Genomic DNA, 56,729 nt, shown 5'->3' with positions numbered 1-56,729 from the left:
CACCACCTTGACATGGTGGGGGTCGTTGGTTCGAGTCCAATTGAACGCACCATTCTGCGTCCGTAGCTCAGTTGGTTAGAGCACCACCTTGACATGGTGGGGGTCGGTGGTTCGAGTCCACTCGGACGCACCATTTCAGTCCTGAAATGGTGCAAAAATCCTCTTCTGAACGTCTTAATTTTTCCCTTCATTGAATGACTTAACCTTTCTCCTGCTACGCTTATTCTATGGTTCAGAAACGCAGGAACGCTTTCGATGAAAAAAATTGCCATTATCGGCTCAGGCCCAACAGGGATTTACACCTTCTACTCACTTCTTACCAACGCAGCGCCCCTTTCGATCACCGTGTTTGAGAAAGCAGATCAGCCCGGCGTCGGTATGCCTTACAGCGATGAAGATAACTCCCGACTGATGCTGGCGAATATCGCCAGTATCGAAATCCCGCCCATTTTTATCACCTATCTCGACTGGCTTAAACAGCAAAATGCAGCCCACCTTGCCCGCTATAGCGTCGACAAAGACAAACTGCACGACCGGCAGTTTTTGCCCCGTATTCTGCTGGGTGAATATTTCCACGACCGTTTTCTCGCCGTCGTTGCCGAGGCGAAAAAGGCAGGATTTCAGGTCGAGGTTCATCCCAACGCAGAAGTAACGGATATCAAAGCAGATGCAGACGGCGTGGCCCTGTCAGTGAACGATGCGCCTTTCTCCAGAAGATTTGACCTTGCCGTGGTCGCCACCGGTCACGTCTGGCCTGATGAAGATGAATCCACCCGCGACTATTTCCCAAGCCCATGGTCGGGACTGATGGACGCGGATATCCGAGCCTGTGAGGTGGGGATTATGGGTACCTCCCTCAGCGGACTGGACGCTGCTATGGCTGTAGTAATGCAGCATGGTCGGTTTAGCGGGGAGCAGTTCGTTGTCAATAAAGGTAGTGAGGGGCTAAACATCACGCTGATGTCCCGCTCGGGCGTTCTTCCGGAGGCCGACTTTTACTGCCCTATCCCTTATGAACCGCTGTCGGTGTTAACGGAGTCTGTGGCAGAAAGCGAAATTGCCAAAGGCCCTGACGGGCTGCTTGACCGCATCTTTGCGCTGATGGTGAAAGAGCTTGAGCTGGCCGATCCGCGCTGGTGCCAGGCGATAGCGATCGGCACGCTGAATGCTGACACGCTTCGTGATGTCTGGTTTGAGGATCGTAAAAAGCATGGTCCTTTCACCTGGGCCGAAGCGAATCTGAAAGAAGTGGAGCGCAATAAGTGCGAGAAACGCACCGTTGCCTGGCGCTATACCGTGCTTCGTCTGCATGAAGTAGTTCAGGCCATTGTCCCTTCACTCAATGAACGTGACAGAGAACGGTTTAAATCCGGGCTGGAGCGTGTGTTTATTGATAACTATGCCGCCATTCCACCGCAGTCTATCCGCCGGTTACTGGCACTGCGCGAGGCAGGGATCATTAGCGTAGTCGCACTCGGTGATGATTACGACCTGGATATCGGCAGCGATCAGACCGTCATCACCACGAAAGAAAAGCGTTATCGCTTCGACGTCTTTATCGATGCCCGCGGGCAGAAACCGCTCAGAAATAAGGATATTCCCTTCCCGACGCTGCGCAAACAGCTTGAGGAAACGGGGGATGAAATACCGGACGTGGGGGAAGACTACACGTTGCTGTCACCTGCGTCTCTGCGCGGACGTATCGCTTTTGGGGCGATCCCCTGGCTGATGCACGATCATCCGTTTGTTCAGGGTTTGTCTGAGTGCGCTGAAATTGGTAAAGCGATGGCGAAAGCGGCGGGGAATCCTGCGTCGGGCGTGCGACGAAAATTACCTTACACGGAGTTTTAACAGGGCTTCCCTGCCCTGCGGTGTCGGATTACTCGAAGAAAACTTCCGGGTTTTCCGACAACGACACGAACGATTTAGTGTTCTTGTCCAGGGCAAGGATTTTGCCGCTTTCGATGTCATACACCCAGCCGTGCAGGCGAATGGCGTTGTTGCGCAGGCCTACCGCCACCGACGGATGGGTCTTGATGTTGCTCAGCTGAGCAAAGACGTTCTCCTGCACCATCGCATTCACTTTATCGATTGGCTGATCCCAGGTTTTCTTTTCAACCACCGCTTTTGCCGCATCAGAATAGCGCAGCCAGTGGGAAACGGCTGGCATCGGCTCCAGATCGGCGTTGTCAGCAATCGCCTTCATCGCGCCGCAGTTGGAGTGGCCGCAAATAACAATATCGGTCACGCCAAGGGCCACTACCGCGTATTCGATGGTTGCAGAGACACCGCCAGGCTCCGGCCCGAACGGTGGCACAATGTTGCCCGCGTTTCGAATGACAAAGAGCTGTCCTGGCTCCTGCTGCGTGACCAGTTCCGGAACCAGACGGCTGTCGGAGCAGGAGATAAACAGCGCTTTGGGATTCTGACTGGACGCTAAACTACGAAAAAGCTCTTTACGTTGCGGGAAAATCTCTTTTTGAAAGCTGAGAAAACCTTCAATGATATGTTGCATAGCCATTTCTCTTTTATCTGTTTTAGTTTAGGTATGATCGCGATCACACTCGTAAAATTTAACCACCGTGCCTTAGCGGAGACAAGCAATATATTTCTGGCCCGACCGCTGCACAATCTCATCTGCGTTCGCCGGGATGTTTTGCCCTTCAAAGGCCCCGTACAGTCGCTGGTACGTTTTCCCGGTCAGTCGACCGATCACCGATTCAACGGTGCGGGCAGGCAGCGGCAGCATATTCGGATAACTCCACATAAACGACACGGCGTCCTTACCAGGCGTAACCTGCAAAATATCACCGGCCAGCAGCACGCCGTCGCCTGACTGCCAGTGCAGCACCGTGCCGCCTGCAAAATGCCCGCCCAGACGCAGCAGCGTCACCGACGGCAAAATCTCCAGGGCGTCCTCCTCCCAGAAGCGTATCGCCGGACTGTCACGCATCACCCACTGCCGATCGCTGGCGTGCAGGTAGATCGGCGCGTTAAACGCGGCGGCCCACTCCTGCATGGTGGTGTAGTAATGTGGGTGCGAAATCGCGATCGCGCTGATGCCCCCGAGCGCGTCAACTAACGCTCTGGTCGCCGGATCGAGGTTGGCGATGCAGTCCCACAGAACATTGCCCTGCGGCGTACTCAGCAGAAGCGCCCGCTGGTTGATGGCAAAAGCGGGAACGGTTTTGATGCTGAACAGCTGCGGCTCCAGCTGTTGCCATTTGTTGGTGTGCGTGGTCGTAAGGCTGTCGAAGTCCGTCCATGCCTGGCCCGTCACCGGGACATACTGGCGCTCATCGTCGCAAATCGGGCAGTTTTTGGGCTGTTCATCGTAAGCGGTACCGCAGGTTTTACAGAGTGTAATCATCGGCTTTCCTCAGCAATAAAGCACTGAGTATGGCAGGGATTATCCATATGTGCTGAGGGGTGCCTGGCCCGCTTTTTTTGACTTATACTGTGCCAGTATCAAAAACTGAATAACGCAGGTGGCACATGGAAATTGATCTCGATAACTTAGTCTTTAACGGGCTGGATGAAGCAGAAGAGCGCAACGCGGAACGTCTCGACGATGCGGATAAAAAAGCCCAGGCGATTGTCGCCGATGACGACTGCGGCGATGCCTGCAAGATCTGAATACAGAGCACCGGCCATGCCGGTGCTTTTTTTATGAATACATTTGCTACCCGCTATCAGATCTCCGGCGTTTTGCTAAACCCGGTCAGCATCAGGATCAGGCTTTGTTGAGATGACCCCGTCTCAAACTGATAGTGGTTTCCCTGACGATCGCCGCCGATATACCACGAAATTTCAGTTTTCCCTTCTGCCAGCGCCTTGCGTACCGCTTTATCGACATCCACCATCCGGTATTCGCGGGAGTGGTTCAGGTAAAGCACCGCATCCGAGCGATAGTTGCAGGACGGCCGTGAATGCCAGCTCACGGTGGCCGGATCCCAGTCGTTACTCGCCGGATAGAAGAAGATTTGATCCGCGCCGTTGGTTTCCACTTTCCCGCCATAAATTCTCACGCGGTATTTAAACTGGGCAGGATCCTGTCCGGCAGGCAGCGGAGGGATGTTGAACTTCACCAGCGACAATGTTTCGCTGTTTTTCGTGCGTCCACCGTTCTTCCAGTTATCCTGCACCAGTAAGACCTGGGGATCGGGCTGTGAAAGTGCGGGTTCCATGCTGCTGAGCCAGACGTTGGCCTTCGCTTTTGAATAACCATACGGCACGGTGGTGCCGCAATCCATTCCGCGGTTCATGCACAGGTCGGTCATAAAGCGCGCGGCATCTTCCGTCCAGCCGTTCATGAAGTCAGCATGCGCCGTATACAGGCTCCCCCATCGCTCTTCACGTTCACTGCCATGCATGGTGGGGTCGAGGGAAAGCTGGACTTTGCTGGTATCCAGAGAGCTAATTGTCGGAAGCACGTACGCAATATTCATGTTCACCGTCGGGATCTTCACCGGGAAGGCGGACGGACACTGTCCTTTCGTATCGTAGGTGGCGTTAGCCAGGCCGTGGGCGGGCTTCAGGTTGACCCCGTCCCAGCAGTTCGGGAACTGAATGCCGATATTAAACTGCACGGCATCCTTCGCCTTGCGTAAGCCGCAGACTTCACCCGTTCTGGTGGTGTAGCCCTTGCCGTTGGCGCATAAAAAGGTGATATGTCGATTCGGCGCGGTGCCGTGATGATCGCCTGCCAGCAGCGACAGCCCCGCCGGGAACGGGTGCAGCGGCCAGGCGTCAACGTTCGATGCCTGATAATAGGTTTTTTGATAGGCGGGTTTGACCACCGTTCCGTCCGGTAATTTTAGCGACGGAGCCCAGTAGGCCGAGCTGTCTGCTTTGTTATCGCAGGTGGTCTTTTCCTGGGTACGCAGCGATTCACGGCTGGAGTAAGCATCCGTTTGCACGTTACCAAAAAAATCGTGCAGCATGGCCTCGTTGGGCATGCCGTACATCATAATGGCATCATCGCCGAGGGTATGGGAATAACTGCATACAACATGCGCCTGTGGACCAGCGTGTGCCGCCTGCATGGCAAGCAATAGCACGGTGGCAGAAAGCGCGGGGGTTAATACTGTCCGTTTCATTATCATCTCCATCTGAGAAAGGAGATAGTGGTAACAAAACGGCTATCGTTTACCGAGGATTAGCCAGGGCATTTTTCCCTTCATTCTCACTTTACACGCATCACGCACAGCTCATTCCAGTACATTTCGCGCGTCCGGCGAAGTTCAGCGTGACGTTTTAACATAGAACCACTCCGGGTCGATGTTGGCTACGTCCACGCCATAGAGGCTGGCGACAGGCAGTATTGACTCAAGAACACGTTGCGCGCTGTTCTCCGCATTCGCTGGTCGGGGCGCAAAAAACCGCCGTAACGTGCTTATCCATTTTTTCATCGTCATTACCCTTCTCGCTTAACCTGGAGTCAGTTAAACACGCCTTCATCATGAAGAGGAAATAACAATAATGACTGTTGATATGCGGGAACTGAAAAACTCGCGAGACGCTTCGTCCTAACCGGCCAGCGCTTTAACCACCGTTTCCATCGCTTTGGTGGTCAACTCACTGCGCTTAACGCGCTGGTTCGCCAGCGCGGTACGCAGTACCCCGGCAATCACGATATGCTTGGGCTCCTGCCCTAAGTCACGCATCTCCAGAACGACCTTGCCAACCACCCGACACATCTCCTGGTACAGCGCTTCGTCTTTGGTCACATTGCCCATTGCCATCACTCCGTTGCCCTAAACCGTCAGCTTAAATCATTCGTCGGCTGGATACAAAAAAGAAGCCCGGCGTGTTGTTCGCCGGGCTTCGTCTGGAAAATCAGGCGATTAGTTGTTTACCGGGATGACCGCGCCTTTGTATTTGGTGCGGATCCAGTCCTGAATCTCTTTGGAGTGCAGCACGTTCACCAGCGCGACGATATCCTTCTTCTTCTCATCACCGCGATGAACGGTAATGATGTTGGCGTACGGGTTATTCTCACCGCTTTCAACCGCAATTGGATCGTGGACCGGATCCAGACCGGCATCAATTGCGTAGTTGGCGTTGATCACCACCGCAGCACCTTCGTCGTTGTTGTACATCTGCGGCAGCAGAGATGCCTCGACGTTAGGGGTGAATTGCAGCTTTTTCGGGTTCTCCACAATATCACTGATGCGCGCGGTCACTTTATCGATGCCTGGCTTCAGCTTGATCACGCCCTCTTTTTCGAAGATGGAGAGAATACGCCCTTCCTCGGAAACCGCATCACGCATGATGATTTTGCCGCCTTCCGGCAGATCCTTCAGCGATTTGTATTTTTTTGAATAGATACCGATCGGCTCAATGTGGATTGCGCCTGCACTGACAAAATCATAATCCTTATCGCCCGCATGATCTTTAAGCACGCTGTTCAGGTAAGGGATGTGCTGGAAATAGTTGGCATCAATGTCATGCCCTGCCAGCGCCGTGTTTGGCAGAATGTAGTCCTGGAACGGTTTAATCTCCAGATCGATCCCCTGCTTCGCCAGAATCGGCTTAGCCTGCTCCAGAATTTCCGCGTGCGGGGTGTTGGACGCCCCCACGGTGAGCGTGTCCGCCCAGGAGGCAAAGCTCAGGGCGCTCAGGGTGGCTGCGGCGATCAGTGTCAGTGTCTTTTTCATGATGTGGTTCCTGTGTGTATTTATTAGCGTTTATCTAACAGTGAAGTAATGGCATCGCCGCAGAACTGGATAATGAACACGATGATCAGAATGGTCACCGTTGCCACCAGCGTGACGTCACCATGGTTGCGCTGGAATCCTTCCAGATAAGCCAGATTTCCCAAACCGCCGGCACCTATCACCCCCGCCATTGCGCTGTAGCTCACCAGCGCAATCAGCGTCACCGTCATACCTGAAACCAGTGCGGGTGAAGATTCCGGCAGTAAAACCCGAAACACTAACGTGCTCAGCCGCGCGCCCATCGAACGCGTGGCTTCAATTACCCCTTTATCCACTTCCCGCAGGGCAATCTCGACCAGACGGGCGTAAAACGGCGCGGCGCCCACAATCAGAGCGGGCAGCGCAGCGTTAGCGCCGAGAATGGTCCCCACAACGGTCTTGGTGAACGGGATCAGCAGAACAATGAGAATGATGAACGGAATCGAGCGGAACACGTTCACCACAATCGACATCACGCTGTAGACCGTGCGGTTGTGGAATAACCCGCCGCGGGCGGTTAAAAACAGCGCCAGACCGAGCGCGATCCCCAGAACAAACGTCGCCACGCCGGAAAGCGCGGTCATGTAGAGCGTCTCCTGGGTTGCAGCCCAAAGTTGATCCCACTTCAGGTGCGGAAAGAGTTCTTCAGCCATGCTTGATTACCTCGCCTTCAATATCGCTTTGCTTCAGGTCGGCGAGGATATTGTTCAGTTGTTCATCCGATGCCACCACGTGCACCCAGAGCTGCCCGAAAACACCGTGGGCGGTTTGCGTCATTTTGCCGTGCAGGATGTTAAACGGCAGGCCGTAGCGCAGGGTCAGTTCACCGACGATCGGCCTGTGCGTGCTGTGCCCGGTGAAGGTGAGCTTGATGACCGCGCCCTCCAGCTCATTTGCCAGTTCGGTATTGAAGGTCTCTTCCTCCGCGTACTGGCTCACCTGGCGGACAAACTGCCGGGTGATCGGCTGCTGAGGATGCGTAAACACGCTCAGCACCTCCCCCTCTTCCACCACCTTGCCGTTCTCCATTACCGCCACGCGGTCGCAGATTTTGCGCACCACATGCATCTCATGCGTAATGAGTACGATGGTCAGGTTAAAACGACGGTTAATGTCCAGGAGCAGATCGAGGATCTGATCGGTGGTCTGCGGATCTAGCGCCGAGGTGGCTTCGTCACACAGCAGTACGTCCGGATGATTGGCCAGCGCGCGGGCAATGCCCACACGCTGTTTTTGCCCGCCGCTCAGCTGCGACGGGTAGGCATTCTCGCGTCCCTTCAGGCCGACCAGCTCCACCAGCTCGGCAACGCGAGCCTGAATTTGCGCTTTTGGCACACCGGCAATTTGCATTGAAAAGGCGATGTTTTCCTTCACCGTGCGCGACCAGAGCAGATTAAAGTGCTGGAACACCATGCTGATTTTCAGGCGTGCCTGACGCAGCGCTTCTCCCTTCGCGGCGGAGATATCCTGACCGTTAATAGTGACGCTGCCGGCGCTGGGCTTTTCCAGACCGTTCAGCAGACGGATAAGCGTACTTTTCCCGGCCCCGCTGTAACCAATGATCCCGTAAATCTGTCCCTGCTCTATCGTCAAATTGACGTTATCAACGGCTGTCAGCGCCAGCTTCCCGTTGTCAAAAACCTTCGAAATATTACTGAGTACGATCATTCTTATTCGTTATCCGTTACGCATATAGCGGTTTAGCAGTATGGATGTCCAAAAGATAGTAAACAGCCGTTATCAGCTTTTAAATGACCAAAAAAGAATTTCTTATAATGCGGCGGAATAAGCAGCGAACTGGAGGGTGAAAAGCATTTAGATGAATATCTGCAATAATTATCTGCCTTTTGCATATCAGGTCTCATTCATCCGACGAAATTGGTTAATTTTTCAGCACTACGTACTGATATAGCCATCCTCACATCCGGGCACCTTTACGTCTTGCTGTCTTTCAATCCAAAAACATAAGGATTATTCCTTTCTGTTCTAAAACCCAGTGAAACGTTCTTTATTGAGAAAATTTCATGGTCCTATCATCCGGTCATCACCTCTTCACAGGACATGACCATGACGCTTTACCACTCCGTCACCGAACTAATTGGCCATACGCCACTCATCCAGCTGCACAAGCTGGATACCGGCCCCTGCTCGCTGTTTCTGAAGCTGGAAAATCAGAATCCAGGCGGCTCGATTAAAGACCGCGTCGCGCTGTCGATGATTAACGAAGCCGAGCGTATGGGGCAGCTACGGCCCGGCGGCACCATTATTGAAGCCACGGCGGGGAACACCGGCCTGGGGCTGGCGTTGATTGCGGCGCAAAAGGGATACTCGCTGATCCTGGTGGTGCCGGACAAAATGAGCCGCGAGAAGATTTTCCACCTGCGCGCGTTAGGAGCGCAGGTCGTGCTGACCCGTTCAGATGTGAATAAAGGGCATCCGGCCTACTACCAGGATTATGCCCGGCGGCTGGCGAACGAACTGCCAGGCGCGTTTTATATCGACCAGTTCAATAACGCGGCCAATCCGCTGGCGCACCGCACCACTACCGCACCGGAACTGTTTGAACAGCTTGACGGTCAGATCGATGCCATCGTCGTCGGCGTGGGGTCCGGCGGTACGCTGGGTGGCTTACAGGCGTGGTTTGCAGAACATTCGCCGCAGACGGAATTTGTGCTTGCCGATCCGGCCGGGTCGGTGCTGGCGGACCAGGTTGAGACCGGACGCCATCACGATGCCGGATCGTGGCTGGTTGAAGGGATTGGCGAAGACTTTATCCCTCCGCTGGCGCACATCGAAGGGGTTAACCGCGCCTGGCGCATTACCGATCGTGAGGCGTTCACCACCGCCCGCGATCTGCTAAAAACGGAAGGGATCCTGGCAGGCTCCTCCACCGGCACGCTGCTGGCGGCGGCGCTGAAATATTGCCAGGCGCAGACTACGCCAAAACGTTTGGTCACCTTCGCCTGCGACAGCGGCAATAAATACCTCTCGAAGATGTTCAACGACGACTGGATGCGCCAGCAGGGGCTGATTTCACGTCCGCAGGCAGGCGATCTCTCGGACTATATTGCCCTGCGCCACGATGAAGGCGCGACGGTGACTGCCGCCCCGGACGACACGCTTTCCACCGTTCTGGCCCGCATGCGCCTGTACGACATCTCCCAGCTGCCGGTGCTCGATAACAACAAGGTCGTCGGCATCATCGACGAGTGGGACCTGCTGCGACACATTGAGGGAGATGCCGATCGCTTCTCTCTCCCCGTGACGGCGGCCATGACGCGTCAGGTCGAATATCTGGATAAGCAGGCCCCGGAGAGCGCCCTGTACACCATCTTTGACCGTGGCCTGGTGGCGATTATTTATGACGAAGACCGCTTTCTGGGTCTGATCACACGCAGTGACGTACTCACCACCTGGCGTAACCGCCTGACGAAATAAAAGGAGCAAAAGATGAAAAACCTGGCCACCCTCAGCGTTCACAGCGGTGAGTATCACGACACGCACGGCGCCGTGATGCCGCCAATTTACGCCACGTCGACGTTTGCGCAACCGGCACCGGGTGAACATAGCGGCTACGAATACTCCCGGAGCGGCAACCCAACCCGCCATGCGCTGGAGACCGCCATCGCCGAACTGGAAGGCGGCACGCGCGGGTACGCCTTCGCGTCAGGGCTGGCGGCCATTTCCACCGTGCTCGAACTGCTGGATAAAGACAGCCATATCGTTGCCATTGACGACGTGTATGGCGGTACGTATCGCCTGATCGAAAACGTGCGCAAGCGCAGCACCGGGTTACAGGTGAGCTGGGTTAAGCCGGACGATGTAGCCGGACTTGAGGCCGCCATTCGCCCGAACACCCGCATGATCTGGGTGGAAACGCCGACGAACCCGCTGCTGAAACTGGCCGACCTGGAGGCCATCGCGGACATTGCCCGGCGCCATAATGCGATCAGCGTGGCGGATAATACCTTCGCCTCCCCGGTCATTCACCGACCGCTGGAGGCGGGGTTCGACATTGTGGTTCACTCCGCCACCAAATATCTCAACGGTCATTCAGACGTGGTTGCCGGGCTGGCTGTTGTCGGGGCAAATAAGGATCTCACGGAGCGTCTGGGCTATCTGCAAAACGCGGTTGGCGGCGTTCTGGATCCGTTCAGCAGCTTCCTGACGCTACGGGGGATTCGCACCCTCTCCCTGCGCGTTGAGAAGCACAGTGCCAACGCGCTGGCGATTGCGCAATGGCTGGAGCAGCATCCGCAGATAGAGAGCGTGCTCTATCCCGGGCTGGAGTCACACCCCCAGTATGCGCTTGCCCGCAGACAAATGGCGCTGCCGGGCGGCATGATCTCCGTTGTGATTAAAGGCGATGCGCAACGCGCGACAGAGGTGATTCGTCATCTTACGCTCTTTACCCTGGCGGAAAGCCTGGGCGGGGTGGAGAGTCTGGTGAGCCAGCCCTACAGCATGACCCACGCCTCCATTCCACTGGCGCAGCGTCTTGCAAACGGCATTGTGCCGCAGCTGATACGCCTGTCGGTGGGGATTGAGGATGCGAAGGATCTGATCGCCGACCTTCAACAGGCGCTGGAAAAATGAGCAAAAAACGGCGGGCGTTGCGCCTGCCGTCATAAGATGACATTAGGCCTTAACGCCTTGATAACAAACTTATGTGAATCTGCACAGAATGTTTTTGAAACGCTGTTTCCATTTTCCTTTTTACTGTGAATCAGCGTATAATGCGCGCCAAATCCCTGGTGAATGGTTTCAGCGCTTGGAATACAAAAAACAACGTACAACTTCTCCTCTCATTCGTTGGGCTGGCACTCAGGCATACTTTCTTCTGCACGCTCATTTGATGTCACCTATTCTTAGTGCGTGTCATATACTCTTTCGCAACACAGGTTTGACTCCGCGGCGGTGCGCCCCCGGAGCGAGATTTCCATATCCTTCCCAACTTAAAGACTAAGACTGTCATGAAAAAGACGAAAATTGTTTGTACTATCGGCCCGAAAACCGAATCCGAAGAGATGCTGAGCAAAATGCTGGATGCCGGCATGAACGTGATGCGTCTGAACTTCTCCCACGGCGACTATGCTGAACACGGTCAGCGTATTCAGAACTTGCGCAACGTGATGAGCAAGACCGGGAAAAAAGCGGCAATCCTGCTCGACACCAAAGGTCCTGAAATCCGCACCATCAAACTGGAAGGCGGTAACGACGTTTCCCTGAAAGCGGGCCAGACCTTCACCTTCACCACCGACAAATCCGTTGTAGGTAATAACGAAATCGTTGCCGTGACCTACGAAGGCTTCACCAGCGATCTGTCCGTTGGCAACACCGTGCTGGTAGATGACGGCCTGATCGGCATGGAAGTGACCGCGATTGAAGGTAACAAGGTTATCTGTAAAGTGCTGAACAACGGCGATCTGGGCGAAAACAAAGGCGTTAACCTGCCGGGTGTGTCCATTGCTCTGCCAGCGCTGGCTGAAAAAGACAAACAAGACCTGATCTTCGGCTGCGAACAAGGTGTGGACTTCGTTGCGGCGTCCTTCATCCGTAAACGTTCTGATGTGGTTGAGATCCGTGAGCACCTGAAAGCGCACGGTGGTGAGAACATCCAGATCATCTCCAAGATCGAAAACCAGGAAGGCCTGAACAACTTCGACGAAATCCTTGAAGCGTCTGACGGTATCATGGTAGCGCGTGGCGACCTGGGCGTAGAAATCCCGGTTGAAGAAGTGATCTTCGCGCAGAAGATGATGATCGAGAAATGCGTTCGCGCGCGTAAAGTGGTTATCACCGCAACGCAGATGCTGGACTCCATGATCAAAAACCCACGCCCTACCCGTGCTGAAGCCGGCGACGTGGCGAACGCCATCCTCGACGGTACCGATGCCGTTATGCTGTCTGGCGAATCTGCAAAAGGGAAATACCCTCTGGAAGCGGTCGGCATCATGGCGACCATCTGTGAGCGTACCGACCGCGTGATGAAAAGCCGTCTGGATTACAACAACGACAGCCGTAAACTGCGCATCACCGAAGCCGTGTGCCGTGGTGCGGTAGAAACCGCCGAGAAACTGGAAGCCCCACTGATTGTCGTGGCGACCCAGGGCGGTAAATCTGCGCGTGCCGTACGTAAATACTTCCCGGATGCAACCATCCTGGCGCTGACCACGAACGAAACCACCGCGCGTCAGCTGGTGCTGAGCAAAGGCGTGATCCCACACCTGGTGAAAGAGATTGCATCTACCGATGATTTCTATCGTCTGGGTAAAGAAGTGGCGCTGGAACTGGTTGATTGTGGTTTGGCACAGAAAGGCGACGTGGTGGTTATGGTTTCTGGCGCGCTGGTACCAAGCGGCACAACCAACACTGCTTCTGTCCACGTACTGTAATATTTCACGAACAAATTATTGTTTTGTTAAAAAGCGTCCTTCGGGGCGCTTTTTTTATTCCCGCCATTAACCAGAACTATTCAAAAAGCAAATCGGGTTTTTCTATTTAATCGCGATTTATCTAAGATGAATCCGATGAAAAATGCCTTTTTTAACATAGCTTTTTCGTCAAAATTGCCGATTTCGTTGCTTCTTTGAGCGAACGATCAAAAATAGGCGTAATCCCATCAAAAAAATATTCTCAACCCAAAAAACTTTGTGTAATACTTGTAACGCTACATGGAGATTAACTCAATCTAGAGGGTATTAATAATGAATCGTACTAAACTGGTACTGGGCGCGGTAATCCTGGGTTCTACTCTGCTGGCAGGTTGCTCCAGCAACGCTAAAATCGATCAGCTGTCTTCTGACGTTCAGACTCTGAACGCTAAAGTTGACCAGCTGAGCAACGACGTGAACGCAATGCGTTCCGACGTTCAGGCTGCTAAAGACGACGCAGCTCGCGCTAACCAGCGTCTGGACAACCAGGCTACTAAATACCGTAAGTAATAGTACCTGTTAATAAAATGGCGCACATTGTGCGCCATTTTTTTTGCCTTCGTCAAACCTCTACTGAAGCGCTTTCTCTCCCTCGCCTTCCGTCACCGCCGCTGAGACACGACTGTTCTGAACCGACAGGACAGAATTGCTGGCTGACGAACCATTGCCTGCTGAAACGGCAACCGGGATCCCGGCTCTGCGCGCCAGAGCTTTGTCGATTAGCGTTTTATCGCTACCAGATTCCGCTGCGAAGGCGGTAAATGCCGCTGAGTGCGTGAACGGCACCGTCTGTGGGTTTTCGCCCTCAGCCTGCGCCAGCGGCCTGTGCACCTCGATATAACGTTTGCCGTCCGGCTCGACGGAGAACTTAACCGGCTCATTGATAATCTGCACCCGCGTGCCGACGCGCACTTGTTCAAACAACGCTTTGATATCCGGCGCGTTCATTCGCATACAGCCCGAGCTGACCCGCAGCCCTACGCTGTCCGGCGCGCTGGTGCCATGAATAAGATATTCCCCATTCCCGATGCCCAGACGCAGCGCAAAGCGCCCCAGCGGGTTATTTGGCCCTGCGGGTACCACAGGCGGCAGTTTAATGCCCTGCGCCAGTGAGCGCGCTCTGATGCCCGCTGTGGGGGTCCAGGTAGGGTTAGGGATTTTCTGACTCACACGGGTGGTGCTGACCGGTGTTTCCAGCCCAAGCTGACCAATACCCAGCGGATAGACCTGCACGATATTTTCGCCAGGCGGATAGAAGTAAAGACGCAGCTCCGCCAGATTCACCACAATGCCCTCACGCTCGGTGTCCGGGAGCAGCATCTGGGAAGGAATGGTAATAACCGTTCCTGGCGCAGGGTTAACCGGTGCAATGGTATTATTGGTTTCAAGGATAAGCTGTGCGGCGGTATTAAACCGACGAGCGATAGCCTGGAGCTTATTGTCGCCTTCCTGAATGGTGTATGTCTGATTTTGCCCAATCAGGCGGCTGCCTGCGGGCGGTAAAGGATAATCAACCGCCCTGGCTGAATTAACAGCACTGAGCGAACCAAGGAGTAATAGAGTTATTAGAGACGCGCGCTTCATGCTGAGATTCCTTATTCACTGACCAAACGTCAGAAAGCTGAAAAACCAGCGAGGTGGAAACCACCCCGCGAAACAGAATGAATGCTGTTCTGTCAGTTTAGCTAAGGATTGTGGCTTTGGCGCGTATGGCGCGGATCATCGCTTCCAGTCCCTGGGAGCGGGACGGGGTGAGGTGTTGGGTTAAGGCCATTTTTTCAAACCACGAGCGAACGTCAAAGGCGACAATATCCTGCGCCGACATCTGGTGATAAAGAATAAATACGACGGCAATAAGCCCCTTCACAATGGCGGCATCGCTGTCACCCTGTAAATCGATTACGCCATCATCCGTCTGCTGCATCTGGATCCAGACCTGGCTCTGGCAGCCCTGAATGATGTTGTCCCGGTTATGCGCCTCTTCGCTGAGCGGCGGCAGGCGCTGACCTAGCTCGATAATATAAAGGTATTTCTCTTCCCAGTTTGCGCAACGCCCAAAGTTACGCAGCAATTTATCTCTGTCCGGCAAATCTGCCATCTCTCGCCTCTCCGTTAGCCAAGCAGCTGGTGAATACGTTTTAGTCCCGCCACCAGTCTGTCGACCTCTTCCGTTGTGTTGTACATCACCAGCGATGCGCGGCACATGGCCGGTACCTGATAATACGCCATCAGTGGCATCGCGCAGTGATGCCCGGTACGTACGGCGACGCCGTAATTATCCAGGAAACTGCCCACATCATAAGCGTGATGCTTGCCGAGGTTGAAGGCTATCACACCCAGACGGTCAGCAGGGCCATATAAGGTCAGATCCGGGACGCTGGCAAGCTCCTGCAAGGCATATTGCATCAGCAGCTGTTCGTACTCCTGAATCGCCGCCAGCCCCGTTTCAGATACGTAGCTAATGGCCGCGCCCAGCCCGATGATCCCGCCTGTGTTTGGCGTGCCCGCCTCGAAGCGCCAGGGCGCTCGGGCGTAGGTTGTGCCTTCCGTCAGGCTGACGGTGGCAATCATTGACCCGCCCCCTTCCCACGGCGGCATGGCCTGGAGAATATCCTCCTTCACATACAACACGCCGATGCCCGTCGGACCATACAGCTTGTGCCCGGAGAAGACGTAGAAATCGCAGTCCAGAGTCTGTACGTCAACCGCATGGTGCATCACCGCCTGGGCGCCATCAATCAACACTTTCGCACCGGCCTGATGGGCTTTGTCGACGATCAGCGCCACCGGATTTTCCGTCCCCAGCACGTTTGAAACGTGGGTCACCGCTACCAGCCGCGTTCTGTCGTCAAGCAGGGCGTCCAGCTGTTCAAGCTGAAGCGTACCGTCTTCGTTTAGCGGGATCACCCGCAGTTGCGCCCCCATACGCTCACAGAGCATCTGCCAGGGCACGATGTTAGCGTGGTGCTCCATCTGGGTGATGATGATGTTATCCCCCGCGTGCACCTGCGCATTGCCCCAGCTGTTAGCCACCAGGTTGATCCCTTCGGTGGTGCCACGCACGAACACCAGCTCTTCCGGCGAACGCGCGTTGAGAAACGCCGCAACCTGCGTGCGCACGTTTTCCATGCGCTGGGTCGCCTCGGCGCTCAGAGTGTGGATCCCGCGATGGACCGCCGCATAACCGTGGCGGTAAAACTCGGCTTCCGCATCCACCACCTGATTCGGTTTTTGCGCGCTGGCCGCACTGTCGAGATAGGCCAGCGGCAGACCGTTCACTTCACGGGTCAGTACCGGAAAATCTGCCCGGACTTTCTCTACGGGAAATGTCATGCTTCGCCTCCAGGCAGCCGCTGACCGATACGGGCCAGCACCTGCTGTTTAAGTCCGCCATCGGGCAGCGCTTCCGTCAGCTCAGCCGCAAAGGCGTAAATAATCATCTTTTGCGCGGCCTGCTGGTCTATCCCGCGAGAGCGCAGGTAGAACATCTGCTCATCGTCAATACGCCCGACCGTTGCGCCGTGGCTGCATTTCACGTCGTCCGCATAAATTTCCAGCTGTGGTTTGGTGTCCACCTCTGCCAGACGTCCCAGCAAAAGGTTGTTGTTGGTCATCTGCCCGTCAGTTTTGATGGCGTGCTGCGCCACATTGATCAGGCCGTTAAACACCGCACGTCCTTTGTCGCTGACGATGGTTTTGTGCAGCTGACGGCTGTTGCAGTAGCCTTTGTTATGCTCAAGCCAGGTGCGCGTGTCGCATACTTCTGACTTCACCGGCATCGCCAGGCTGTTAATAAGCAGCGTAGTGTTCTCACCGTTCATCTGGGTGCTGGTATTGTGGCGCAGCACCGCGCCGCCAAGCAGGAAGCTGTGGCTGTACGCCGCGGCATCCTGGCCCAGCAGAATATCGTTGTGGGCGAAGTGGTGACTGAGCGGATTCTCAAACGCCAGCTTGATATGGTGCAGCTGGGCGTTGGCCGCCACGTTCATCGTCAGACGCGAGCCGGTAAAATGGCGAGTGTCGTTCAGACTAACGTAATGCTCAATTACCGTCGCTTCTGCCCCTTCTGCCAGCTCGAGATGGTGGCGATAGTGGGCTGTGTTGATCTCGCCGCCCTCAACACCCTGGGTGATATGCATCAGCAGCAGCGGTTTCGCCGGGCGCTGGTTACGCTTAACGTGAATATGGGTGACAGACTGAGACAGGCTCTCTGTGAGGTGCAGAAAGACGTCAGGCTGGACCGGAGCACTCAACGACTGGCGCTCGTCGTTAATGGCGATATCGAACCCGCTCTCCTGTACGCTGTCGCTGAGTTCCTCACGAAACTGCCCGTCTACAAACACCAGACGCACGGCATCCACGCTCAGCGCCAGCACATCGCGCTGACCGGGGCTAACCTGCGCCAGACGGGTGACAAACTCGCCGTTCAGCAGGCCGTCCAGCGGGGTATATTTCCAGTTCTCATGCTTACGCGTCGGTAAACCGAGACGCAGCATCTGCTGGAGATGGTGCTGAGCCTGTTCAGAGCGCGCTCCACCCTGCGCTTCAAACAGCCGGTGCCACTGCTGGAGTGCATTACTGCTGTTCGGTAAGCCAGCCATAACCCTGCTCCTCCAGTTGTTTAACCAGCGTAAAGTCACCGGATTTCACAATGCGCCCCTGATAAAGCACGTGGACATAGTCCGGTTTGATGTAGTCCAGAATACGCTGGTAGTGAGTCACGATAATAAATGAGCGGTTACCGTCACGCAGAGAGTTTACGCCGTCGGCAACGATCTTCAGGGCATCAATATCCAGCCCTGAATCGGTTTCATCGAGAATGCACAGCTCCGGCTCAAGAACCGCCATTTGCAGAATATCGTTACGTTTTTTCTCACCGCCGGAGAAACCCACGTTCACCGAGCGGGTGAGCAGATCTTCCGGCATTTTCAGCAGCTTGATTTTCTCTTCCATCAGATCCTGGAAGTCAAAGCGATCCAGCGCCTCAAGTCCGCGATACTTGCGCACCGCGTTCAGCGCGGTTTGCAGGAAGAACTGGTTGCTGACGCCCGGGATTTCCACCGGATACTGGAAGGCCATAAAGATGCCCTCACCGGCACGCTCTTCAGGCGACATCTCCAGCAGATCCTTGCCGTTAAACTCAACGGAGCCGCTGGTGACCTCATAATCTTCGCGTCCTGCCAGCGTCGCTGAAAGCGTACTTTTCCCGGAGCCGTTTGGCCCCATGATGGCGTGAACTTCACCCGGTTTGACGTCAAAATTGAGCCCACGCAGGATCTCTTTCTCTTCCACGCTAACCTGTAAATCTTTAATGCTTAACATGTGCTTTCCTTAACCGACGCTGTGTTCAAGACTAATGGCGAGGAGTTTCTGGGCTTCAACGGCAAATTCCAGCGGCAGTTCAGAGAACACGTCCTTACAGAAGCCGTTAACAATCATTGAAATCGCATCTTCTTCACTGATCCCGCGTTGCAGGCAGTAGAACAGCTGATCTTCACCGATACGTGACGTAGTCGCCTCATGCTCGAGCTGGGCGCTGTTATTGCGGCATTCGACATAGGGGAAGGTATGCGCCCCGCAGTCCGCACCAATCAGCATGGAGTCGCACTGGGTAAAGTTACGTGCGTTGGTGGCTGTCGGCATGATTTTCACCAGCCCGCGATAGCTGTTTTGGCTGTGACCGGCAGAGATCCCTTTGGAGATGATGGTCGATCTGGTGTTTTTGCCGATGTGGATCATCTTGGTACCGGTATCGGCCTGCTGATGACCGCTGGTCAGTGCCACGGAGTAAAACTCACCGATGGAGTTGTCGCCGCGCAGAATACAGCTCGGGTATTTCCAGGTAATGGCGGAGCCGGTTTCTGACTGCGTCCAGGACATCTTACTGTTTTCACCTTCGCACAGCGCACGCTTGGTGACGAAGTTCAGAATACCACCGGTGTTGCCATCGCCCGGGAACCAGTTCTGTACCGTAGAGTATTTCACTTCCGCGTCTTTATGGATGATCACCTCTACCACCGCCGCGTGCAGCTGGTAGCTGTCGCGCACCGGCGCCGAACAGCCTTCGATATAGCTGACGTAGCTGCCTTCATCGGCCACCAGGATGGTGCGTTCAAACTGGCCGGTTTTTTCCGCGTTGATGCGGAAATAGGTTGAGAGCTCCATCGGGCAGCGCACACCTTTAGGCACGTAGATAAAGGTGCCGTCTGACGCCACCGCCGCATTCAGTGCCGCGAAGAAGTTATCGTTACTGGGTACCACGGTGCCAATGTACTTTTTCACCAGCTCCGGGTGATCGTGAATGGCTTCCCCAAAGGAGCAGAAAATTATCCCCTGCTCCGCCAGCTTTTCACGGTAGGTGGTTGCCACCGAGACGGAGTCAAAAATGGCGTCCACCGCCACCTCTTTACCTTCGCGCACGGGCACGCCGAGCTGATTGAAGGCCTCTTCCACCTCTTTACTCAGGAAGCTGTTCTCGGCACCGGTTTGCTGTACCGCGCCGGGCTGCGAGGCACAGGTATCATCGCAGCTGCCGCATGAGGGCGCGGAGTAGTAGCTGTAATCCTGATAGTTCAGCTTATCGTAATGCGCTTTCAGCCAGTGGGGTTCTTCCATCTCCAGCCACGCGCGGAATGCGCTCAGGCGAAACTCCAGCATCCACTCCGGCTCGTTACGTTTCGCCGAAATGGCGCGCACGACCTCTTCGTTGATGCCTTTCGCCAGCTCGTCAGTTTGCAGTTGCGTGAAGAAACCCTCTTTATAGTTGAGGTGTCCGCCGCTCCAGGTGTTTACATCACTCGTTGCTTCAGTATTACGAGACATAGTACCGCCTATACCCCAAAGCTTTCGCCGCAGCCGCATTCGTTCTGGGCTTTCGGGTTATGAAATTTGAATAACTGGTTTAAACCTTCCCGAACGTAGTCGACTTCGGTTCCATCGATAAACGGCATAGCCTGTAGCGCGACGTATAACTTTGCACCGTCGGTTTCAAAGACCAGATCGTCCTTTTTGGGTTCGGTTACGGTATCCAGCACGTAGCCAAATCCTGCGCAGCCCGTCTGCTTAACGCCTAAGCGTACGCCGAGGATGTCGGGATTTTTTGCCACCAGCTCATGAATATGCGCCGCCGCCGCGGGCGTCAGCGTTAAGCCACGCCAGGCAAAATCGGCCGGATTGAAGGTTTCTGAATGCAGTTCCATAGGTCCACCTCATCTGATAAGCCACCAGGGCATAACACCATGTTAGTGATAACGATTATCACTTCAACCCCCTGCGAGCAGGGGCTTTGGGCTAAACCGCCCTTTTTGGCTACTTTCATTAAGCATAGACCCTGTGACGGGATGCGGATGGGTGGGTTAGTTTTGTTCAATGCATTGATAAATAATGCATTTCATAAGAAAGGCGGTAAGGTGGCGGGCAATAATAAAAATTGTATTGAAAATACCTATTTTTAAGATAGCTATCTTCCAATAAGAAAGCGGGCTCGAAAAGACAAAAAGGCCCTGACGGACCCCTTAACATCAGTGATGGAACGAGACGGCGAAACCCTGTTCACGCCAGTGGTCCAGCTGCTCCTGTTGACGAGGCGTAGGTGCTTTACCGGTCCAGACGAAAATTTTTTGTCCAGGGAAAAGTTCCGGACGTGGAGAATCAATCGGTTCAGCCAGCACGTCGATATGCCAGCCCTTGTAGGCAAGACGGGCCGCTTCCAGCCACAAATGCGTACGGTCATCGCACTCCCATCCAACCAGTAGCGCATCTTTACCTGCTTTTTTTCGTGATTCAACCAGGCTAGTAACGGCAAACTCAATCAGGACACCGTCGAGCAGGCTCGCCATATGACGCACCGTATTCTGATCCTGATTCATTCGCTGACGCACAGGGGTGATGATGTTATCTATCAGAACATCCATCGCATGGTCGCGGCGGAACTCACTGATTTTGGCGCGCAGTTTTGCCGGATTGGCATAGCGCAGAACGGTTAACATTTCTTCCTGAAACGATGCCCAGTTCCCATGCGTCATCACTTCTGTATTTTCAAGAAGCGCTTTTACTTTACCGACCGAAACACCCGTTTTCATCAGGCGTTTGATCTCTTCGATACGCAGGATATCTTCATCGTCAAACTGACGATGACCCCCTTCACTTCGCTGCGGCTTCAACAATCCATAACGGCGCTGCCAGGCACGCAGCGTAACGGGGTTGATACCGCATCGTTCGGCCACTTCGCCGATACTGTAATAGGCCATTAACTCCCTCACGCACAATACTTCCATACCTAACCAAACCAACCTTATCAGATTGTACAAATCATTTGTATAACTAACTCCTCGTTATGAGACAAGTGAATGGCTCAAAGAACCCCTCACTCGTTAATGTATTGTTGTATAAATTTAGCCGTACGTACAGGTCACTATTAAGAGTTACGTACAGGTTTTTATAAATCGTACTTTTTCTCGGGCCAGGCAATCGCCGGTATGCCCCCCAGGCGCGGGCTGGCGAAAAGGTGCCCCTGGAACTGAGAAATCCCGGCTGATTCCAGCCACATCCACTCTTCAGCCAGCTCTACACCTACCGCACAGAACAGGATTTCCAGGGACGCACAGCATTTAATGATCGACTGAATGATCGCCTGACGCGGGCCGCTCTTATGCACGTTAGCAATCAAATCACGGTTGATCTTGATTCTGTCCGGCTGGAACTGAGCCAGCAGTTGCAGACCGGCGAATCCCGCGCCAAAGTGATCGATGGCCACGCTGATCCCGGCGCTTTTAAGCTGTCTGACCGCGCTGGTGAACTCTTCGAAGCGCGAGATGGCCTCGCTCTCGGTGAACTCGACCACAATTTGCTCCGGCACAAAACCGTTCGCCTCAATTGCCGTCAGTAAAAAATCGACGGCGCCAGGAACATTGACCAGCGTCATCGGCAGCAGATTAATGGACAACGTTTGAGTCTGTAGGCCCAGCGCGCTGGCCATCGACAAAGCCACCTGTTTACTCTTCAGATCCGATTCGTACAGCGCCTCACGCGACAGGTTGGCAAAATAGCTTTCCGGAGACTCACCGGACGGCGTGCGGATCAGGGCTTCCCAGGAAACAACCTGCTGCATAAACGGATCGACGATAGGTTGAAACGCGAAACTACAGTCCGCTCCCTTTGCCACTACCGTCGGCTGGGAGGATAACGGCGTGTTTTCGATGACAAACTCCCAGGCGTCAGCAGGAGGCAGCTCAAAGTAGTTGGCTTTTTCAGTGGCCTCAACGAAGGTGCGGAAAAATTGCAGGGCGCGATCGTTATAGGTCAGCTGATAGCGCGTTGTGCCTTTATCGAGTACCTGTTGCAGCACTTCGTCGGTATCGTACTGACGAAGGTCAAAGAGCTCCATACCCACGTTGCCAAAACGTCTTGAAGGCCCGTGATCGCTTAACAATTCGACCACGTTGTGATGCCGTGGGTCACGGCAGATGAGCTCATAGATCTCCTTAACGTTATCAGCGGGCCCTTCAAGTAACTGAAAAAAGTGTGTGCCGTTAAACAGCAAAATCCCCGTCACATCGAACTGGCGATTTCTACAATTTGCAGCAGCGACCATGTCTTCCAGCGCTTTCACTGGAACGTCCTCGCAGATATGACTGCGGTAAATGATGGTTGTGAGCATGCTAATCCTGAAGATTGAGGGGGTGACCACGAAAACACGTGGGAAAACTCTGTTATAGCACATTAATTGCCCAACAAATAATTTACATCTCAACGATTTACACGGCTTTTTTGCGTCATTTACGGGCTTGTACAACTCTGCGACGCCGCTTCGGATTGTACAATATATCTTGTGAATACCGCAGTAAATCGTATAAGAATAAGCATCTGATAAATAATGATTTTATAAAATATATTATAAAATATTTAAAAAATTGTACATTTTAAATGTACAGATTTGAAAATTATGTATACCTTAAATGTAACGTTACTGATTACAGAATTTTACAGGAGCGAAACATGCAGCAGAACGGATACGTCGCAGACTCAGCAACAGCGATTGCGCAGTACTTCGAAAAAGCCGCGCTTCCAACCCAACAGGAAACCCTGGGTCAGGTTGTTGTTGAAATCCTTAGCGATGGGCGGAATCTGAATCGCAAATCGCTCTGCACAAAACTGTTGAGTCGCCTTGAAAGGGCCAATGGTCCGGAAGAGGAACATCATTATCACATGCTTCTTGGTCTGCTCTTCGAACGTTAATGTTATGAACAGCAGTGATGCGGACAGACTGATCGACCAGCTCATTGGAGAAGCCGCTCTTTCACTTTTGAAGGAGCGCGGTCCTGTGACGACCGAGGGATTGGTTCAGCGTCTGCGTAACATGCAAGCCTGTGAGACGGATCCCCAGCGGCGGGAGACATTAGCGAGGGTGATAGCTGAAATCAGCTCAGGCACGGTCGCTTTTAAAGGTCGCAGAACCGCACAAGGACGAATACAGAGAGAGGGATCTCTCAAAAATAATCGAGACAATGTAGTGCCGTTATTTGGAAATGGAAAACCGTCCGATCCCAAAAAGATGCATTGACTACAACTTTACAGCAACGGTGAGAACAAATGAGACAAAATATTCAGCTTCAACCCGAATACCACTCTGCCTTTTTAGATAGCGCGTTGTCGGAGTATTTCCGTCACGCAGGCGATCGCTTTGCTGAAGAGTCTGCCATTTTTTCGACTGCGGTTCGTTGTGTTCTCGCTTCTGAAGGTCATCTGACCAACAAAGCGATCATTCTCTGGCTGATCCAGACGCTGGAAACCACCGACGATGTCGTTAAGGCGGACGTGATCCGCAAGACGCTGGAAATTGTTGTCGGTTATACCATGGACGATCTTTAACGCCTCTCCCTTCCCATCCCTACGGATAGCGTGTCATCGTCAATACTGACGAACAGACTGACGATGACACATCCTCTCTTCCCTGACGCCCTGTTAATCAAGCACGCTGAATGTGGCATGGATCCTGCTTAGTCCGCTAAGGGACTGGGCTTTCCAGTAAACATTGCTTCATTTCTTAACAGGTCTGTTATTGATGAAAAAAATCGCCAGCGTCTGCCCTTACTGCGGTGCAGGTTGCAAACTAAACCTCGTCGTGAAAAATAACCGGATTATCCGTGCCGAAGCCGCTGATGGCGTAACCAATCAGGGCACGCTTTGCCTGAAAGGATTCTACGGCTGGGACTTTCTTAACGACACACGGCTGCTTACCCCCCGTCTGACGCAGCCCATGATCCGCTACAGCAAAGGTGAGTCCTTTACCCCTGTTACCTGGGAAGAGGCCATTCGCTATACTGCTCACAGGCTTAAAAGCATCAAAGATCAGTACGGCCCTCGATCCATTATGACCACGGGGTCCTCGCGGGGAACGGGCAATGAGACCAACTATGTGATGCAAAAATTTGCCCGTGCGGTGCTGAACACTAACAACGTCGACTGCTGCGCCCGCGTCTGTCACGGTCCGTCCGTTGCCGGTTTACAGGAGACCCTCGGCAACGGTGCCATGAGCAATTCCATTAACGATATTGAAAACTCAAAATGCCTGCTGGTGTTCGGCTATAACTGCGCCGACTCTCACCCCATCGTCGCCCGACGCGTGCTTAAAGCACGTGAAAATGGCGCAAAAATCATCGTCTGCGATCCGCGTCAGATTGAAACGGCACGCATTGCCGATCTTCATCTTCAGTTGAAAAACGGCAGTAACATGGCGCTGGTCAATGCCTTTGGCTATGTCCTGCTTGAAGAGGAACTGTACGACAAAAACTACGTTGCCCGCTTCACAGAAGGGCTTGAGGCTTACCGACTGACGGTAAAAGATTACGCACCCGAGCAGGTTGAACATCTGACGGGCATTCCCGCGCGGGATGTTCGTCAGGCAATGCGCATGTTCGCGGCGGCGCCTTCAGCAACGGTAATGTGGGGAATGGGCGTTACGCAGTTTGGTCAGGCGGTTGATGTGGTGAAAGGTCTCTCCAGCCTGGCGCTGCTCACCGGCAACCTGGGCCGCCCTGCCGTCGGCGTAGGTCCGGTTCGCGGGCAAAATAACGTTCAGGGTGCCTGCGATATGGGCGTTTTGCCCAATATGTTCCCCGGCTACCAGGATGTCACTGACCCGGCGGTCAGACTGAAATTTGCCGATGCGTGGAAAATCAATGTCAGCCGGATGGACGATCGCGTCGGGACGCGTATCACCGAAGTGCCGCATCTCGCGCTGGAAGGTAAGATCAAAGCCTATTACATCATGGGGGAAGATCCGCTTCAGACAGAAGCCGATCTGGGCCTGGTCCGCCGCAGCTTTGAGTCCCTCGATTTTGTGGTGGTTCAGGACATCTTTATGACCAAAACGGCAGAGGTGGCTGACGTACTGCTCCCTGCCACGTCATGGGGAGAACATGCTGGCGTGTTCACCTGTGCCGATCGCGGCTTCCAGCGTTTTGGCAAGGCCATTGAGGCCAGCGGCAACGTCAAGCGCGACTGGGAGATCATCAGCCTGCTGGCCACGGAGATGGGCTATCCCATGCATTACGAGAATAACCAGCAGATCTGGGACGAAATGCGCGAGCTGTGCCCCCTCTTCTACGGCGTGACCTACGAAAAAATGGGCGAGATGGGCCATGTCCAGTGGCCCTGCCCAACCCTTGATCATCCCGGCACACCCTATCTGTACAGGGATAATCAGTTCGACACCCCCACTGGCAAAGGCCAGCTGTTTGCTGCCCCCTGGCGCGCTCCGGCCGAGACACCGGATACGGAATACCCGCTGGTACTTTGCACGGTGCGCGAAGTCGGTCACTACTCCTGTCGCTCAATGACCGGGAACTGCGCGGCGCTGCAAAGCCTGGCCGACGAGCCGGGCCGGGTGCAAATGAACCCGGCCGACGCGGATGAGCGTGGGATCGCCGACGGCCAATTGGTCTGGGTACGTTCACGCCGGGGTAAAGTGATCACGCGCGCCAGCATCAGCGAGCGCATCAATGCGGGAGCAATCTATATGACCTACCAGTGGTGGATTGGCGCCTGTAATGAGCTGACGCAGGATAATCTAGACCCGATCTCCAGAACGCCTGAAACGAAATATTGCGCCGTGCAGATGGAGGCGATCGAGGACCAGCGCTGGGCGGAGGATTTTGCGGCTTCTGCGTACCAGACCATGAAGACGCGGTTGATCGCTGCGGTTAACGTTTAAATGCATTGCCGGGTGGTGGCTATCACTGCCCGGCCAGCTATCCGCTGGCGTTTTACGCTATCTGTTCTGCATAATTATTTTCAAGGTAATCGCGAAGCAGGTTCGGACGGCTCTTTTTCTCCATCAGCCTTCTCAATAGTACGATCAGCTCGTAATCGCTTCGCAGATTAAATTTTTGCATCAGCATATATTTATGGGTAAAGACCGTTTTCTGGCTCATCTCCAGCGTCTGAGCGGTCTGCACTACCGACAGCCCTCGGTAAAAATTGACCAGAATACGAATTTGTTGCCGGGATAACCCTTTATGCTGGCAGTCGAAGCAGTTATGTTTAGTCCATGTGTAACCCGGTAATTGCGTCCTGAACCACGCGATAAACAGTACGCCACTGATACGATCAAGCGATGCACGGCGAGGGAGAAAAATAATGTCCTGAAAGCAGGAGGGCAACGCCGAAAAGCGCAGTTCATCGTCGACAAACCCTAGCACAATCCCTTTTTGCCGGGCGAGTAACTCGGGAAAACAGGTCAGTGTTTCACCCTGGCATAATGACAGGACAATAATATCGGCCTGACTGACGTTTTCATGGGTCAGCGCCAGGTTAAATGTGATGGCACGATGAAAGTTATGTTTAAAAAAATCCTCGAAAAATTCATGTAGCCCAGCCTGAAAAAATAGATCGGTTTCCTGAATCAGAATATTTAACATAGCTCATACCAACGTCTTTAAAAAAGGCATATCACCGGCGCTCAGTTGTACTGCATCGTCATCACCACAACTGCACAGATGCTTCCCGGCGTGACGCCACCCGTCACGGATTTAACCGAGGCCTGCATAGCCATTGTCGCGGTTCTGTCGGCACCAATAGTTTGAGTCATGCCAGAGCCTGTTCCTTTAAGCGTACCCGTTTGGGCATCGCGCATGGCTATCGCCACGTGCGTGGCCGAACCGCTGTTCATAAAATAGTCCGCGCCCGCCGCGGGATCGGGGCTGCCGGTAAAAGAGACGGTCACACTTTGCGTTCCCGTTGGGCACTGGGTGAACAGCAGACTAAATGGCACCGGATCCGATGTTGAGCCCGGCGTCGCCATATTGGTTGCCTGAATATTGCCCAGATTGACATCGAGGCTGTTACTCCCGCCATTAAATATGCACGGCGACGCAACGATATTTCCCGTCACACCGATGTTGACGCTATCAGCGGTGAAAGCCTTCCCGCTGAGTAAAGCCAGTAACAGCAGTGTCCCGTATATTATTTTCATCTTCGTACCTGCTACTGATAGGTCAAATTAAGGGTGGCGGAGGCATTTGCTGAACCTGACTCCACGCGGTTCAACGTCTGGTAATATCGGGCCGTTAACGGCAATGTCTCTTGCCCACCGGCAGACTGCCGCAAGAATAGTCGGCTGTTCATCACCAGCGGCACACCGTTATAGATAAGCTGCACCCCAACCCCTTTTGCGGTGCCGGCATTTCCCTGCCCGGTTAAGGCCATCACGCTGGTATTGGCGCTGTCCGGATTCTGTATTCCACTGAGCGAGACCGTAATATTGGTTCCGGCGGCGCAGGTTAAGCCCAGGTTTTGCGTATTCTGTGCTCCCGCTGGCGTGGTGCCCACCACGTTGCCGAACGCCGAGGCGGGGATATCCCCGATCGGAAACGTCAGCTGTGACGTATTCACCGTGCACGCCATGGCATTAATGGTTCCGGCGGTGAGCTGCGTGGTCAGGCCGTCACGATAGATGCCGTCGCTCCCCTGAAGCGTCACGACGCCGATCGCCCCGGGGTTAACGCCCCCGATGAGACCGGGCCAGTCACCACCAGCTCAATCCTCCCGCCATACCAGTCGACATAGGAGGTCTGCGCATTGTACGAGAACGTATTGCTCGGGTTTTCAAAATAGGCGTTAGAGGAAAAGCGTATGCCTATCCCGCTGACGTTAGTGTTGTAAACATGATTGCCGTAGCTGCTCAACGTGGCGCTGTTGTAGCGCATGCTGAATCCCAGCATCAGCGGATTAGCACATCCAGTAAGATAGGAACCGGTGGCTGTCGCCGCGCCGGAAAAGACCACCGTGCCGACAGGCGCATCACGCTGCACGTTAATCGTCCCCACGGACAGGGTTGACAGCTGCGGCGTGATGGTGGTGCACGTACCGGCACGGGCGAGGTTTCCCGCCGCGAGCAAACAGAGAAGCAAAATCACGATAAGCCATTTCATGTTAACGTTCCTGACGGCAGGAGGCGCGCATGTCAGCGATCCCACCGAATGTTGAGTGTGTCGGCAGGCTGAAATCAGCGCGGCATTGCTGGCTGGGCTGACTCCCCCATGTTGCGACTAACGTCCCCTCCTCGCGCATACCGGTTAAATAAACCTGGCCGCGATCGCCCACAATAAAACTGCTGCTCTCATCACCGACAAGGGTGACCACCGCCCCAAACGGAACGGCGCGTTCGTTGTCGGTCAAGGTCATCAGCACCCGGCGACCCGACTTCGGCAAATAATCGGCTCTCACCACCGCTCCCCGCGTCGGCGTCACCGTGCGGGTGTTGATCTCCAGTTCGACATCCTCCGGCATATTTTCCGGATCGAGAGTGAGATCGTTTTTTCGGTAGACCGAAAGGTTGCTCACGACCGTATAACCGCGAACATCTGTCCGTACACCGGGCTGATTGCGGATATCCACGCCGTGGGCGCCAGGCGCTTTAATTAAGGCGTTGGTCTCCCCCAGCGGCTGAGAAAGCGTGATGCCATCAGCATGGGCGAGGATGCCGCCTTGTAGCCCGTAATTCAGGCGTTCACTGTTTTTGTCATAACCATACCCCGCCGTGGCTTCGCCATAGGTGCCTCTGTAGTCCGCGTTAACGTTGCCGGTATAGCCCACGCCCTCTGTGCCGTATCCCTGCTGCACGTTCCAGTTCAGGGCTCGGTTTTCGAGAGCCACCCCGTTCAGACCGATGCTGTGTGTCATCCCGTTATTCCTGCTGGCGTTCATGCCATAGTTCGCCCATGTCTGCGGCAAAAATTTATCCAGCGGAATACTGATGTTGAACGCCAGAAGCTGGTCGTGATCAGCGTTTTTTTGGTTGTCGCGGGTTTCTGACGCTGAGCGGACATTTTTGCTGTAGGTCCATGTCAGGCCATAGCTGATGTTGTGCCAGTAGTTGCTATAGCCGACGCTCCACGAAGCCATCGACTTACCGTCATTCCAGTAGTCTTCCTGCGCCACACTGAGGGTAAGCGCGCCCAGGTTGTCCCCCAGCGTCTGGCTCATCGTCAGCTCGGCACGGTTACGTCGCCTGTCCTGAAGCGCGCTGCTGTCGCCGTACGAATCGAGGACCTCCTGCATCCCGTAATAGCCGCGGGTCGAGTAGCGATACCCGGCAATCGAAAAGTTCGTCCCGGAATTAATAAAATTCTTGCTGTATCGGGCCCGCCACGACTGACCGCTTGTTTTCGCGGTATGCTCCGGCGTTGACCAGCCCTGGGTGAGGTCTGCGGATATCGCCCCGAGAACGCCCATGTTCTTGCCCACCCCCAGAGCCGCCGACTGGTACTTATCTGCCCGCTGGACGCCGCCATAGAGCGTGAGGCCGTGAGAGAGGCCGTAAATTCCGGTCAGTTGCCCGAAGGGGGTTTTCTCCACGCTACGGTTATACGATCGATACTGCCCGGCGGTAAGGGCATATTTCAGGCGCCCCTCCCGTTGCAGGACCGGCAGCGAAGCGTACGGCAGGGTGAAATGTTGCTCACTGCCATCGGCTTCGACGATCGTGACTTCAAGATCGCCCGCGCCGCCGGTGGGATACATATCCGCGATCTCAAACGCGCCCGGCGCCACATAGCTTTGGTAGATTTGATAGCCATTCTGACGCACCACGACCTGCGCGTTAGTTCGCGCAATACCGCGCACCACCGGCGCATAGCCTTTCAGGGAATCCGGTAGCATGTCGTCGTCGGACGCCAGCTGGACGCCGCGAAAAGGCATGCTGTCAAAGACATCGGCAGGGGCGGAACTGTCTCCGAGCGTAAGCTGGGCTTGCAGGGGAATAATCGCGCGCTGCATCAAGGTATAGACATTGTCCCACTTATCCTGGCCGGACGCATCGCGGGACCAGGTGGTGTAGTTGCGTAACCGCCAGGGACCGACGTTGATCCCCGGTCGCAGGTTTGCATACTGACTGTCGCTGCGGGTGCCTGCCCCGCTTCTTGCCCGGCTGTTCGCGCCGCTCAGGCTGTAGTTGAGCATGGCCGCGGTAATGCCTTCATCCCACATCTCCGGCGGAACGTAACCTCTCGCTGGCAGATCTATGGCCGCCTGTGGGATGCTGATTGCCAGACGCTGGGCGCCAAACTGGAAGTCCGCGCTGGCCTGTGGAATCGCCTTGAGATCGGCGCATTCTCCTTGCCCGGCGTCGAGCTGCGGGAAAAGCGCCGTTTTCACGCCCCACGCTTTTAACTGCCTGATACTAAGGCACGGCTGCAACGTTTCACTGCCGTTAGCATCCTTCACGGCCATGAAACGAATATCCCGCGTTTCCAGCAGCCGCTCGTCAAGAATAATATCCACGTGGTACGTCCCGGGTGCCTGCGAGCCGGATTCAAAGGCAGATAAATCCGCTTTTCCCATTCCGGGATTATCCAGTTCTACCAGTTCCGTATTAAACGTCTCACTGGCCCACAGTGTGGGAGAGAAACCCGCAAGCGCGAGGGCAATGAATATTGCCAGGCGCGCAGGCTGCACTGTATTAAATGCCGTTGTCATGACGAGCACCCGATTAATGCAAAGGGATCACAAACTGGCCCGGTGTAATTCGCCAGGATTGCCATAATCGTTAATGACTTTAAACGTCAGCGTATTGCCATTGGTCCCATTCGGTAACGGGAAACGAACTGAGCCTGAAGGCATTACGTACGTGACATCGTCAAGTTTTTTACCCCCGACCGTTATTTCATTGAAATTGATAACGTACGGCGTAGGGTTATTTACCTGCAGAGCATTTCCCGCACGATGCCAGGTTAATTTGTTGGTTTGTTCCTCAGGGGTAGACGCACGAAGGCTCTCTGGCCGATAAATAAGTTTAATCCGCGTTTTGACGGCAATTTGCAGCGAGTTCATCTGCTTTGAAGCTGATGGAATAGCTTTAATGTTCAGCCAGAATAAACTCTCCTGCCCCTGAGGCAGCGAGCCTGTCATGACAATACGCTCAAGGTTTTTTTGCCCGCCATCCAGCCGATACAGCGGAGGCGTAATAATAAAAGGCGCTTTACCGGATTGCCCATCCTGAACATCAATCCACGACTGGATTAAATAAGGAACGTCATCAGGATTGGTGATACTTATTGACGCTTCTTTTTTTGCCCCATCGAAAATAATGCGGGTGCCGCCAATAACTACTCCAGCACTGGCGGATGTTAACGTCAGCGATAACAGCGCCATCGTCAGGCCAGTTGTCGTTATAAAACGCATTTCAATACCTCTTAAAACAAGGGGCCGGGATGCCCCCTGCTAATTACTGCCAATGACTTAGTTGTAAACCACTGAGAAGTTCGCGACCGAGTTAGCCGGGCCCGCGGTCACGGACGCTGCGGTGGAGATATACTGCGCGTAGAAGTTCAGCGTATTATCAGCCGTACTGCTGAGCGCGTAGGTATAGCTGTTGCTGCCGTACAGCGGCAGATCGGCTTTATCTGCAGTCATCAGGTTAATCGCTACCCCTGTGGCCGCCCCCGCCACGGACGTATCAATCGCCAGCAGGCTGGCGTTGGTTAAATCCGGCGTACCGTCAAAACGGACTTTTGCATTAGTGACCGTCACAGGACAGTTTTTCAAAATAATATTAAACTGCGTCGCAGCCGTTCTGGCTCCCGCCGTCGGGAATTCCGTTTTATAATAATCGCCCAATACCACCACCTGGTTCTGAGATGCCACATCTACGTCGCAGGCAGAATCCAGAATATTTCCGTTAAAATTAACGGTACCTGCCACTGCAAATGCATTGGTCATGGTGAGTACAGAACCAGCCGCTAACATTGCCATCATCAATTTTTTATTCATAATTCTCTTTCCTGTATTACTTTATTTATTACCGATATTCAGTTGCAGAAATAAAACCCCTTTCGACGAATCAAAATTTATACAACTCTTTTTCTACGCACAATCGATTTTAGGGTCTAGCTGTAGACTCTCTTTTAACAAAAATAAAACAAATTACTTTGGAAATATCTTAACAATAAAGTCCCCGGTCTACTTTTAGACCTAAGTCAAAAATGTTTCAAATTCAACTAATTAACACTCATTAATAGGCAAGTCTATAATTAGACTCGACGAAAATATTCCCTGACTAACTGTTTTTTAAGATAATTCTTTATGTCGATCAAAAAATGATCGCATCAGTGTATGAGGCCTCTTATGAACACCCGTATTGCGCCCGTTTCAGGCAATGAAATAACAACAGTGCTTGGCGCTAAGCCTCTTAAGCACATTGAAAAAATAATCGATAATGTTTTGCCGCATACGGAAAGATGCATCATGGCTAAAGGTGAAGTCATCCATTATTATTCCGGTGATATCCGCCAGTGCTTTTTACTGTTACATGGCAGCGTGGCATTGCATCGTCGAGGTGACGGTATCGTCTTAAATTCCGAATCCGCACCTTTTATACTCGGCGTGAGCAGCCAGTTTTCTTCTGAGCACCTCTACGTCAGAGCGCTGGAAACTTCAGAGGTGGCTAGCGTTACGCTGGAGCGTTTTAATCACGTAGTCGCACAACAGAATTTATGGGAGTCCTTCTCGAACCTGCTGATCTATACCGCATCGCGCGTTTACGAACATTGTGCCCAGATATCGCAGATGTCGGCTTACGACATTATCCGCTTTCAGCTGGTAGAACTGATGCAGGAGCCGGAAGCCATAAGACAAAGCATTACCGCCGCAGCCTATATCAAAAGCCGCACCTATCTTTCACGCAGCGGCATTATGCGGATCCTGGCGGAGTTGCGGACGGGGAAATACATCACTATGGAGCGCGGCGTGCTAATCGAGATCCATCACTTACCCCGCAAGTACTGAGGCTGTTTTTATCTCTGGAGAAGGTGGAAAATAAGAGCGACACTATAGAAAGTACAGTCTCTTTCCAGGTTAACGCTATGTCTTCTGACAAACCATCGCATCGCGGCTCTCCCTATGCCCAGGAACTGATTTCCCACTTACAGCCGCACTGCGCCACGTATAAAACCGATCCCGGTGAGCAACTTGATCTCCAGGTTAACGGGCAGAGTATGTGTTATTTAATTCTCGAGGGCACAATCGCGATATACAGAAGAAGCGACGACATGATGCTTACCACCGCGCGCAGTCCCGCCCTGTTTGGTCTCGCTAATCTGACGGACATATATTTTAACGATTATCTCAAAACGGTGACGCCATGCCTGATCGGCGTGCTAGCAACCGATCGGGTGGCAGAAGTTATCAAAGAGAAGGCGTTATGGGGGCTGCTTTCTAATCATCTGATGTTTGTCTATAACCGCCTTTATCACAACGTCATGCCGAAAGGTGCGCCAACGGCTTACGAGATGATTCGTCAGCAGCTCATGATGCTGATGCAGGAAGATGACAACTACCGACGCAGCGTGACGGCGGAAAGGTACATCCGGGATAAAACCCGGCTTTCCCGCAGCGGCGTAATGCGGATACTGGCTGACCTGAAAACGGGCGGGTTCATCGAAATGGAAGAAGGCCGGCTCATTAAAATTAACAAGCTGCCTGCCAAATACTGATTTTCAGACACAAAAAAGGCCGCGCGGGCGGCCTTTTCTTCACTGCTCAATGGACGTGAACGCCCAACCGCCAGGCAAAGTAGATCTCTTCTTTCAGCTCGTTTGAAGAGAGCGCCAGCAAATCCGTAAATTCCAGCTCAAGTTGTTTCAGCTTTTTCAGGTACTGCGCCGGAGACAGATTGCTTTTATCGCGACGTAAATATTCAATTGCCAGCTGTGTTGGGGTTATTTCAGTATCCATGATGTCCTCGCTTATGTTCAAAACGTGACCAGTATATCACAATCAGACGGCTAATTTTTGACCAAAAGCAAGACATTCGGAAACTTTACACAACGGCCGTCGTCAGTCTGGATGAACAACACAGGCGATCCTGCTCGTCCAGAATATCAATCTGCCACACCTGATGACGACTTCCGGCGTGCAGTGCGCGGCAAACACCGCGCACGCGCCCGCTGCGAACGGAGCGGATGTGGTTGGCATTGACCTCCAGCCCGACCACCTTCTGCTCCCCTTCCGTACACAGGTAACCCGCGACCGACCCCAGCGTTTCGGCCAGCACGACGGACGCACCGCCGTGCAGCAGGCCAAACGGTTGATGAGTACGGCTGTCTACTGGCATCGTCGCTTCAAGTTCGTTATCGCCAATGCGCGTAAACTGGATATCCAGCAAACCGACCATGTTTTCCGCACCCATGGCATTTAAGGCCTGCAGAGTGACCGCACGTTTCCAGATCATCCGATAATCTCCAGTAAAGCCTGCAAGGGATGGCGAACGCCGTTACCTTCCACCCGTTTCACCTGGCTGCGGCAGGAGTAGCCCGTCGCCAGACAGCGGTTACGCGGCAGGCGCTGCATTGCCTGGTGCCACGACAGCTCGTAAATGCCGAGCGAGTTAGCGTGGTTTTTGACTTCATGACCGTAGGTTCCGGCCATACCGCAGCAGCCCACGCTGACGCTTTCCAGCTTCGCGCCAAAGCGGGCGAAGATAGAAGCCCACTGGGCAGGTGCCGTCGGCAGCGCGGTCACTTCAGTGCAGTGCCCAAACAGGTACCAGGATTCTCCGCTGACCTCCTGAGGGGCCGTTTGCTTCAGCACCGCAGGCAGCCACTCATGCACCAGTAAGACCTGAAAATCACCACGCTTATCGCCGAGCGTCTGCTTATATTCATCCCGGTAACAGAGCACCAGCGCCGGATCGACGCCCACCATTGGCATATCGAGCTGCGCCACGCGATTCAGGAAATCTGAAGTTTTCTGCGCGGTTTTCGCGAAGCGGGTCAGGAAACCTTTAATGTGCTGCGCCTTGCCGTTCGGCGAGAACGGCAGTACCACCGGCTGGTAGCCAATTTTCTCTGCCAGACGGACAAAATCAACCACCACCTGCGCATCGTAATAGCTGGTAAACGGATCCTGCACCACCAGCACCACCTTCGCTTTCTGCTCAGGGCTTAATGCTTCCAGTTGTTCCAGGGTCATGTTCGCCGAGCGGTGCCCCACCAGCCGACGCTGGAGCGATGGCACCGACAGCAGCGGCAGATCCACCATGCCGATATGTTTTTCAGACAGTTTGCGCACCAGCGGCTGATTGATAAAGAAGTTAAAGGTTTTTGGCGCACGAGCCATTAGCGGCGCGTAACTCTCCACCGTTGCCACCAGATGGTCGCGCATCGGGCGCAGATAACGCGTGTGGTACAGCTGGAGGAAGCGGGAACGGAATTCCGGCACGTCAATTTTAATCGGGCACTGGGTTGAACACGCCTTGCACGCCAGGCAGCCGGACATCGCCTCTTTCACCTCATGCGAGAAATCGTATTCGCCTTTATTCGCATGCCAGCTGTTGCGGGTCCGTTCGATGAGCCCGCGCAGGCTGGCGCGTTTTTCCGGCAGCTCCTGTTCCAGCTTGAGCGGGTCAATGCCGCGGTCGGCCAGCAGGCGCAGCCATTCGCGCACCAGCGTCGCACGTCCTTTTGGGGAGTGGATGCGGTTGCTGGTGATTTTCATCGACGGACACATCGGGCTTTTCACATCGAAGTTGAAGCACAGCCCGTTGCCGTTGCACTCCATCGCGCCGCGCCAGGAAGCGCGAACCGCAATCGGAATTTGTCGGTCATAGGTGCCGCGCTTGACGGCGTCTACCTGCAACATCGGCGCATCAACGCCCTCTGGCGGGCAGATTTTACCCGGGTTAAGACGGTTATCAGGATCAAAAGCGGCTTTCACCTTACGCAGCTCGGCGTAGAGTTGTTCGCCAAAAAACGCCGGACTGTACTCGGCGCGGAATCCTTTGCCATGCTCTCCCCATAACAAACCGCCATATTTGGCCGTAAGGGCCACGACCTCGTCGGAGATCTCCTTCATCAGGATCTCCTGCTGCGGATCGCACATGTCCAGCGCCGGGCGCACGTGTAGCACACCCGCGTCAACGTGCCCGAACATGCCATAGCTCAGACCATGGCTGTCGAGCAACGCACGAAACTCCACAATATAATCCGCCAGATGCTCCGGCGGCACGCAGGTATCTTCCGCAAATGGAATCGGCTTCGCCGCCCCTTTCGCGTTACCGAGCAGCCCCACCGCCTTTTTACGCATCGCGTAGATTCGCTCGATGCCGGAGAGGTCGTTACACAGCTGCCAGCCAATGACGCCGCCTTCCCCCTGTGCAATCAGCTCATCCAGACGCTGGCAGAGCGTGCTCACCTGGCTCTCAATCAGCTCTGCGTCATCGCCGGCGAACTCGACGATGTTCAGACCGAGCATCTCTTTATCCGGCACGTCGGTAATCAGTTCGCTCACCGAATGCCAGACAATATCTTCCCGGGCCAGGTTCAGGACTTTTGAATCAACGGTTTCCACCGACAGCGCCCGCGCCTCCACCATAAACGGGGCATTACGCAGCGCGGAGTCAAAGGAGTTGTATTTGACGTTCACCAGACGGCGCACCTTCGGCAGCGGGGTGATATCCAGACGCGCTTCGGTGATAAAGGCCAGCGTCCCTTCTGACCCGGTCAGTACGCGGGTAAGATCGAACTGGCTCAGATCGTCATTAAAGACATGGCGCAGATCGTAGCCCGTCAGGAAGCGATTGAGCTTCGGGAATTTGTCGAGGATCAGTTCGCGATTTTCGCGGCAGCGCTCCAGCACGGTGCGATAAATCCGTCCGCTGGTGGTGCTCTCTTTTGCCAGCGTTTCAGCCAGTTCGACCGGCAACGGCTGGGTATCGAGAATATCGCCCCCCAGCAGCACCGCCCGCACACCCATGACGTGATCGGAGGTTTTGCCGTAGACCAGCGAGCCCTGCCCTGAGGCATCGGTGTTGATCATCCCGCCAAGGGTTGCGCGGTTACTGGTGGAAAGCTCGGGCGCAAAAAAATAGCCATACGGTTTTAAAAACTGATTCAGCTGATCTTTGATTACCCCCGCTTCCACACGCACCCACCCCTCTTCCGGGTTGATCTCAATGATGCGATTCATATAGCGGGACATATCAACGATGATGCCCTGGTTCAGCGCCTGCCCATTGGTGCCCGTCCCGCCGCCGCGCGGGGTAAAGACCAGGGAGCTGAAACGCTCCTGCGACGCCAGACGGGCGATGAGGGCCACATCGGCGGTAGAGCGCGGGAAAACGACGGCATCGGGAAGAAGCTGGTAAATACTGTTATCGGTTGCCATCGTCAGCCTGTCGGCATAATCGGTGGCGGTATCACCTGTAAAACCCTGTTGCTCCAGTGCCTGCAAAAAATTAAGCACCAGTTGAACGACGCCCGGTGCCTGAGAAATCTGTGGGATCATTGCTGTCGACCCTAATGAGAATAGTGTGAAATCGTTTGCGTTGTGTCTGGAAAGTTTTATCACATTTTTTTCTTATGTGCTTCGTAGAATTACGGGCAAAATCCGCCTGTCAAAAATCGCTGAAATCACTAATGATTAGAGAGATGCGGTTTATATTCCCATCAGCCTTGCTGGTGTTCATTTAAGGAAAGTTTCGTTTATGGTCAATCTTCGTCAGCCCAGGGATGTCGCACAGATACTGCTGTCGGTGCTGTTCTTAGCCATTATGATTATTGCGTGTCTGTGGATTGTTCGTCCTTTCGTGCTCGGATTTGCCTGGGCCGCGACCGTCGTGGTCGCAACCTGGCCTTTACTCTTACGTTTGCAGAAACTGCTGTTTGGTCGCCGCGGCCTTGCCGTGCTGGTGATGACGCTGCTGCTGTTCCTGCTGTTTATTATTCCCATTGCGCTGCTGGTTAACAGCCTGGTTGACAGCAGCGGCCCGGTTATTCGCGCGGTCACCAGCGGTGACATGACGCTGCCGGATCTCGCGTGGCTGAACAGCATTCCTGTTGTGGGCGCAAAACTATACAGCGGCTGGCACAGCCTGCTGGAGATGGGCGGTAGCGCCCTGATGGCCAAAGTGCGCCCGTACATCGGCACAACCACCACCTGGTTTGTCGGGCAGGCTGCGCATATTGGTCGCTTCATGATGCACTGTACGTTGATGCTGGTCTTCAGCGCCCTGCTGTACTGGCGCGGCGAGCAGGTTGCGCTGGGGGTACGCCATTTCGCCACCCGGCTGGCAGGTAAACGCGGCGATGCGGCCGTGCTGCTGGCAGCCCAGGCCGTTCGCGCGGTAGCGCTCGGCGTGGTGGTCACAGCGCTGGTGCAGGCTGTGCTTGGCGGCATCGGGCTGGCGGTTTCCGGCGTACCTTATGCAACCATTTTCACCGTTGTCATGCTGATGACCTGTCTGGCACAGCTTGGTCCGCTGCTGGTGCTGGTTCCCTGCATTATCTGGCTTTACTGGACGGGGGACACGACCTGGGGCACGGTGCTGCTGGTCTGGAGTTGCGTGGTGGGCACCATGGATAACGTGATTCGTCCTCTCCTCATCCGCATGGGCGCTGATCTGCCGCTGATTCTGATCCTGTCCGGGGTGATCGGGGGGTTGATTGCCTTCGGCATGATTGGCCTGTTTATCGGTCCGGTGCTGCTTGCGGTAACCTGGCGTCTCTTCTCTGCCTGGGTGCATGAAGTGCCGCCACCCGGAACCGATCCGGACCTCATCTTAAGCGAACTTGAAGAGCTGGAAGATAAGAACGCGCAGTAATAACCTTTGCCGGGTGGCACTAACGCTTACCCGGCCTACACTCTTCGCAGGAATACTTAAACGTTGCTAAACTATTTATTCTCTGCGCACTGGTCAGACCCGCCTTTTCATGCCTAAAACCGTCATTCTCTTCAAGAAATCTTTACCTCCCTTTAACTATTGAGACGAATCCGATCGACTCATAAAGTTGGCATGCCTACTATTAAGACACGGTTATAAATCAACACCTTGATTTATAAGCATGGAAATCCCCTGAGTGAAACAACGAATTGCTGTGTGTAGTCTTTGCCCATCTCCCACGATGGGCTTTTTTTTTATTTACCTTATGCTGAGCGCACAGGATATAGGCGTGTTTTAAACAAAAAAACCGTTCATTACAGACGGATGAATAGCGATGAAAGAGTTTTACTGTTTAGTTCCATACGTCATAAGCATATGCCATTTCACTATCAACTGAATATCTTTCTCGTACCGCCAGGTGTCCCTTTTACTCTGAATTATTAGTAGCCTCTGCCCGTTCATCAGCGCGAGCACGTTCACGTTGTAATGAGCATCACCACGTTTAAGGCGGCTGACCACTGCAGGAGCAGCGCCTTCACCTTTTTCTTCTGTCAACAATAATTATGTGGGTTATTTTCCCGCCATAAGAAAAAAGATAAACGTCAAGGCAAGCACAGTAAATGATATAACAGCCAAACTGGCGTTCCTAAAAACGCCATCATTTAGCTTTATCTTTTATACTTTTTTCAACCTGAGCATGAAGATTCATGCAGTTTATATACCCTTCTCTACGCGCTGCGTTGACTTCCGTAGCGTGTCTTAACTCCATTGCTAACAACTTATCTTCCATGACAGAAAGGCGATAAATCAGGGCGCACACAATCATTAAAAGAATAATGAATAACACCGAAATATCTACAACCACTTAACCTCTCCAGTTACTTATTGAATCCTGAGTTCTGACGCTATGCACTGTAGTTCTTCGTTTTCCCTGCATTGCGTTGTCATGTAGCCGTTGCACAGGGAACTTAAATCAGACAGAGTCCGTATCTTCATTTAAATTTCATCTTTTATAGCTCATCAAACCTATCAGGCTATCTGGCGCAGTCCTGCAGCCAGCAGACGGTGAAGAGTAGCTATATCAGTTCCAGGCTCAGAACAAGGCAGCTAAGACTATTCTTATGCGAACTATTTTTTTAAGTTATTAGTGCTTTGTAAGTTCATTTTCCTCTTTTGATTGCTTGAAAGAGGACTCGCCTTTGTGGCCAGGCGAGTCCTGAATATTAATTTTTACAAATTTCACTCCTACTCAACATCTGCCATTCCCCCTCCAGCACCCGCGTCTCCCCGGTCACCTGCACGTTCACTACCTCGCGAATATCCGCCGAGGACGCGCCAACCTGTAGCTCAAATTCACCTGGCTCGACAATTCGCTTCCCGTCCCGGCGGGTGAAATTAAACATCTCCACCGGCAGGGTAAAGGTCAGGGTGGCGGTTTCTCCCGGTGAAAGCGTAACGCGTTGAAACGCTTTCAGCTCCTGAAGCGGACGAACCTGCGTCGCGACTTTGTCACGCACGTACACCTGTATTACTTCGCTGCCGCTGCGCTCCCCGATGTTGCTGACTTCGACGCTTAACACCACCTCTCCGTCGACCGGGACGTGGCTTTCAGCGAGACGCGCCGCACTCCAGTGAAACTGCGTCCAGCCAAGACCGTAACCGAACGGGTAAAGTGCGCCGAAATGGAACGCAAACGGCGTGCCGCCGCTTTTCAGCTTGTGGTTATAGTAGTACGGCATCGCCCCGGCGTTTTTCGGCACGCTGACTACCAGCCTGCCCTGCGGCTCCGCGCGGCCGGTTAAGATATCGGCAATCGCCCAGCCCCCTTCCTGCCCCGGCGCCCAGGCCATCATCAGCGCGGCCACCTTCTCTTCCAGCCCCTGAAGGTTATAAGGACGCCCGCCCGTCATGACGACAATTACCGGCTTGCCGGTTGCCACCAGCTCCTCAAGCAGCTGTTGCTGCACGCCCGGCAGATTCAGCGAATCGGTATCCGATCCTTCCCCCACGGTGCCGCTCTGGAATAGCCCGGCGAGGTCGCCCACGCAGGCCACCACCACGTCACTCTCTTTTACCGCGCTCACGGCTTCGGGGATCAAATCCGTGCGTTGTGAAACCGGCGATTGCTGCATCGGTTTACCGCCGCTGTCGCCCGGGAACACCGGCGCACCCGCCATCCGTTTTTCGATAATGTGGCACCCTTTGGCGTAACGTATCTGCGATGCGCCAAGGTACTGTTCCAGCGCCGCGCGCGGGGTTGTCACCTGCGAGGTCTCTTCAACCATATCACTGATGATCAGGTGAACCGGGAAGCTGTAGCCGCTCAGCAACGCCAGCGGATCGTCCGCCGTCGGCCCCACTACCGCTACACGGGGTTTTCCGCCGAGGGGCAAAATGCCGTTATTTTCCAGCAGCGTGATCGATTTTGTTGCCACCTCGCGCGCCACCTGCCGGGTCGCCTCATTCTGCAAATCGATACCTTTTTCGTCGGCGTACGGTTTTTCAAACAGCCCGAGACGGAATTTTTCACTTAGCACGCGCGCCACAATCTCATCCACTTTCGCCATTGAGATAAGCCCACGCTCTACCGCTTCCGCCAGATGACGCGCGCAGTCATCCTTCGGCAATTCCACGTCCAGCCCGGCGTTAAACGCCAGCGCCGCCGATTCTGCTGGATCGTGAGAAATCCCATGGTGCTGGTGCAGCAGACTGACGCCGCCGTAATCCGCGACAATAATGCCGTCGAAGCCCCACTGTTCACGCAGCACGGTGGTGAGCAGGAAATGGTCGCTGTGCCCTGGCTGATTATCGATGTCATGATAGGCCGGCATCACCGAACCGGCGTTGGCCAGCTTCACCGCCATCTCAAACGGTAGCAGGAAGGTATCGTTTAGCTCGCTGAAACCCAGATGGACCGGCGCATGGTTGCGCGCCCCTTCGCTGAAGGAGTGCCCCACGTAATGTTTCAGGGTCGCCAGCAGATCGCGCTTATCGCCCTGCAACCCCTTCACGTACGCCGTCGCCATCACCCCTACCAGCCACGGATCTTCCCCAAAGGTCTCTTCCGTCCGTCCCCAGCGCACATCGCGCGAGACATCCAGCACCGGGGCCAGCCCCTGCTGGCACCCGACAGACCGGGCCTCGTTGCCAATCTGCTCCGCCGCGCGCTGCACCAGCGCCGGGTCCCAGGTGGAACCGTAGTTCAGCGACGACGGGAACAGGGTTGCATCTTTGCACAGCAGCCCCACCAGACACTCCTCATGAAACAGCGCCGGAATGCCGAGCCGGGTCTCCTCCATCATCATACGTTGCAGGCGGTTAGCGGCACGCACGCCGGTTTTTGCATCAACAATGTGCGTGCCGAGCGGACGGGTGATCTGCCCGACGCCCAGCTTCAGCCTTTCGCTGAGGGACGCCTGTTCGCTCACGCCGGCGAACTCATCGCTCAAATCGCTACGCTCGCGGTGGTTGCCGTGTTCATCGAGGATCAGCCAGTACGCGTGCATCTGGGCAAATTTCTCTTCCGGCGTCATACGCGCCAGTAAATCAGCGACACGCTCGTGTACGGGACGTCCCGCGTCCTTGTAGATCACAGTCATGGTTTACTCCTGTAGTGCGGATTGGGTTACCGGGCTGAGCTGCCCCGCATCGTTTCGAATGTCTCGCTTGCTGGCCAGCTCACGGGCAATGGAATCCACCAGTCGGCTGTTGAGTTTGTAGATAGCAAGGAGCGCCACCATGCAGAGGAACAGCGCGCAGGGGATCAGGGTGAACAGGGCATTGATGGTTGCGAGAACGTGAGGCGCCTGGTTTGCCTGTCCGGGCGCGTAATCCACCATGCCCAGCACCCAACCGACCACCGCCCCACCCAGCGCCAGCCCAAACTTGATGGCAAACAGGGCGGTAGAAAAGACCAGCCCGTCCAGACGGCGGCCGCTGCGGTGTTCTTCGTAGTCCACCACATCGGAGAACATGGTCCATTGCAGCGGCGTGGTCAGGTTCTGAATAAAACTAAACACAATATTCAGACCGAATATCAGCCACACCTGCGAAGGCGGAATGAAGAAAATCAGCGCGCCAAAAATAACGAAAGAAATAATGGTCCACTGATAGGCACGTACGCGATCAAATTTCCCCAGCAGGCGTTCAGATAATAATGCGCCGCTTAAGGATGCCACCATGCCGGAAACAATAAAGGCAAAGACCAGTTCAGGACGTAACAGAACATAGTTAACGTAATACATGGTCGCAGAGCCACGCGTCACGACGGCGGTTAACAGTAAAATATTAAACAGAAAAACAATTCGCCACTGGCTGTTGGCGGCCAGCAGTTTTAAATCCGTCAGCATCGAGCCGGAGGTGTCATTGCGTGGCGAGTAACGCTCCCGGGTCATAAAGAAGCAGCAGAAGAATAAAATAATACCCAGCAGCCCCATCAGGCTCATGGCATAGAAATAACCTTTTTGCACATTCCCCTGACCTAATAATGAGACCAGCGGCAGCGCGATGACCGTTACAATCAACCCGCCGATAAACGACAGGCCAAAGCGCCAGGATTGCAGCGAGTGGCGCTCGCGCGGGTCGAGCGTCAGCGCGCCGGGCATGGCGCAGTATGGAACGTTAATCGCGGAGTAGATCAGGCTCAGGATGGCATAGGTTACGCAGGCATAGACAATTTTCGCCGTCTGCCCGGCATCCGGTACGTAGAAGGTAATCAGGCAGCTCACGCCAAACGGAATGGCAAACCAGAGCAGCCAGGGACGAAAACGACCGTGGCGGGTCTGAGTGCGGTCCACCAGCGCGCCAATGCACGGATCGACAAACGCATCGATCACGCGCACCACTAAAAACATGGTGCCCATAATGGCCGCCGGCAAACCGAATACGTCCGTATAGAAATACGCGAGAAATAACGTTGCCGTTTGCCAGACCAGCGCGCTGGCCATATCACCGAGGCCATAACCTATTTTATCTTTGGTACGTAATACAGAGGAGATTGTCATTGTTATTTGCCTTTTTATCAGGTTAAAACGTATTTCAACCAGTCGCGCATCATCCCGACGGATGTACGCGGTAAGGCTCAAGTATTAGCAACGCCCTGCCCACTAACAATTGTCTAAATTAACAGATAAATTATGATATTTGGTTTTTTGCTTTATTTGTGATGGTGAGCATATTCGCAGGAAAATAAAAAAGGCGAGGACAGATATCCTCGCCTTTTTCAGGTTATGCAGGTTTTACTTGTTCAGCTCTGCCAGGCTCAGCCAGGTTTGCACCACGGTGTCCGGGTTCAGGGAGAGGCTATCAATCCCCTCATCCATCAGCCAGGCCGCAAAGTCTTCATGGTCAGAAGGACCCTGCCCGCAGATCCCGACATATTTACCCTGTTTCTTCGCCGCACGGATGGCCATGGAGAGCAGCGCTTTCACCGCCTCGTTACGCTCATCAAACAGCTCAGAGACGACGCCGGAGTCGCGGTCCAGGCCGAGCGCCAGCTGCGTCATATCATTCGAACCAATGGAGAAGCCGTCGAAGTGCTCCAGGAACTGCTCGGCCAGCAGGGCGTTGGACGGAATTTCACACATCATGATGATCTTCAGCCCGTTCTCGCCGCGCTTCAGCCCCTGACGCGCCAGCTCATCCACCACCGCTTTCGCCTGATCCACGGTACGGACGAACGGGATCATGATTTCCACGTTGGTCAACCCCATGTCGTTGCGCACGCGTTTTACCGCTTCGCACTCCAGCGCGAAGCAGTCGCGGAAGCTTTCCGACACGTAGCGTCCGGCGCCGCGGAAGCCCAGCATCGGGTTCTCTTCTTCCGGCTCGTAGCGTTCGCCGCCCACCAGGTTAGCGTATTCGTTGGACTTAAAGTCCGACAGACGCACGATCACGCGTTTCGGGTAGAAGGCCGCGCCGAGCGTGGCGATGCCTTCCGTCAGGCGGCCGACATAGAACTCTCTCGGCGAGTCGTAACCCTTCATCATCTCGCGGATTTCGTTTTGCAGCTTCGCGTCCTGGTCGTCAAACTCCAGCAGCGCGCGCGGGTGAACGCCGATCATGCGGTTGATGATGAATTCCAGACGCGCCAGGCCCACGCCTTCGTTCGGCAGGCAGGCGAAGTCAAACGCGCGATCCGGGTTACCGACGTTCATCATGATTTTCAGCGGCAGGTCCGGCATGGTATCCACGCTGGAACTCTTCACGCTGAAGTCGAGGATATCGGCATACACGTAACCGGTATCGCCTTCGGCACAGGAGACCGTCACGTTCTGGTCGTCCTTCATGCGTTCGGTCGCGTCACCACAGCCGACTACCGCCGGGATCCCCAGCTCACGGGCAATGATAGCCGCGTGACAGGTACGGCCACCGCGGTTGGTGACGATAGCAGCCGCTTTCTTCATGATCGGCTCCCAGTCCGGGTCGGTCATGTCGGTCACCAGCACGTCGCCAGGCTGAATGCGATTCATCTCGCTGATGTCGTGGATCACTTTCACCGGACCGGCACCGATGCGGTGGCCGATTGCGCGGCCTTCCGCGACAATTTTGCCCTGCGCGTGCAGGGTGTAGCGCTCCATGACCTGACCGCGCGAACGGACGGTTTCCGGACGCGCCTGTACGATAAACAGCTTGCCGGTGTGTCCGTCTTTGGCCCACTCGATGTCCATCGGACGGCCATAGTGTTTTTCAATCTGCACCGCCTGCTTCGCCAGCTCTTCCACTTCGGCGTCGGTGAGCGAGAAGCGATCCCGCTGCTCCAGCGGCACATCTTCAATGGTGACCTGCTTGCCATGCTCTTGCGTCGGGGCATAGATCATGCGGATTTTTTTCGAGCCCATGGTGCGGCGTACCACTGCCGGACGGTTAGCCGCCAGCGTAGGCTTGTGCACGTAGAATTCGTCAGGGTTCACCGCCCCCTGCACCACCATCTCGCCCAGACCCCATGCGGAGGTGATAAACACCACCTGGTCGAAGCCGGATTCCGTGTCGATAGAGAACATCACGCCGGAAGAGCCCACGTCGGAGCGCACCATGCGCTGTACGCCTGCGGAGAGCGCGACGCCGCGGTGGTCATAGCCCTGATGCACGCGATAGGAGATGGCGCGGTCGTTGAACAGGGAAGCAAACACATGCTTCACCGCCACCAGTACCGCCTCGTAACCCTGAACGTTGAGGAAGGTTTCCTGCTGTCCGGCGAAAGAGGCATCCGGCATATCTTCCGCGGTAGCGGAAGAGCGCACGGCAAAGGAGGCCTGCGCGTCGTCAGCGGAGAGCTGGTTGTAGGCGTCATGGATGGCTTTTTCCAGTTCCGGCTGGAAAGGTGTGTCGATAATCCACTGGCGGATTTGCGCCCCGGCTTTGGCAAGCTCGGTGACATCATCAATATCCGTTTTATCCAGCAGGTCGTAAATGCGCTGGTTTACACCGCTCTGGTCTAAAAACAGGTTAAACGCATCGGCGGTTGTGGCAAACCCGTTTGGTACGGAGACACCCATACCGGACAGATTTGTAATCATTTCACCCAGGGAGGCATTTTTGCCCCCAACTCTGTCTACATCATTCATGCCGAGTTGGTTATACCAAAGCACCAGCGGTGACGAGCCATTGTTGGACATCGAAACAATCCTTTTGTGATATTTGATCGGAGTAAGAAACACCTGACTACGTATTTATACTGGCATATTTATTTCCGCTAAAAAAACGGTGAATCGTGTAAGCAATTTAAATTTTCAACTTTTCGGACAGTTTCCCCGCACTCGCTAACCCGATGATTCCTATAGATTCCGTCAAAAACCATAGAAATAACGCCGCTAATCAGAAAATGAAATCCACTTTTCAGGAAAATCAAAAACACCATTTCATTTTAAATTCAGATAAGTTCTTTGCTGTGCAATTAACTTTTTTAATTTATGCTTTCAGGCAATTACGTACGCTATTCAGGGTGGATAAAATGGATAATGCTGTCGATCGCCACGTTTTTTATATTTCTGATGGGACGGCGATTACCGCCGAGGTGCTGGGACACGCGGTGATGTCGCAGTTTCCCGTGTCGATAAACAGCATCACGCTGCCGTTCGTGGAAAACGAGAGCCGGGCCAAAGCGGTCAAGGACCAGATCGACGCCATTTACCAGCAGACCGGTGTTCGTCCGCTGGTGTTCTATTCCATTGTGATCCCTGAGATCCGCAACATCATTCTGCAAAGCGAGGGCTTCTGTCAGGATATCGTGCAGGCGCTGGTTGCACCCTTGCAAAGCGAGCTGAAGCTCGACCCGACGCCGATCGCTCACCGTACCCACGGGCTGAACCCCGGCAACCTGACCAAATACGATGCGCGTATTGCCGCCATTGATTACACCCTGGCGCACGACGACGGGATCTCGCTGCGCAATCTGGACCAGGCGCAGGTCATTTTGCTTGGCGTGTCGCGCTGCGGTAAAACCCCCACCAGCCTTTACCTGGCAATGCAGTTTGGCATTCGCGCCGCCAACTACCCCTTTATTGCCGATGATATGGACAACCTGGTGCTGCCTGCCGCGCTCAAGCCGCTTCAGCATAAGCTGTTTGGGCTAACCATCAACCCGGAACGACTGGCGGCGATCCGCGAAGAACGTCGCGAGAACAGCCGCTACGCCTCAATGCGCCAGTGCCGAATGGAAGTCTCCGAAGTCGAAGCGCTGTACCGGAAAAATCAGATCCCCTGGCTGAACAGTACCAACTATTCAGTAGAAGAAATTGCCACCAAGATCCTCGATATCATGGGACTGAATCGTCGCATGTACTAATATGCTAGTACATTAATCCTGTTTCAGTTATTATCATGCCATCCTCGGGGCGACGTGCCCCGAACTTGAAATCAGCAGGGATTGGTTTAAGGTGATGCCCATCACTTCCCGGTAGTCTGCCGATGAAGCAAAAAATTTCTGAGACATTCCATGAACAAAACCGACGAACTGCGCACCGCGCGCATTGATAGCCTGGTCACCCCGGCTGAGCTGGCCCGGCTGCACCCCGTTTCCGCCGAGGTAGCGGACCATGTGACGGCCTCCCGTCGCCGCATCGAAAAAATTCTCAATGGTGAAGACAAACGTCTTCTGGTAGTAATTGGCCCCTGCTCCATCCACGACCTGGACGCGGCGATGGATTATGCACAACGCCTTCAGACGCTGCGCGGCACGTATCAGGATCGCCTGGAGATCGTGATGCGTACCTACTTTGAAAAACCGCGTACCGTCGTGGGCTGGAAAGGATTGATATCCGATCCCGATCTGAACGGTAGTTACCGGGTGAATCACGGCATTGCGCTGGCGCGTAAGCTGCTGTTACAGGTTAACGAGCTGGGCGTGCCGACCGCTACCGAATTTCTGGATATGGTGACCGGACAGTTTATTGCCGACCTCATTAGCTGGGGCGCGATTGGCGCGCGTACCACCGAAAGCCAGATCCACCGTGAAATGGCGTCGGCGCTCTCTTGCCCGGTGGGCTTCAAAAACGGAACGGACGGCAATACCCGCATCGCCGTTGATGCCATCCGCGCGTCACGCGCCAGCCATATGTTCCTCTCCCCGGATAAAAACGGCCAGATGACCATCTACCAGACCAGCGGCAACCCGTTCGGACATATCATTATGCGTGGCGGTAAAAAACCGAATTACCATGCAGAAGATATTGCCGCCGCCTGCGAAACGCTGGCGGAATTTGACCTGCCGGAGCATCTGGTGGTGGATTTCAGCCACGGCAACTGCCAGAAACAGCACCGCCGCCAGCTGGACGTCTGCGATGAAGTCTGCCAGCAGATCCGCAGCGGCTCGACCGCCATTGCAGGAATTATGGCGGAGAGCTTTATCAAAGAAGGCACGCAGAAGATCGTCGCCGGACAGCAAATGGCGTACGGCCAGTCGATCACCGACCCGTGCCTGAGCTGGGAAGACAGCGAGCTGCTGCTGGAGAAGCTGGCTTCAGCCGTGGACACGCGCTTTTAAAATCCTGCCGGGTGACGCTGCGCTTACCCGGCCTACGGTACGTGCCCTTCTCCCTCTCCCCGTGGGAGAGGGTCGGGGTGAGGGCATCAGACCGCACCTCTCCCCCAAATTTGATCCCCTCACACAATTTTCATAAAAACGCTTGCCGTGAATTTGCAGTTTATTGATAATGATTATCATTGTTACATTGATTGTTATTTATAAACATTATGTCACCGACCGATAACAGCGCGGCAACGCCAGTAAAAACACACACAGCGCCGTCCCCTGCTCCCACCGATCGCCGAATCGACAGCAAAAGCCTGTTGGGTGAGGAGGGACGGGTCATTATCGAGCATGACGGCCAGCACTACCTGCTGCGCCAGACCAATGCCGGAAAACTGATCCTGACTAAATAATCCAGACAACACATTCGCCAGCCACCCAGGTGATCCCCAGGCAGCCAGCGCTTTTCAATTCTTATGGAGAGTTGCTATGCCACACCTGCAATCCGTGTCTTTACGCCCGTCTCTTCTGGCGCTGGCAATTGTCAGCACCCTGCCGGGCGTTGCGTTTGCCGCCACAGACGATATCACCGTTACCGCCACCGGCAACGCCCGCAGCGCCTTCGAAGCCCCCATGATGGTAAGCGTGATTGACGCCACCGCGCCGGAAAACCAGACCGCCAGCTCCGCCGCCGACCTGCTGCGCAAGGTGCCCGGCCTGACGCTGGACGGCACCGGGCGCACCAACGGTCAGGACGTTAACCTGCGCGGTTACGACCGACGTGGCGTGCTGGTGCTGGTGGATGGCGTACGCCAGGGCACCGATACCGGACACCTGAACAGCACGTTCCTCGATCCGGCGCTGATCAAACGTATCGAAGTGGTACGTGGCCCTTCCGCCTTGCTGTACGGCAGCGGCGCGCTGGGCGGCGTAATTTCATATGACACCGTCGACGCCAGCGATCTGCTGGACGCAGGTAAAAATAGCGGCTATCGCGTATTTGCTACCGGTGCAACGGGCGATCACAGCATCGGGATGGGCGCCAGCGCCTATGGCCGCACCGATACCCTGGACGGTGTTGTCTCCTGGTCCAGTCGCGATCGCGGCGACATTCGCCAGAGTGACGGCGCGAGGGCGCCAAACGACGAATCCATCAACAATATGCTGGCGAAAGGCAGCTGGAAAATTGATCCGGCTCAGACGCTGAGCGGCTCCCTGCGCTACTACAACAACGACGCGCAGGAGCCGAAAAATCCGCAGACCACGGATGCCAGCAGCAGTAACCCGATGACCGACCGTTCCACCATTCAGCGCGATGCTCAGCTTGGCTACCGCATAGCGCCCGCCGGAAACGACTGGCTGAACGCCGATGCGAAAATCTACTGGTCCGAAGCACGGATCAACGCCCAGAACATCGACGCCAGCGGCGAGTTCCGTAAGCAGACCACCAAAGGCGGCAAAGTGGAAAACCGCACCCGCCTGTTCAGCGACTCTTTTGCCTCGCACCTGCTGACCTACGGCGGGGAATACTATCGTCAGGAGCAACACCCTGGCGGCGCGACCACCGGCTTCCCGGACGCGAAGATCGACTTTAGCTCCGGCTGGTTGCAGGATGAGATCACCCTGCGCGACCTGCCGGTAACGCTTCTCGGCGGGACGCGTTACGACAACTACCGCGGCAGCAGCAGCGGTTACGACGACGTGGATGCGGATAAGTGGTCATCACGCGCCGGGTTAACCGTGAGTCCAGCCGACTGGCTGATGCTGTTCGGCTCTTACGCTCAGGCCTTCCGCGCGCCAACGATGGGCGAGATGTATAACGACTCGAAGCACTTCTCCATCGGCAGTTTCTACACCAACTACTGGGTGCCGAACCCGAACCTGCGTCCGGAAACTAACGAAACCCAGGAGTTCGGTTTTGGGCTGCGTTTCGACGATCTGCTACTCGCCAACGACGCGCTGGAGTTCAAAGCCAGCTACTTCGACACCAAAGCGAAAGATTACATCTCTACCACCGTCGATTTTGCGGCGGCCACCACCATGTCCTATAACGTACCAAATGCCAAAATCTGGGGCTGGGACATGATGGCGACCTACTCGACCAGCCTGTTCAACCTCGACGTGGCCTACAACCGCACGCGCGGGAAAGATACCGACACGGGTGAATATATCTCCAGCATCAACCCGGACACCGTCACCAGCAAGCTGGATATCCCGGTGGCGCAAAGCGGCTTCTCCGTGGGCTGGATCGGCACCTTCGTCGAACGTTCAACGCACATCAGCAGCAGCTACAGCGAGCAGCCTGGCTACGCAGTAAATGATTTCTACGTCAGTTATAAAGGCCAGCAGCAGTTCAAAGGCATCACCACCACCCTCGTGCTGGGGAACGCCTTCGACAAAGCCTACTGGTCACCGCAGGGCATCCCGCAGGATGGCCGCAACGGCAAGATATTCGTCAGTTATCAATGGTAATTCCCTTCGGGGCAACGATTCAGAAGGATAAGATTATGGGTCACTACACACGCTGGCTTGAGCTTAAAGAAGAACATCCGGGTAAGTACGCCCGTGATATCGCCGGATTAATGCACATCAGCGAAGCAGAGCTGGCATTTGCGCGCGTTGGACACGACGCCTGGCGGCTGCGCGGTGAAATCCGCGAGATTCTGGCAGCGCTGGAGTCCGTGGGGGAAACCAAATGCATCTGCCGTAACGAATACGCCGTTCACGAACAGGTTGGAGCGTTTACTCACCAGCACCTCGGCGGTCATGCCGGGCTGGTGCTGAATCCGCGCGCGCTGGATCTGCGTTTGTTCCTCAACCAGTGGGCGAGCGCGTTTCACATTAGCGAAACGACCTCCCGCGGCGAACGTCAGAGCATTCAGTTCTTCGATCATCAGGGCGACGCTTTACTGAAGGTCTACACCACGGATCACACCGACTTTGCCGCCTGGGGCGACGTGCTGACCCGTTTTATCATTGCCGATAACCCCGCTCTGGCGCTGAAGGCTGTCGAAGCCCCCGCGCATTCCGACGGTGCAGATGCAGGCTCGGTGGAGAAAGAGTGGCGCGCCATGACCGACGTGCATCAATTCTTTAGCTTATTGAAGCGCCATAACCTGAGCCGCCAGCAGGCGTTTCGTCTGGTGAGTGACGATCTGGCCTGTAAGGTGGATAACAGCGCGCTGGCACAACTGCTGGAGAGGGCGCAACAGGACGGAAACGAAATCATGATCTTCGTCGGCAACCGCGGTTGCGTGCAGATCTTCACCGGTGTGGTGGAAAAACTGACGCCCATGAAGGGCTGGCTGAACATCTTCAACCCAACCTTTACCCTGCATCTGCTGGAGGAGACTATCGCGGAGACGTGGGTTACGCGTAAGCCCACGGCAGACGGACACGTTACCAGCCTGGAGCTGTTTGCTGCGGATGGAACTCAGATCGCCCAGCTCTACGGGCAGCGTACCGAAGGCGAGCCGGAGCAGAGCCAGTGGCGCCGCCAGATTGACGCTCTGACGCCAGAAGGGCTGGCCGCATGAAAAACTGGTTTGCCCTGCTCTGCGCCCTGCCGCTGGTCGCCGTCGCCGCGCCGGAGAGAATTGTCGCCCTCGGCGGCGACGTGACGGAGATCGTCTACGCCCTCGGCGCGGAGTCTTCTCTGGTTGCGCGCGACAGTACCAGCCAGTGGCCGCAGGCGACAAACGCGCTGCCTGACGTGGGGTATCTCCGCCAGCTGAATGCGGAGGGAATTCTGTCCGTACGCCCGACGCTGGTGCTGGCAAGCGACCAGGCGCAACCCTCTCTGGCGCTGAAACAGGTTGAACAGAGCCACGTCCGGGTAGTTACCGTTCCCGGCACGCCTGACCTGCGCACGATTGACGAAAAAGTGCGAGTGATAGCTCAGGCGACGCATCATGAGGTGCAAGGGGAAACCCTGCGCAACTCGCTGCGTCAGGCGCTGGCGGCTCTGCCCTCAACACCGCTCAACAAGCGGGTGCTGTTTATCCTCAGCCACGGCGGAATGACCGCAATGGCGGCCGGGCAACAGACCGGCGCGGATGCGGCAATACGCGCCGCCGGGTTGCAGAACGCCATGCAGGGCTTTACCCGCTATCAGCCGCTCTCCCAGGAGGGGGTAATGGCCAGCCAGCCGGATCTGGTGGTGATTTCGCAGGACGGCCTTAACGCGCTGGGCGGCGAACAAAATCTGTGGAAACTGCCCGGCCTGGCGCAAACGCCAGCGGGGCGAAGCAAGCAGGTACTGGCTATTGATGACATGGCCCTGCTGGGCTTCAGCGTCCGCACGCCGAAAGCCATACAACAACTGCGTGCCAGAGCGGAGCAACTGCCCTGATGTCCCGGCGCATCACGTTATCGTTATGGCTTCTGGCGGGGTTGCTTACCGTCATGACGTTCATGGCTACCGGTTTTGGGGCGTTACGCCTGCCGGTGAACGTGCTGTGGAGCGGCAGCGATGAGACGCTACGCCAGATCTGGCTCACCATCCGTCTGCCCCGCGTGCTGCTGGCGCTGGTGATTGGCGGGTCGCTGGCGCTCGCCGGCTGCGTCATGCAGGGGCTGTTCCGCAATCCGCTGGCCGACCCGGGCCTGCTCGGGATCAGCAGCGGTGCGGCGCTGGCCGTCGCCCTGTGGGTGGTGCTCCCGCTATCGCTGCCCGCGCTGGTGATGCTTTATGCTCCGATGCTGGCAGCATTTTTTGGGGCGCTGGCAGCCACAGGCGTGATCTTCCTGCTCAGCAAGCAGCGTGACACCTCTCTGTCACGTCTGTTGCTGGTGGGTATCGCCATCAATGCCCTGTGCGGTGCGGCAGTGGGTGTGCTTTCGTGGGTCAGCAATGACGCCCAGTTGCGTCAGCTTTCACTCTGGGGAATGGGAAGTCTCGGTCAGGCGCAGTGGTCAACGCTGCTCGCCGTGATCTCGCTGATGGTGCCTGCCGCTCTGGCGATCTGGCGTTGTGCCAGCGCGTTAAATTTACTGCAACTGGGTGAAGAGGAAGCGCATTATCTCGGCGTGGACGTTGCCCTTGTACAGCGAATATTACTGTTATGCAGCGCTCTGCTGGTCGCTGCGGCTGTCGCCGTCAGCGGCGTGATTGGCTTTGTCGGACTCGTGGTGCCGCACCTGATGCGCATGTGGCTGGGCGCCGATCACCGGGCAACCCTCCCCGGCACGGTTCTCGCGGGCGCTTTTCTGCTGCTGGTGGCGGATACGGTAGCCCGCACTCTGGTCGCCCCGGCAGAAATGCCGGTCGGGTTGCTCACCAGCATCCTTGGCGCCCCCTGGTTCTTATGGCTCATTTTTCGTCGTGGAGAACAGCATGGCTGAACGTTATACGGCTGAAAATCTGACTTTTACCCGGTCTGGCCGCACGCTGACAGATAACGTTTCGCTGTCACTGTCGCAGGGAGAGCTGGTTACATTGATCGGTCCCAACGGCGCGGGGAAATCCACGCTGCTGCGACTGCTGACCGGCTACCTGAAACCCGACAGCGGCGGCTGTTCGCTGGCGGGGAAAGCGCTGGATGAATGGCACCCGGAGACGCTGTCCCGCTATCGGGCAGTGATGCGTCAGCATACTCAGCCTGGATTTGACTGGCTGGGGGAGGAGATCGTTGGAATGGGGCGTGCGCCCTGGTCGCGTCAACCTGAACCGTCGATTGTGCGTGAGGTGATGCAGCTGACCGGTTGCCTGCCGCTGGCTGGCAGACGTTATCATTCCCTCTCGGGCGGCGAGCAGCAGCGCGTTCAGCTCGCCCGCGCGCTGGCGCAGCTGTGGCGTGAGGGAACGCCGCGCGGCTGGCTGTTTCTCGACGAACCCACTTCAGCGCTGGATCTCTACCACCAGCAGCATCTGCTGCGCCTGTTGAAATCGCTGACCCGTCTGGGTCATCTTCACGCCTGCGTGGTGCTGCACGATCTTAATCTCGCCGCGTTATGGTCGGACCGGATCCTGCTGTTACACAACGGCAGGATTGTTTCTCAGGGCATACCGGAGACGGTATTGCAGGCCGACGCGCTGGCGCGCTGGTACGGTGCGCAGGTGCACGTCGGCAGACATCCGGCGCACGCCGCGCCGCAGGTTTTTCTCGCCCCTTAGCTTGAGCAGCTCACTTCCAGTCGCTTGCCCCAGTCCGGCGGGCGGCTGACATAGTCATCCTCCCGGTCGGCAAACGGCGTGCGCAGGGCGATGTGCAGCCGATGCAGCTCGGCATAATCCCCCTGCTCTGCCTGCTCAATAGCCCGCTGCGCCAGCCAGTTGCGCAACACCATCGCCGGGTTAACCGCCTTCATCCGCGTCTGGCGGGTATCGTCATCAATCTGTTCCTGCTGTAAACGCGCCCGGTAAGCGGCAAACCAGTCATCAAACGCCTGTCGATCGATGAACTCGTCACGCAGCGGTGAAGCGGCGCTCTGCTGCGCAGTCTGGCTTAGCATACGGAAGGTTCGGGTATAGTCGCTGCCTTCACGCGCCATGATGGCAAACAGCCCATTCAGCAGCGCGTTATCGCCTTTTTCCTGCGTCATCAGCCCCAGCTTGTTGCGCATTAACACACCATATTCCCGCAGCAAGACCTCCTGATAGGTATCGAGCGCATCGTTCAGGGCATCGACGTCGATAAACGGCGACAGGCTTTGCGCAAGCCGCTGAAGGTTCCACAGCCCCACCGCAGGCTGGTTGTCGAAACGGTAACGCCCCTGATAGTCCGAATGGTTACAGATGTAACCCGGTTGATAGTCATCAAGGAAGCCGTACGGACCGTAGTCAAACGTCAGCCCTAACAGGGACATGTTGTCGGTATTCATCACCCCGTGGGCAAAGCCAACGGCCTGCCAGCGGGCAATCATTGAGGCGGTGCGCGCGACAATATCACGGAACCAGAGAACATAGCAGTCCGGTTCGTCTTGCAGGTGCGGCCAGTGACGTCGAAGGGCGTAGTCGGCAAGCTGGCGGACTTTATCCGGCTCGCGGCGATAGTAGAAGTGTTCAAAATGACCGAAACGCAGATGGCTTTCCGCCACGCGGATCAGCATCGCCCCCTGCTCTATCGTCTCACGGGCCACCGGCGTGTCGCTGGTGACAATGGACAGCGCGCGTGAGGTGGGGATCTCCAGGGCATGCATCGCCTCGGAAGCCAGACTTTCACGAATGGTTGAACGCAGCACCGCGCGGCCATCCCCCATGCGTGAGTACGGTGTTAACCCTGCCCCTTTCAGGTGCCAGTCGAGCGTTTCGCCATTCGGCAGAACCTGTTCACCCAGCAGGATGCCGCGACCATCGCCGAGCTGTCCCGCCCAGACGCCAAACTGATGTCCGCTGTAGACCTGAGCCAGAGGCTTCATGCCCGGAAGCAGCGTTTCGCCGCCCCAGACACCGGCGCCCTTTTCTGGCTGAAAAAATGTCGAAGGGATGCCAAGCGAATCCGCTAATGCATCGTTATGCCAGATAAGACGCGCGT

The 56,729-nt window shown here is 55.1% G+C and carries 52 protein-coding genes, 2 tRNA genes, 1 other RNA gene and 1 pseudogene (2 of these 56 running past the window's edge); 25 read left to right on the top strand and 31 right to left on the bottom strand.

The genetic code is table 11. The features are described from left to right. From ACQG11_RS19550 to ACQG11_RS19540, 3 genes are all read left to right on the top strand, one after another. Positions 1-52, top strand: a tRNA-Val gene (locus ACQG11_RS19550); it begins 25 nt to the left of the window's first position. Positions 53-56: 4 nt separating this feature from the next. Next, positions 57-133, top strand: a tRNA-Val gene (locus tag ACQG11_RS19545). 122 nt (positions 134-255) lie between these two features. Further along, the gene (locus ACQG11_RS19540) at positions 256-1,851 is read left to right on the top strand and encodes an FAD-NAD(P)-binding protein (RefSeq protein ID WP_126291124.1); all 1,596 of its coding nucleotides are present in this window, start codon (positions 256-258) and stop codon (positions 1,849-1,851) included. A 28-nt stretch (positions 1,852-1,879) separates the two neighbouring features. Here the strand turns inward: ACQG11_RS19540 and ACQG11_RS19535 are convergent, their stop codons facing one another. Both ACQG11_RS19535 and ACQG11_RS19530 read right to left on the bottom strand, forming a co-directional pair. Further along, positions 1,880-2,515 (bottom strand): carbonic anhydrase, encoded by a 636-nt coding sequence (locus ACQG11_RS19535; RefSeq protein ID WP_022647889.1) that lies wholly within the window; start codon positions 2,513-2,515, stop codon positions 1,880-1,882. A gap of 72 nt (positions 2,516-2,587) precedes the next feature. After that, positions 2,588-3,370 carry an MBL fold metallo-hydrolase gene (locus ACQG11_RS19530; protein ID WP_022647888.1) on the bottom strand — a complete coding sequence of 261 codons (783 nt, stop codon included), beginning with the start codon at positions 3,368-3,370 and terminating at the stop codon, positions 2,588-2,590. Positions 3,371-3,495: 125 nt separating this feature from the next. On the opposite strand from ACQG11_RS19530, the gene ACQG11_RS19525 reads away from it, so the two are divergent. Continuing rightward, entirely contained in the window at positions 3,496-3,636 is a 141-nt protein-coding gene (locus ACQG11_RS19525; RefSeq protein WP_003857665.1) for a hypothetical protein, read from the top strand. A gap of 56 nt (positions 3,637-3,692) precedes the next feature. On the opposite strand, the gene ACQG11_RS19520 is transcribed toward ACQG11_RS19525, so the two are convergent. From ACQG11_RS19520 to ACQG11_RS19495, 6 genes are all read right to left on the bottom strand, one after another. Next, the gene (locus ACQG11_RS19520; protein WP_426728679.1) at positions 3,693-5,099 is read right to left on the bottom strand and encodes a DUF1996 domain-containing protein; all 1,407 of its coding nucleotides are present in this window, start codon (positions 5,097-5,099) and stop codon (positions 3,693-3,695) included. A 144-nt stretch (positions 5,100-5,243) separates the two neighbouring features. Then, positions 5,244-5,411 carry a hypothetical protein gene (locus tag ACQG11_RS19515; RefSeq protein ID WP_022647883.1) on the bottom strand — a complete coding sequence of 56 codons (168 nt, stop codon included), beginning with the start codon at positions 5,409-5,411 and terminating at the stop codon, positions 5,244-5,246. A gap of 117 nt (positions 5,412-5,528) precedes the next feature. Continuing rightward, positions 5,529-5,738 carry a fumarate hydratase FumD gene (fumD, locus tag ACQG11_RS19510; RefSeq protein ID WP_003857676.1) on the bottom strand — a complete coding sequence of 70 codons (210 nt, stop codon included), beginning with the start codon at positions 5,736-5,738 and terminating at the stop codon, positions 5,529-5,531. 108 nt (positions 5,739-5,846) lie between these two features. Continuing rightward, the gene (locus ACQG11_RS19505; protein ID WP_003857677.1) at positions 5,847-6,659 is read right to left on the bottom strand and encodes a MetQ/NlpA family ABC transporter substrate-binding protein; all 813 of its coding nucleotides are present in this window, start codon (positions 6,657-6,659) and stop codon (positions 5,847-5,849) included. 23 nt (positions 6,660-6,682) lie between these two features. Then, positions 6,683-7,351, bottom strand: a complete 669-nt coding sequence (locus ACQG11_RS19500; protein WP_017384621.1) for a methionine ABC transporter permease — start codon at positions 7,349-7,351, stop codon at positions 6,683-6,685. Continuing rightward, positions 7,344-8,366, bottom strand: a complete 1,023-nt coding sequence (locus tag ACQG11_RS19495) for a methionine ABC transporter ATP-binding protein (RefSeq protein WP_023299939.1) — start codon at positions 8,364-8,366, stop codon at positions 7,344-7,346. The genes ACQG11_RS19500 and ACQG11_RS19495 overlap by 8 nt, the downstream gene beginning before the upstream one ends. Positions 8,367-8,765: 399 nt before the next feature. On the opposite strand from ACQG11_RS19495, the gene ACQG11_RS19490 reads away from it, so the two are divergent. The 5 genes from ACQG11_RS19490 to lpp all read left to right on the top strand — a co-directional run bounded on the left by ACQG11_RS19490 (position 8,766) and on the right by lpp (position 13,642). Next, positions 8,766-10,136, top strand: a complete 1,371-nt coding sequence (locus tag ACQG11_RS19490) for a pyridoxal-phosphate dependent enzyme (RefSeq protein WP_105322695.1) — start codon at positions 8,766-8,768, stop codon at positions 10,134-10,136. 12 nt (positions 10,137-10,148) lie between these two features. Next, complete coding sequence (locus ACQG11_RS19485) at positions 10,149-11,294, top strand: trans-sulfuration enzyme family protein (protein ID WP_105322694.1); 1,146 nt, start codon at positions 10,149-10,151, stop codon at positions 11,292-11,294. An 88-nt stretch (positions 11,295-11,382) separates the two neighbouring features. Then, positions 11,383-11,664: a hypothetical protein gene (locus ACQG11_RS19480; protein ID WP_426728678.1), complete on the top strand. Its 282-nt coding sequence runs from the start codon at positions 11,383-11,385 to the stop codon at positions 11,662-11,664. Positions 11,665-11,671: 7 nt separating this feature from the next. Next, the gene (gene pykF / locus ACQG11_RS19475; protein WP_015570703.1) at positions 11,672-13,093 is read left to right on the top strand and encodes a pyruvate kinase PykF; all 1,422 of its coding nucleotides are present in this window, start codon (positions 11,672-11,674) and stop codon (positions 13,091-13,093) included. A 312-nt stretch (positions 13,094-13,405) separates the two neighbouring features. Beyond that, positions 13,406-13,642: a murein lipoprotein Lpp gene (gene lpp, locus ACQG11_RS19470; protein WP_001082307.1), complete on the top strand. Its 237-nt coding sequence runs from the start codon at positions 13,406-13,408 to the stop codon at positions 13,640-13,642. A 60-nt stretch (positions 13,643-13,702) separates the two neighbouring features. Here lpp and ldtE read toward each other — a convergent pair whose 3' ends face one another. The 9 genes from ldtE to ACQG11_RS19425 all read right to left on the bottom strand — a co-directional run bounded on the left by ldtE (position 13,703) and on the right by ACQG11_RS19425 (position 22,790). After that, the gene (ldtE, locus tag ACQG11_RS19465; RefSeq protein WP_038415919.1) at positions 13,703-14,716 is read right to left on the bottom strand and encodes a L,D-transpeptidase LdtE; all 1,014 of its coding nucleotides are present in this window, start codon (positions 14,714-14,716) and stop codon (positions 13,703-13,705) included. Between the two features lie 97 nt (positions 14,717-14,813). Continuing rightward, positions 14,814-15,230: a cysteine desulfuration protein SufE gene (gene sufE, locus ACQG11_RS19460; RefSeq protein ID WP_108367680.1), complete on the bottom strand. Its 417-nt coding sequence runs from the start codon at positions 15,228-15,230 to the stop codon at positions 14,814-14,816. Between the two features lie 14 nt (positions 15,231-15,244). After that, on the bottom strand, positions 15,245-16,465 hold the full coding sequence (sufS, locus tag ACQG11_RS19455; RefSeq protein WP_063842007.1) for a cysteine desulfurase SufS: 1,221 nt from the start codon (positions 16,463-16,465) through the stop codon (positions 15,245-15,247). Next, positions 16,462-17,733 carry a Fe-S cluster assembly protein SufD gene (sufD, locus tag ACQG11_RS19450; RefSeq protein WP_426728677.1) on the bottom strand — a complete coding sequence of 424 codons (1,272 nt, stop codon included), beginning with the start codon at positions 17,731-17,733 and terminating at the stop codon, positions 16,462-16,464. The genes sufS and sufD overlap by 4 nt, the downstream gene beginning before the upstream one ends. Continuing rightward, positions 17,708-18,454 (bottom strand): Fe-S cluster assembly ATPase SufC, encoded by a 747-nt coding sequence (gene sufC, locus ACQG11_RS19445; RefSeq protein ID WP_022647874.1) that lies wholly within the window; start codon positions 18,452-18,454, stop codon positions 17,708-17,710. The genes sufD and sufC overlap by 26 nt, the downstream gene beginning before the upstream one ends. A 9-nt stretch (positions 18,455-18,463) precedes the next feature. Next, positions 18,464-19,954 carry a Fe-S cluster assembly protein SufB gene (gene sufB, locus ACQG11_RS19440; protein ID WP_023299931.1) on the bottom strand — a complete coding sequence of 497 codons (1,491 nt, stop codon included), beginning with the start codon at positions 19,952-19,954 and terminating at the stop codon, positions 18,464-18,466. Positions 19,955-19,962: 8 nt separating this feature from the next. Continuing rightward, positions 19,963-20,331, bottom strand: a complete 369-nt coding sequence (gene sufA, locus ACQG11_RS19435) for a Fe-S cluster assembly scaffold SufA (RefSeq protein WP_022647873.1) — start codon at positions 20,329-20,331, stop codon at positions 19,963-19,965. Between the two features lie 321 nt (positions 20,332-20,652). After that, entirely contained in the window at positions 20,653-21,381 is a 729-nt protein-coding gene (locus ACQG11_RS19430; protein WP_023299929.1) for a MerR family transcriptional regulator, read from the bottom strand. Between the two features lie 188 nt (positions 21,382-21,569). Next, positions 21,570-22,790: a diguanylate phosphodiesterase gene (locus tag ACQG11_RS19425; RefSeq protein ID WP_063152334.1), complete on the bottom strand. Its 1,221-nt coding sequence runs from the start codon at positions 22,788-22,790 to the stop codon at positions 21,570-21,572. A gap of 338 nt (positions 22,791-23,128) precedes the next feature. Here ACQG11_RS19425 and ycgZ point away from each other — a divergent pair, with 338 nt between their 5' ends. From ycgZ to fdhF, 4 genes are all read left to right on the top strand, one after another. Next, positions 23,129-23,368, top strand: a complete 240-nt coding sequence (ycgZ, locus tag ACQG11_RS19420) for a regulatory protein YcgZ (protein ID WP_063152335.1) — start codon at positions 23,129-23,131, stop codon at positions 23,366-23,368. A gap of 4 nt (positions 23,369-23,372) precedes the next feature. After that, positions 23,373-23,693: a hypothetical protein gene (locus ACQG11_RS19415; protein WP_045309075.1), complete on the top strand. Its 321-nt coding sequence runs from the start codon at positions 23,373-23,375 to the stop codon at positions 23,691-23,693. 29 nt (positions 23,694-23,722) lie between these two features. After that, entirely contained in the window at positions 23,723-24,001 is a 279-nt protein-coding gene (locus tag ACQG11_RS19410; protein ID WP_022647868.1) for a biofilm/acid-resistance regulator YmgB/AriR, read from the top strand. A 193-nt stretch (positions 24,002-24,194) separates the two neighbouring features. Further along, entirely contained in the window at positions 24,195-26,345 is a 2,151-nt protein-coding gene (fdhF, locus tag ACQG11_RS19405; RefSeq protein WP_423397708.1) for a formate dehydrogenase subunit alpha, read from the top strand. Between the two features lie 52 nt (positions 26,346-26,397). On the opposite strand, the gene ACQG11_RS19400 is transcribed toward fdhF, so the two are convergent. The 6 genes and pseudogenes from ACQG11_RS19400 to ACQG11_RS19375 all read right to left on the bottom strand — a co-directional run bounded on the left by ACQG11_RS19400 (position 26,398) and on the right by ACQG11_RS19375 (position 32,401). After that, positions 26,398-27,051 (bottom strand): helix-turn-helix transcriptional regulator, encoded by a 654-nt coding sequence (locus tag ACQG11_RS19400; RefSeq protein ID WP_032624380.1) that lies wholly within the window; start codon positions 27,049-27,051, stop codon positions 26,398-26,400. 41 nt (positions 27,052-27,092) lie between these two features. Further along, positions 27,093-27,605 (bottom strand): fimbrial protein, encoded by a 513-nt coding sequence (locus ACQG11_RS19395; protein WP_426728676.1) that lies wholly within the window; start codon positions 27,603-27,605, stop codon positions 27,093-27,095. Positions 27,606-27,616: 11 nt separating this feature from the next. Further along, positions 27,617-28,563, bottom strand: a pseudogene (locus ACQG11_RS19390) (fimbrial protein). 1 nt (position 28,564) lies between these two features. Continuing rightward, positions 28,565-31,108, bottom strand: coding sequence for a fimbria/pilus outer membrane usher protein (locus tag ACQG11_RS19385; RefSeq protein ID WP_426728675.1), 2,544 nt, complete (start codon positions 31,106-31,108; stop codon positions 28,565-28,567). Between the two features lie 27 nt (positions 31,109-31,135). Further along, complete coding sequence (locus ACQG11_RS19380; protein ID WP_400212399.1) at positions 31,136-31,813, bottom strand: molecular chaperone; 678 nt, start codon at positions 31,811-31,813, stop codon at positions 31,136-31,138. 57 nt (positions 31,814-31,870) lie between these two features. After that, entirely contained in the window at positions 31,871-32,401 is a 531-nt protein-coding gene (locus tag ACQG11_RS19375; protein WP_426728674.1) for a fimbrial protein, read from the bottom strand. Positions 32,402-32,755: 354 nt separating this feature from the next. Here ACQG11_RS19375 and ACQG11_RS19370 point away from each other — a divergent pair, with 354 nt between their 5' ends. Then, complete coding sequence (locus ACQG11_RS19370; RefSeq protein ID WP_022647860.1) at positions 32,756-33,415, top strand: winged helix-turn-helix transcriptional regulator; 660 nt, start codon at positions 32,756-32,758, stop codon at positions 33,413-33,415. A gap of 77 nt (positions 33,416-33,492) precedes the next feature. Beyond that, positions 33,493-34,122: a helix-turn-helix domain-containing protein gene (locus ACQG11_RS19365; RefSeq protein ID WP_023299922.1), complete on the top strand. Its 630-nt coding sequence runs from the start codon at positions 33,493-33,495 to the stop codon at positions 34,120-34,122. A 46-nt stretch (positions 34,123-34,168) separates the two neighbouring features. Here the strand turns inward: ACQG11_RS19365 and ACQG11_RS19360 are convergent, their stop codons facing one another. From ACQG11_RS19360 to ydiJ, 3 genes are all read right to left on the bottom strand, one after another. Beyond that, the gene (locus ACQG11_RS19360) at positions 34,169-34,363 is read right to left on the bottom strand and encodes a YdiH family protein (protein ID WP_003857766.1); all 195 of its coding nucleotides are present in this window, start codon (positions 34,361-34,363) and stop codon (positions 34,169-34,171) included. Between the two features lie 85 nt (positions 34,364-34,448). Next, entirely contained in the window at positions 34,449-34,859 is a 411-nt protein-coding gene (gene menI / locus ACQG11_RS19355) for a 1,4-dihydroxy-2-naphthoyl-CoA hydrolase (protein WP_023305978.1), read from the bottom strand. Beyond that, the gene (gene ydiJ, locus ACQG11_RS19350; protein WP_426728673.1) at positions 34,856-37,912 is read right to left on the bottom strand and encodes a D-2-hydroxyglutarate dehydrogenase YdiJ; all 3,057 of its coding nucleotides are present in this window, start codon (positions 37,910-37,912) and stop codon (positions 34,856-34,858) included. Before ydiJ ends, menI begins: the two co-directional genes overlap by 4 nt. Before the next feature lie 199 nt (positions 37,913-38,111). On the opposite strand from ydiJ, the gene ydiK reads away from it, so the two are divergent. After that, a complete protein-coding gene (gene ydiK, locus ACQG11_RS19345; protein ID WP_022647856.1) occupies positions 38,112-39,227 on the top strand; it encodes an AI-2E family transporter YdiK in 1,116 nt (371 codons plus the stop codon). A gap of 209 nt (positions 39,228-39,436) precedes the next feature. After that, positions 39,437-39,544, top strand: an RNA gene (rprA, locus tag ACQG11_RS19340) — antisense sRNA RprA. A 401-nt stretch (positions 39,545-39,945) separates the two neighbouring features. Here the strand turns inward: rprA and ACQG11_RS19335 are convergent. The 4 genes from ACQG11_RS19335 to ppsA form a co-directional block, all read right to left on the bottom strand. After that, positions 39,946-40,152: a hypothetical protein gene (locus ACQG11_RS19335; RefSeq protein WP_022647855.1), complete on the bottom strand. Its 207-nt coding sequence runs from the start codon at positions 40,150-40,152 to the stop codon at positions 39,946-39,948. 358 nt (positions 40,153-40,510) lie between these two features. Beyond that, the gene (locus ACQG11_RS19330) at positions 40,511-42,886 is read right to left on the bottom strand and encodes a glycoside hydrolase family 3 N-terminal domain-containing protein (RefSeq protein ID WP_426728672.1); all 2,376 of its coding nucleotides are present in this window, start codon (positions 42,884-42,886) and stop codon (positions 40,511-40,513) included. A 3-nt stretch (positions 42,887-42,889) separates the two neighbouring features. Then, the gene (locus ACQG11_RS19325; protein WP_038415905.1) at positions 42,890-44,290 is read right to left on the bottom strand and encodes an MFS transporter; all 1,401 of its coding nucleotides are present in this window, start codon (positions 44,288-44,290) and stop codon (positions 42,890-42,892) included. 234 nt (positions 44,291-44,524) lie between these two features. After that, on the bottom strand, positions 44,525-46,903 hold the full coding sequence (gene ppsA, locus ACQG11_RS19320) for a phosphoenolpyruvate synthase (RefSeq protein ID WP_046620285.1): 2,379 nt from the start codon (positions 46,901-46,903) through the stop codon (positions 44,525-44,527). Positions 46,904-47,238: 335 nt separating this feature from the next. Between ppsA and ppsR the strand changes: the two genes are divergently transcribed. The 8 genes from ppsR to ACQG11_RS19280 all read left to right on the top strand — a co-directional run bounded on the left by ppsR (position 47,239) and on the right by ACQG11_RS19280 (position 55,369). Beyond that, on the top strand, positions 47,239-48,072 hold the full coding sequence (gene ppsR, locus ACQG11_RS19315) for a posphoenolpyruvate synthetase regulatory kinase/phosphorylase PpsR (protein ID WP_017384644.1): 834 nt from the start codon (positions 47,239-47,241) through the stop codon (positions 48,070-48,072). A gap of 150 nt (positions 48,073-48,222) precedes the next feature. Beyond that, positions 48,223-49,269, top strand: coding sequence for a 3-deoxy-7-phosphoheptulonate synthase AroH (gene aroH, locus ACQG11_RS19310; protein ID WP_426728671.1), 1,047 nt, complete (start codon positions 48,223-48,225; stop codon positions 49,267-49,269). Between the two features lie 209 nt (positions 49,270-49,478). Then, positions 49,479-49,667 (top strand): hemin uptake protein HemP, encoded by a 189-nt coding sequence (gene hemP, locus ACQG11_RS19305; RefSeq protein WP_022647850.1) that lies wholly within the window; start codon positions 49,479-49,481, stop codon positions 49,665-49,667. A 76-nt stretch (positions 49,668-49,743) separates the two neighbouring features. Next, a complete protein-coding gene (locus ACQG11_RS19300; RefSeq protein WP_426728670.1) occupies positions 49,744-51,726 on the top strand; it encodes a TonB-dependent hemoglobin/transferrin/lactoferrin family receptor in 1,983 nt (660 codons plus the stop codon). Between the two features lie 35 nt (positions 51,727-51,761). Continuing rightward, the gene (gene chuS / locus ACQG11_RS19295; RefSeq protein WP_423397702.1) at positions 51,762-52,790 is read left to right on the top strand and encodes a hematinate-forming heme oxygenase ChuS; all 1,029 of its coding nucleotides are present in this window, start codon (positions 51,762-51,764) and stop codon (positions 52,788-52,790) included. Beyond that, positions 52,787-53,605 (top strand): heme/hemin ABC transporter substrate-binding protein, encoded by an 819-nt coding sequence (locus ACQG11_RS19290; protein WP_032624390.1) that lies wholly within the window; start codon positions 52,787-52,789, stop codon positions 53,603-53,605. Before chuS ends, ACQG11_RS19290 begins: the two co-directional genes overlap by 4 nt. Next, positions 53,605-54,597: a FecCD family ABC transporter permease gene (locus ACQG11_RS19285; protein ID WP_023299913.1), complete on the top strand. Its 993-nt coding sequence runs from the start codon at positions 53,605-53,607 to the stop codon at positions 54,595-54,597. Before ACQG11_RS19290 ends, ACQG11_RS19285 begins: the two co-directional genes overlap by 1 nt. Further along, positions 54,590-55,369 (top strand): heme ABC transporter ATP-binding protein, encoded by a 780-nt coding sequence (locus ACQG11_RS19280; protein ID WP_252065743.1) that lies wholly within the window; start codon positions 54,590-54,592, stop codon positions 55,367-55,369. The genes ACQG11_RS19285 and ACQG11_RS19280 overlap by 8 nt, the downstream gene beginning before the upstream one ends. Here the strand turns inward: ACQG11_RS19280 and selO are convergent. Beyond that, positions 55,366-56,729: the 3' portion of a protein adenylyltransferase SelO gene (selO, locus tag ACQG11_RS19275; RefSeq protein ID WP_426728669.1), read on the bottom strand. It continues 79 nt past the right edge of the window; only the last 1,364 of its 1,443 coding nucleotides appear in the window; the start codon falls outside the window, past its right edge; the stop codon is at positions 55,366-55,368. The two genes, ACQG11_RS19280 and selO, sit on opposite strands and share 4 nt — an antisense overlap.

The organism is Enterobacter cloacae complex sp. 372C4, assembly GCF_050030615.1.
Lineage (GTDB): Bacteria > Pseudomonadota > Gammaproteobacteria > Enterobacterales > Enterobacteriaceae > Enterobacter > Enterobacter intestinihominis.
This window is presented reverse-complemented; position numbering and strand designations above follow the sequence as displayed.

Bases quoted from the DNA above. Each gene is read 5' to 3' on its own strand.
- ppsA (WP_046620285.1), bottom strand. From the start codon at position 46,903: ATGTCCAACAATGGCTCGTCACCGCTGGTGCTTTGGTATAACCAACTC.
- ydiJ (WP_426728673.1), bottom strand. From the start codon at position 37,912: ATGATCCCACAGATTTCTCAGGCACCGGGCGTCGTTCAACTGGTGCTT.
- ACQG11_RS19330 (WP_426728672.1), bottom strand. From the start codon at position 42,886: ATGACTGTGATCTACAAGGACGCGGGACGTCCCGTACACGAGCGTGTC.
- ydiK (WP_022647856.1), top strand. From the start codon at position 38,112: ATGGTCAATCTTCGTCAGCCCAGGGATGTCGCACAGATACTGCTGTCG.
- ACQG11_RS19415 (WP_045309075.1), top strand. From the start codon at position 23,373: ATGAACAGCAGTGATGCGGACAGACTGATCGACCAGCTCATTGGAGAA.
- lpp (WP_001082307.1), top strand. From the start codon at position 13,406: ATGAATCGTACTAAACTGGTACTGGGCGCGGTAATCCTGGGTTCTACT.
- fumD (WP_003857676.1), bottom strand. From the start codon at position 5,738: ATGGGCAATGTGACCAAAGACGAAGCGCTGTACCAGGAGATGTGTCGG.
- ACQG11_RS19495 (WP_023299939.1), bottom strand. From the start codon at position 8,366: ATGATCGTACTCAGTAATATTTCGAAGGTTTTTGACAACGGGAAGCTG.
- ACQG11_RS19360 (WP_003857766.1), bottom strand. From the start codon at position 34,363: ATGGATACTGAAATAACCCCAACACAGCTGGCAATTGAATATTTACGT.
- sufS (WP_063842007.1), bottom strand. From the start codon at position 16,465: ATGACATTTCCCGTAGAGAAAGTCCGGGCAGATTTTCCGGTACTGACC.
- ACQG11_RS19540 (WP_126291124.1), top strand. From the start codon at position 256: ATGAAAAAAATTGCCATTATCGGCTCAGGCCCAACAGGGATTTACACC.
- ACQG11_RS19370 (WP_022647860.1), top strand. From the start codon at position 32,756: ATGAACACCCGTATTGCGCCCGTTTCAGGCAATGAAATAACAACAGTG.
- ldtE (WP_038415919.1), bottom strand. From the start codon at position 14,716: ATGAAGCGCGCGTCTCTAATAACTCTATTACTCCTTGGTTCGCTCAGT.
- sufC (WP_022647874.1), bottom strand. From the start codon at position 18,454: ATGTTAAGCATTAAAGATTTACAGGTTAGCGTGGAAGAGAAAGAGATC.
- sufB (WP_023299931.1), bottom strand. From the start codon at position 19,954: ATGTCTCGTAATACTGAAGCAACGAGTGATGTAAACACCTGGAGCGGC.
- ACQG11_RS19325 (WP_038415905.1), bottom strand. From the start codon at position 44,290: ATGACAATCTCCTCTGTATTACGTACCAAAGATAAAATAGGTTATGGC.
- ACQG11_RS19500 (WP_017384621.1), bottom strand. From the start codon at position 7,351: ATGGCTGAAGAACTCTTTCCGCACCTGAAGTGGGATCAACTTTGGGCT.
- ACQG11_RS19290 (WP_032624390.1), top strand. From the start codon at position 52,787: ATGAAAAACTGGTTTGCCCTGCTCTGCGCCCTGCCGCTGGTCGCCGTC.
- hemP (WP_022647850.1), top strand. From the start codon at position 49,479: ATGTCACCGACCGATAACAGCGCGGCAACGCCAGTAAAAACACACACA.
- ACQG11_RS19480 (WP_426728678.1), top strand. From the start codon at position 11,383: ATGTTTTTGAAACGCTGTTTCCATTTTCCTTTTTACTGTGAATCAGCG.
- sufE (WP_108367680.1), bottom strand. From the start codon at position 15,230: ATGGCAGATTTGCCGGACAGAGATAAATTGCTGCGTAACTTTGGGCGT.
- ACQG11_RS19530 (WP_022647888.1), bottom strand. From the start codon at position 3,370: ATGATTACACTCTGTAAAACCTGCGGTACCGCTTACGATGAACAGCCC.
- ACQG11_RS19380 (WP_400212399.1), bottom strand. From the start codon at position 31,813: ATGCGTTTTATAACGACAACTGGCCTGACGATGGCGCTGTTATCGCTG.
- chuS (WP_423397702.1), top strand. From the start codon at position 51,762: ATGGGTCACTACACACGCTGGCTTGAGCTTAAAGAAGAACATCCGGGT.
- menI (WP_023305978.1), bottom strand. From the start codon at position 34,859: ATGATCTGGAAACGTGCGGTCACTCTGCAGGCCTTAAATGCCATGGGT.
- ACQG11_RS19535 (WP_022647889.1), bottom strand. From the start codon at position 2,515: ATGCAACATATCATTGAAGGTTTTCTCAGCTTTCAAAAAGAGATTTTC.
- fdhF (WP_423397708.1), top strand. From the start codon at position 24,195: ATGAAAAAAATCGCCAGCGTCTGCCCTTACTGCGGTGCAGGTTGCAAA.
- sufD (WP_426728677.1), bottom strand. From the start codon at position 17,733: ATGGCTGGCTTACCGAACAGCAGTAATGCACTCCAGCAGTGGCACCGG.
- aroH (WP_426728671.1), top strand. From the start codon at position 48,223: ATGAACAAAACCGACGAACTGCGCACCGCGCGCATTGATAGCCTGGTC.
- ACQG11_RS19515 (WP_022647883.1), bottom strand. From the start codon at position 5,411: ATGAAAAAATGGATAAGCACGTTACGGCGGTTTTTTGCGCCCCGACCA.
- ycgZ (WP_063152335.1), top strand. From the start codon at position 23,129: ATGCAGCAGAACGGATACGTCGCAGACTCAGCAACAGCGATTGCGCAG.
- ACQG11_RS19485 (WP_105322694.1), top strand. From the start codon at position 10,149: ATGAAAAACCTGGCCACCCTCAGCGTTCACAGCGGTGAGTATCACGAC.
- ACQG11_RS19410 (WP_022647868.1), top strand. From the start codon at position 23,723: ATGAGACAAAATATTCAGCTTCAACCCGAATACCACTCTGCCTTTTTA.
- pykF (WP_015570703.1), top strand. From the start codon at position 11,672: ATGAAAAAGACGAAAATTGTTTGTACTATCGGCCCGAAAACCGAATCC.
- ACQG11_RS19490 (WP_105322695.1), top strand. From the start codon at position 8,766: ATGACGCTTTACCACTCCGTCACCGAACTAATTGGCCATACGCCACTC.
- ACQG11_RS19505 (WP_003857677.1), bottom strand. From the start codon at position 6,659: ATGAAAAAGACACTGACACTGATCGCCGCAGCCACCCTGAGCGCCCTG.
- ACQG11_RS19365 (WP_023299922.1), top strand. From the start codon at position 33,493: ATGTCTTCTGACAAACCATCGCATCGCGGCTCTCCCTATGCCCAGGAA.
- ACQG11_RS19300 (WP_426728670.1), top strand. From the start codon at position 49,744: ATGCCACACCTGCAATCCGTGTCTTTACGCCCGTCTCTTCTGGCGCTG.
- ACQG11_RS19375 (WP_426728674.1), bottom strand. From the start codon at position 32,401: ATGAATAAAAAATTGATGATGGCAATGTTAGCGGCTGGTTCTGTACTC.
- ACQG11_RS19280 (WP_252065743.1), top strand. From the start codon at position 54,590: ATGGCTGAACGTTATACGGCTGAAAATCTGACTTTTACCCGGTCTGGC.
- ACQG11_RS19285 (WP_023299913.1), top strand. From the start codon at position 53,605: ATGTCCCGGCGCATCACGTTATCGTTATGGCTTCTGGCGGGGTTGCTT.
- ACQG11_RS19400 (WP_032624380.1), bottom strand. From the start codon at position 27,051: ATGTTAAATATTCTGATTCAGGAAACCGATCTATTTTTTCAGGCTGGG.
- ppsR (WP_017384644.1), top strand. From the start codon at position 47,239: ATGGATAATGCTGTCGATCGCCACGTTTTTTATATTTCTGATGGGACG.
- sufA (WP_022647873.1), bottom strand. From the start codon at position 20,331: ATGGAACTGCATTCAGAAACCTTCAATCCGGCCGATTTTGCCTGGCGT.
- ACQG11_RS19430 (WP_023299929.1), bottom strand. From the start codon at position 21,381: ATGGCCTATTACAGTATCGGCGAAGTGGCCGAACGATGCGGTATCAAC.
- ACQG11_RS19525 (WP_003857665.1), top strand. From the start codon at position 3,496: ATGGAAATTGATCTCGATAACTTAGTCTTTAACGGGCTGGATGAAGCA.
- ACQG11_RS19385 (WP_426728675.1), bottom strand. From the start codon at position 31,108: ATGACAACGGCATTTAATACAGTGCAGCCTGCGCGCCTGGCAATATTC.
- ACQG11_RS19395 (WP_426728676.1), bottom strand. From the start codon at position 27,605: ATGAAAATAATATACGGGACACTGCTGTTACTGGCTTTACTCAGCGGG.
- ACQG11_RS19520 (WP_426728679.1), bottom strand. From the start codon at position 5,099: ATGAAACGGACAGTATTAACCCCCGCGCTTTCTGCCACCGTGCTATTG.
- ACQG11_RS19425 (WP_063152334.1), bottom strand. From the start codon at position 22,790: ATGCTCACAACCATCATTTACCGCAGTCATATCTGCGAGGACGTTCCA.